This is a genomic window from Pseudomonas sp. SR18 (assembly GCF_023701505.1).
In the GTDB taxonomy this organism is placed as follows: domain Bacteria; phylum Pseudomonadota; class Gammaproteobacteria; order Pseudomonadales; family Pseudomonadaceae; genus Aquipseudomonas; species Aquipseudomonas cyclaminis.
The window spans coordinates 54,481-111,871 of sequence record NZ_JAMQAU010000018.1 but is presented as its reverse complement, the minus strand read 5'-3'; the positions used below and the strand labels follow the sequence as shown (position 1 = coordinate 111,871).

Sequence of the window (57,391 nt, the reverse complement as noted above, 5' to 3'; positions counted from 1 at the left end):
TTTCCCACGCACCAACGCAGAGACTTCGGTATCCAGTGCGATAAACGCGCTGTCTAGGTAACCCATGGCCAACGGGCCGCCGAGGCTTGGGCCAAAGCCGCCGCTGCAGACGCTACCGATCACCGTGCCCTGCGCGTCGACAATCTCGGCGCCTTCGCGTACCGGGGTGCGTTCCTGGGGTAGCAGGCCGACGCGCTTGCGGCTCACACCGGTCTGCTGCTGGGTGAAGATCTGGTCGGCACCCGGGAAGCCGCCGGCACGTGGGCCATCGGCGCGACGGGCCTTGGAGATCGCCCACAGCAGGCTGGCTTCAATCGGCGTGGTCTCGGTGTTCATGTCATGGCCGTACAGGCACAGACCAGCTTCCAGGCGCAGGGAGTCGCGGGCGCCCAGGCCGATGGCCTGTACTTCGCTTTCGGCCAGCAGGCTGCGCGCCAGGCTTTCGGCATTGGCGGCAGGCACGGAGATTTCAAAGCCGTCTTCACCGGTATAACCGGAGCGGCTGACGTAGCAGTCCACGCCCAGCAGGCGCAGGGAGGCGAACTGCATAAAGGTCATCCCGGTCACTTCCGGCGCCAGGCGCGCCAGCACCTTCACTGCCGCCGGGCCTTGCAGGGCGAGCAGGGCGCGTTCTTCGAACAGTGGCTCGATGGTGCACTGATCGCCAATGTATTTGCGCAGGTGCGCCAGGTCCTGGTCCTTGCAGGCGGCGTTGACCACCAGGAACAGTTCGTCGTTGCCCAGGTTGGCGACCATCAAGTCGTCGAGGATGCCGCCTTGCTCGTTGGTGAACATCGCGTAGCGCTGCATGCCCACCGGCAGGTCAATGATGTCGACCGGCACCAGGGTTTCCAGGGCCTTGGCAGCATTGGCGCCGGTGAGGCGGATCTGGCCCATGTGGGACACGTCAAATAACCCGGCCTGTTCACGGGTGTGCAGGTGTTCCTTCATCACACCCAACGGGTACTGTACCGGCATGTCATAGCCGGCGAAGGGCACCATACGCGCCCCCAATTCGATGTGCAGGGCGTGCAATGGGGTTTTCAACAGGGTTTCGGTGGACATATTCAGCTCCTGAAAAACGTGCTGCCGCGCCTTGGGCGTCAGCACTCGATAATGTTGACCGCCAAACCGCCACGGGCGGTTTCCTTGTATTTGCTTTTCATATCGGCGCCGGTCTGGCGCATGGTGCGGATGACCTTGTCCAGCGAGACGAAATGCTGACCGTCGCCGCGCAAGGCCATGCGCACGGCGTTGATGGCCTTGACTGAGCCCATGGCATTGCGCTCGATGCAGGGCACTTGCACCAATCCGCCAATCGGGTCGCAGGTCAGGCCGAGGTTGTGTTCCATGCCGATTTCGGCAGCGTTTTCCACTTGGGACACGCTGCCGCCCAGCACTTCGCACAAAGCACCTGCGGCCATGGAGCAGGCTACGCCGACTTCGCCCTGGCAACCGACTTCAGCCCCGGAGATCGACGCATTTTCCTTGTACAAAATACCGATGGCGGCGGCGGTGAGCAGGAAACGCACCACGCCGTCTTCGTTCGCGCCCGGGATAAAGCGCATGTAGTAATGCAGCACCGCCGGAATGATCCCGGCCGCACCGTTGGTGGGCGCCGTCACCACGCGCCCGCCATTGGCGTTTTCCTCGTTGACCGCCAGCGCGTACAGGTTGACCCAATCGAGCACCGACAACGGATCGCGCAGCGCCGATTCCGGGTGCTTGCACAGTTGGCGATGCAACGCGGCAGCGCGGCGTTTTACCTTCAAGCCGCCGGGCAGGATCCCTTCATTGCGGCATCCGGCGTCGACGCAGTCCTGCATCACCTGCCAGATCTTCAGCAAGCCGGCGCGGGTTTCGGCTTCCGGGCGCCAGGCACTTTCATTGGTCAGCATCACCTGGCTGATGGACAGGCCGTAGGTGGCGCAATGACCGAGCAAGTCCTTGGCGTGCTTGAAAGGGAAGGTCAGCGGCGTGGCATCTTCGACAATCCGGTCGGCGCCGGCGGCGTCTTCATCCACCACAAAACCGCCGCCCACCGAGTAGTACTCGCGGCTGCGGATCTGGATGTTGGCGGCGTCGAAGGCACGGAAAATCATGCCGTTGGGGTGGTAGGCGAGGGGTTTGCGAATCATCGCCAGGTGTTCTTTCTCGTTGAACGCAATGCTGTGTTCGCCGAGCAGGTTCAGGCGGCCATCCTTGCGCATCTGCGCCAGGCGGGCGGCCACGGTTTCAGTGTTTACGGTGTCCGGGTGTTCGCCTTCGAGGCCCAGCAGCACGGCTTTGTCGCTGCCGTGGCCTTTGCCGGTGGCGCCGAGGGATCCATAAAGCTCCACCTTGATGCTGCAGGTGGTGATCAGCAGGTTGTCGCGCTTGAGGCCTTCGACGAAGCGGGCAGCGGCGCGCATCGGGCCGACGGTGTGGGAACTGGAGGGGCCGATGCCAATCTTGAACAGGTCGAACACGCTTAAAGACATGAGTTGTTCTCCGGTTTCTTATTATTGAGGTGGTCAAATGTGGGAGGGGGCAAGCCCCCTCCCACATTTTGACTGAGTGCGTCCTCAGATTATGCGTAGCTCTCGATTGACGGGCACGCACACACCAGGTTGCGATCCCCAAACACGTTGTCGACCCGGCCAACCGGCGGCCAGTACTTGCCTTCGATCAGCGAGGCAACCGGGTACACCGCTTGCTCACGGCTGTAGGGGTGGCTCCATTCGCCCACCAGTTCCGCCGCCGTGTGCGGTGCGTTCTTCAGCGGGTTATCGTCCTTGTCCAGCGTGCCGTTTTCCACTGCGCGGATTTCTTCGCGGATGGCGATCATGGCGTCGCAGAAGCGGTCCAGTTCTTCCTTGGATTCACTTTCGGTCGGCTCGATCATCAAGGTGCCGGCCACCGGGAACGACATGGTCGGTGCGTGGAAGCCGAAGTCGATCAGCCGCTTGGCCACGTCATCCACACTGATGCCGCTGCTGTCTTTGAGTGGGCGCAGGTCGAGGATGCATTCGTGCGCCACCAGGCCGTTGCTGCCGGTGTAGAGCACGGGGTAGTGCTCTTCCAGGCGACGGGAGATGTAGTTGGCATTCAGGATCGCCAACTGCGAAGCGCGCTTGAGGCCCGCGCCGCCCATCATGCTGATGTACATCCAGGTGATCGGCAGAATGCTCGCACTGCCGAACGGTGCCGCGCAGACCGCGCCTTCCTTGCGTGCCATGGCCGCGTGGCCCGGCAGGAATGGCGTGAGGTGGGATTTGACACCAATCGGGCCAACGCCCGGGCCGCCACCGCCGTGGGGGATGCAGAATGTCTTGTGCAGGTTCAGGTGGGACACGTCGCCACCGAACTTGCCCGGTGCGCACAGGCCAACCATGGCGTTCATGTTGGCGCCGTCGATGTAGACCTGGCCGCCGTTGTCGTGGATGACGCCGCAGATTTCGCGGATGCCTTCTTCGAACACGCCGTGGGTGGACGGGTAGGTGATCATCAGCGCGGCGAGGTGCTCGCGGTGCTCGATGGCTTTGGCGCGCAGGTCTTCGATGTCCACGTTGCCACGGGCGTCGCAGGCGGTGACGACGACGCGCATGCCGGCCATGTTGGCGGTCGCCGGGTTGGTGCCGTGGGCCGACGAGGGGATCAGGCAGATGTCGCGGCGTTCTTCGCCACGGCTCTGGTGATAGGCACGGATGGCCAGCAGGCCAGCGTATTCACCTTGGGAGCCGGCGTTCGGCTGTAGCGAGATCGCGTCATAACCGGTGGCTGCGCAGAGCATGGCTTCCAGGTCGGAGGTCAGTTGCAGGTAGCCGGCGCTTTGTGCGGCTGGGGCGAACGGGTGCAGGGCACCGAATTCGGCCCAGGTCACCGGGATCATTTCGCTGGCGGCGTTGAGCTTCATGGTGCACGAGCCCAACGGGATCATGGTGCGGTCCAGGGCCAGGTCTTTATCCGCCAGCTTGCGCAGGTAGCGCATCAGCTCGGTTTCCGAGTGGTAGCGGTTGAACACCGGGTGGCTGAGGATCGGCGACTGGCGCAGCAGCGCGGCTGGCAGGGTGCTCTCAGTGGCGGCGAAGGCGGGCAGGGCCTTGCCGTCGGCAAAGATCGACCACAGGGTTTCGATATCGGCTTGGGTGGTGGTTTCATCCACCGACAGGCCGACACGCTCGGCATCCACCACACGCAGGTTGATGCGCTGGGCGCGGGCCTTGTCGTGCAGCGCGGCGGTGTTGGCGCCGGTGTTGAGTGTGAGGGTGTCGAAGAAGTGTTTCTGCTCGACCTTCAAGCCCAGGGCGGTCAGGCCCTTGGCCAGGATCGCGGTCAACTGGTGAATGCGCTGGGCAATCTGAGTCAGGCCTTTGGGCCCGTGGTACACGGCATACATGCTGGCGATGTTGGCCAGTAGCACTTGGGCGGTGCAGATGTTGCTGGTGGCTTTCTCACGGCGGATATGTTGCTCGCGGGTCTGCATGGCCAGGCGCAGGGCCGGCTTGCCGAAACGGTCAACGGACACACCGACCAAACGGCCCGGCATATCGCGCTTGAACGCATCCTTGGTGGAGAAGTACGCCGCGTGCGGGCCACCAAAACCCAGCGGCACGCCGAAGCGTTGCGCGCTGCCGATGGCCACGTCGGCGCCGAATTCACCCGGCGGTGTCAGCAGGGTCAGGGCCAACAGGTCGGCAGCCACGGCCACCAGGGCGTTGGCGGTGTGGAAGCGCTCGGTCAGCGCGCGGTAGTCGAATACGTCACCGTTGCTCGCCGGGTATTGCAGCAGGGCGCCGAAGAACGGGCTCACGTCGGTCAGTTCACGCTCGTCGCCGACTACCACCTCGATACCCAGCGGCTCGGCGCGGGTGCGCAGCACGTCGAGGGTCTGCGGATGGCTGTGCACCGAGGCGAAGAAGGCGTTGCTGCCTTTGTTCTTGCTCAGGCGCTTGCAGAAGGTCATGGCTTCGGCGGCGGCGGTGGCTTCGTCGAGCAAGGATGCGTTGGCAATCGGCAGGCCGGTGAGGTCGCTGATCAGGGTCTGGAAGTTCAGCAGCGCTTCCAGGCGGCCTTGGGAAATCTCTGGCTGGTAAGGCGTGTAGGCGGTGTACCAGGCCGGGTTTTCCAGGAGGTTGCGCAGGATCGGCGATGGCGTGTGGCAGTTGTAGTAGCCCTGGCCGATGTAGGTCTTGAACAGTTGGTTCTGGCTGGCAATGGCCTTGATCTTGGCCAGGGCCTCGGCTTCGCTCAGGCCGTCTTCCAGGCCGAGCACGCTGGTGCCCTTGATGCTTTCCGGGATCACGCTGGCGCTCAAGGCTTCCAGGGAGTCAAAGCCCAGGCTGGCGAGCATTTGCTGCTCATCTTCCTGGCGCGGGCCGATGTGGCGGGCGATGAATTCGTTGGCGGTGCTCAAATTAACAGTCATGGCGCGCTCCTCAGGCTTCAGCGTTGGCTTTGATCAGACGGTCGTACGCATCCTGATCCAACAGCTTAGCCACTGCACTGGCATCGGCTGGTTTAAAGCGGAAGAACCAGCCTTCGCCCATCGGGTCTTCGTTGACCAGCTCCGGGCTGCCGTCGAGTTTGTCGTTCACTTCCAGCACTTCACCGTCCAATGGCATGTACACGCCGCTGGCGGCTTTTACCGATTCCACGGTGGACGCTTCAGCGCCCTTGGCGTAGGCCTGCAACTCCGGCAGTTGCACGAAAACCACATCACCCAGCGCGTTCTGCGCAAAAGCGGTGATACCCACGGTGACGCTGCCGTCAGCTTCGGCGCGCAGCCATTCGTGATCTTCAGTGAAACGCAACTCGCTCATGGAAACTCCTCGGGGCCAGATTCGTCTGGTGGACGGGATTGAAATAATGGGAAGTTGCTTAGCAAGATCGCGGCCAATCCAAATAAGTTGTTATAAATCAAAAGGTTAACCAATAGGGTTATAAGCCTATGCGTTTTGGCTGTAGCGATTTCGCTACAGTCGGACCGGGTAAAAAAAGCCTATGTGGATCAAAGCGTTGCATGGCGTGCAAAAACTAGGGTTGTAGCGAAATCGTTACGCTGTAGCGCTTTCAGTACGGGTCGGCGTCGCTTTTGGCGCTGCCAAGGAGATCTATCTACCGTAATGCCCGCCTGCCCGCGTTTTAACGTGCACTCATCTCGTTATCAGGATGCGATCCATGCGTGCTTCAACTGCAAATCCCGCGGAGGCCACCCAGGCCCGGAAGTCCCGCGATTACTTATCCAAACTGTTTGCCCACCGCCTGAGCCTGACTCAGGTGGCCCAATCAATGATCCAGGCGTGGATAGGCGAGTGGTTTACCGAATCCCGTCTGCAGGCGAGCAACAGCTGGATCGGTGTGATACAGCCAGGCGGTCGCTACACGCAGCTCATCACCTTGAGCGATGCGCTGATCAAACGCTGCATGAGCGGCGAAGCGTTGAACTACACGCCAGGCCATCATCAGTTGTTGATCCGCTTGGGAGAGGAGGTGTTCCAACCGGTGACCCAAGCCATCAGCGTGGACGACATCGAATTTATGCTCAACACCCTGGCCCCCGGCGTGCTCGTGGGGTTTGGCCAGCGGTTGGTGGACTATTGGAATGCCCGCGTGCCTCACGATCCGGCCCGCAGCCGTTGGAACGCGGTTGGCAGCCAGTTGCGAGCATGCCTGCTCACGGCGCGGCAAAATCCACCGCTGCTGCCCGAGCACGCGCAGTCGTTGCTGGGGCTGGGTGTCGAGGAGACCGTGCTATGGGGATATCGGGCGGATCGAGAGGTGGTGGGCAGCCCCGATGCGCTGCATATCTATCAGGTGTATGCCGTGCAGGCAGAGCGCGCGGGCGAGTGGTTGCCACTGCTGGTCCTGCAGCGTCGGGTTCAGGGGCAACAGGTCAGCCTGGTTTACGTCCCGGCGATGAACCTGCTGAAGCTCGATACCCTGGACGCGTTGGGTAACCTGTTGCCTCGCTATATGAACCACTACCGGCCTGGCGTGCCCATCAACTGGGTGCTTCGTGAGCCCGACGGCAATGTGTTCGATGCCTTGGCCCAGACCTTGCTCGAGCGTCAGCTTCGCAACGTGTATCGTCTCGACTGGTCGGCACTTCCCTACATCAGCAGCTATGAACAGCTGTTCATCAAACTCACGTCGCCGTTGGCCTGGTTCGATCCTGATTACCTTCAGCAACCTCATGAAGAACAGTTGCCTGTCTGGCTGCAACTGGCCAACCGTGCTGATCGCCTGGTTTATGGCCAGTGGCTCGAACGCCTGGAGCAGCTGCAGCGAGCCACCGGTGGAGCGTCGTTCCTGGAGGGCCTCGACCCTATCGATGTGTATGCACGCAAAGCGCTGCAACGGCAAATGCGCCTGGACTACCCCACTCAAGCGCCCATTAACCCGGACGATTACCTCCTGACCTTCGAGCGCACCCAGGGCGCCACCGTCGGCTGGACGCAACGCACCTCCAGGACCTTGACCCAATGGTCGTTGGAAAACCCCTTCGCCACGGCCTATGCCCGTGTGCAGATCAGCAATCAGGCCATGCCGGGCCAGGTGCCCGGCCGGATCACCCCGGCATACCTCAAGCACCTGATCGAAAGCGTGGATGTGGGTAAGCACTACCCCGCGCTGCTTGAGCACGCGTTGATCGCCGACCCGGCGGAGTCCGCACGGCGGCGGCGATTGTTCGTTGATCAGATGGCGATCCAGTTGCCGATGCTCGCCTTTGAACACAGCCTGCGCCAGCGCTACGGTTTTACCCGCGCTGGCGCCTTGGTGGTGCAAGCGATGTTGCAGGGCGATCCGCAAAAGCACGTGATCGACGGTGAAGTGATAGTGGCCCGGCCGCTGGCGTTCCTGGTGCACGCCGGGGGGCGTGCCCATCAAACGGACAACCTGTATGTCATCGGCCCGCGTGACAACGGCCAGTTGCCGCACATTCTTTATCGCCCGGATCACACCGAAGCGGTTTTACAACAGTTTGCCAGTCGCCAGGCGTTGCTCGACGAGATCGCGCGAGTGGGCAGCGACCTGCAATGTCTGGTGCTGCAGCGTTTGCCGGATGACAGCCGGGCCATGTTTGGCAATGGCGGCTTTCTGAGCCCCCATGTTCAGCGGTTTCTTCAGGGCGATGAATACGACGCGCTGCCCGGCTCTAGCCCGGCGCTGCTCAGCGATGCATTGGTGCAGGGCGATTTTCTGACGACCGTCTTCAATGAAAACGCCAAAAGCCTGTGGCAGCTTGCCATGAAGCAATCTGCTTCCAGCGAGGCATTGCGCTGGACCGTGTTCAAGAATGATCTCTGGCAGTTGTTCAATGCGCTGTTGCCCATGATCAGAGGGCCTGTGGCGGTAGCGGGCTGGCTGTTCCAAACCTTCAGGACCTTTCGCACGGTGCTGGCGTTACCGGCACAGGCCAGTCGGGAAGAGACTGCCAATGCCCTTGCCGAGCTGATGGGCAGTGTGGCCGGCCTGCTGATGAGCCCCGTGGTCACGCTGGATCAGCGTTTACGCCTGGACGCGATCAAAACCGTGACGACAGGTGCGGCCCAAGGCTCGGAGGTGATTCCGGTCAGCCACACGCTTGAACCCGTGTGGAAATTCGCCTGGCAGCGTTCACACGCAGATATCACGGCCATGGATTATGCCTGGGCCAACTCTCGGCTCAAGCTTGACACGGCGCAGCGAGCACAGCTCGAAACCTTCCAATGGTCGCCAGAACCGGGGGAAACGTGGCCTGCAAACCCCAGCGTGATCTCGACAGACAGTCCTGTGCGCGGTCGGGTGAGGGTCCAAGGCCGTCATCAGGATTACACGCTGATAGACAGCAAGCTATATGGCGTCAAGCCCGATGGCGATCGCTGGCGGATCGCTGACTTGAGAAACAACCAACGCTTGGGCCCATGGCTCAGGCAAGACTCAAAAGGTATCTGGAAGATTGACCTGGGCCTGCGATTGCTCGGCGGGCAGCCAAAAAAGACCACGGCCGCCGAGCGGCGTCTGCACCTTCAGAATGAAAACCGCAGACTGGAGGGTGACTACGACCGCGCGTCAGCCAGGCTCGCTGAGGTCCTGTCTCGGGTGGCGCAGGCCCAGAAGCGTTACAAAGAGGCTCACGCTGCGGGCGCCACTACGTTCACTGATCACCAACGGCGCGACATCAGCACCGAGTATTTGATCGAGTTGGAAAACGAATACCGGCTGCAGTGCGACAGGATAAATGCGTTGAATGCACTGAACACCCACAAACCTGTGAGTGCTTTCGAGCGGGAGAAGATGAAGCAGCTGGAGGCCATGATCGAGAACTTGCGCGACCAGATGACGGTGGTGATCAACGTGCGGGCAGACGCAATTCTTCCCGATGAGCGTTTGATTGAGTTGGACGCGCAAATGGATGGCGCCGACGAGGTTATTGCCCAAGCGGCACATCGCACCTTTGCTCAATCCTCCCGGACGATCGCAGGGTACAACGTTCAACTGATCGAGCTGAGTACGCTGGAGCAGAATGCCCGTGAGCGATTGATGGGCGTGCCTGGGTTTGAGCCGTATGCACATTTAAAGGCCCCCTCGGATATGGGCACGCCTCTGGACTGGCAGTCCATGCAATTAAAGGCTTTATATGGGGCAGTGCTGCGCCGTTTGCCGTCCTCTGAAGAGTCTGCGCCCTTCGAGCAGGTTCACGGGTTGCTAGGTGAGGCGATCCAATCGATTCAGTCGCAAAAAACCTTGCAAGAGCCCGGTTTGCTGAGCATGCAGCAACGAATCAATGGGTATGAAGCGATTGCCAGGGAGTATCGCCGGTCTCAGGCAGGGGTGCGGGAGTACGGTGATATGGCCGCTGACGTGGTTGACGAGCGTGTTATCGAACAACTGAGCCGTTTGCTCGAAGAGTTGGGGCAGCAAGCGGCGCAGTCTTTGTCGGGGCTGCTTCGCGAACAGGAGGAACATTGCGCGCCTCAACCAGTGTCGGTGCTCAGTGCCGACAAACGTTTGTTTCGCGACCGGAAAAATCGCTATCAGCTCGGTAAGGTAAGGGCCCGCACGCCCGAATCGGATGATGAGATCGTGGATATCCTCAATCCCATCGATAAGCGCGTACAGACCAGCTTTCGGCGTAGCCCCAGCTCCAATGATTTTGAACCGGTTATCGAGGCGGCGGCGCCCGTACCACGCCCGACACGCTCACTGGAAAACCTCAAGGGCGACGCCCGTCGGTTGTTGGACAGGGAACCCATCGTGTTGCAGCAGGCGCGTGCCGAGGCTCTTGGCTCCAGTCTGCCGGACAGTGTCGAGACGCGGTTGATACGTCAATCCACGACTATCCAGGCGGTTGCCGAGAAAATTCGCAAGGCGTTGCCCTCAACCCCCGATACCGCGTCCCAGGCGCTGCTCGATGAGTTGGAGCAGGCTGCGCGCCGTTATCTGGAGGCGGGACGTCGGATGCGTATCGACATGATCAAACGTCTGCCGCCCGATGAGGACGGGATTGCCTGGCTCCAGGCCCAGGATCAGGTGCAGATACTGCGCATTGAGGGCCGTATCGCACTCAAGCGTGTCGATGATTTTTTGCAGGAGTATGTGGTCAAGGACAAGCAAGGCAAGGTTCTGGCGTATGCGCATTTTCATTACTCGACGCCCACCGCACCTGACACCGCCTACAACGCCGGCCATTTGAAACGGCCGGAGCAGCGCTTCATGAGTTTCCGCAGCCTCGCGGACAAAACCGACCGGGATGTTATCGAGATCTACTATTCGCGCATCAGTGCACCTAAGGCCGCGCAGTTGTTCTTCAACACAACGGGCTCGGTCAAGCACCGCGGGCGGCGCTCGTTCTGGTGATGAGTGGGTTCAGGGTTTGCCGGGAATGCCGTACTTGCGCAAGCGGTGGGCGATGGCGGTGTGGGAGGTCTGCAAGCGGCTGGCCAGTTGTCGTGTGGAGGGATAGCTGGTGTAGAGCTTCTCCAGCAGGCTGCGTTCGAAGTCTTCGACGGCCTGTTCGAGGCTGTCGATTTCACCGTCGCTTTGGCGGGCCACCGAGGTCCCGGCGATGTCCAGGTCGCCGATGTCCACCAGGCTGCTTTCGCAAATGGCGGCGGCGCGGAAGATGACGTTCTGCAACTGGCGCACATTGCCCGGCCAACGGTTGCCCAACAGCGCCGGATAGGTACCGGGCGCCAGGCGGCACACCGGGCGCTGGATCTGTGCGCAGGCCTGCTGCATGAAGTAGCGGGCCAGCAACAGGATGTCCTGGCCGCGTTCGCGCAGGGGCGGCACCTCGACGTTGAGCACATTGAGGCGATAGAACAGGTCTTCACGAAAGGTGCCTTCGCTGACCATTTTTTCCAGGTTGCGGTGGGTGGCGCTGAGGATGCGCACATTGACCTTCACCTCGCGGTCGCCGCCCACCCGGCGGAAACTGCCGTCGTTGAGAAAACGCAGCAGCTTGGCTTGTAAATACGGCGACATTTCGCCGATTTCATCGAGGAACACCGTGCCCTGGTTGGCCAACTCCATCAGCCCCGGCTTGCCGCCGCGCTGGGCGCCGGTAAAGGCGCCGGGGGCGTAGCCGAACAACTCGCTTTCGGCGAGGTTCTCCGGCAGCGCGGCGCAGTTCAACGCCAGGAACGGCGCACTGTGGCGCGTACTGATGGCATGGCAGGCCCGCGCCACCAACTCCTTGCCGGTGCCGGTTTCGCCCTGGATCAACAGCGGTGCATCCAGCGCGGCCACCCGTTGCGCGCGGGCCTTGAGGGTACGGATCGCCGGCGACTCGCCCAGCAGTGCGTCAAAGCCTTCGGCATGGTCATGGTGCAGCGCCGAGAGTTGTTCACCGATGCGGTTTGGCTGGTAAAGGGTGAGCAGGGCGCCGGCATCGGTGATCGGTGTAGCGTCCAGCAGGAGGGTCTGGCCGTTGACGCTGATCTCGCGCAGGGGCAGGCGAAAGCCGTTTTCCAACAAGGTATCGAGCAGCGCCGGGTCGTTGAACAGCTCTGCGATGCTTTCCCCGGCCGGTTCACGCCCGTACAGGGCAATCAGCGCCGGGTTGGCCAGCAGGATCGTGCCCGCGCTGTCCAGGGCCAGCACCGGGTCGGTCATGGCCGCCAGCAGGGCGTCGAGTTGCAGGTGGCGGCGTTGGCCGGGGAGGATGTCCACCACCTTCACCGCCCGCACGCCGTGTACGCTGAACAGTGCATCGCGCAGCTCTTCGAGCACCTCGGCGCTGAGGGTCGGGGCGTCGATGTAGACGTTGGGCGGTACCATTTCCACCGCATCCAGGTTGAGATTGCGCCCACCGAGCAAGGCCAGGACTTCCTGGGTAATGCCGACGCGGTCGATGAAGCTGACGTGGATACGCATGCAGTGGTTGACGATTCTGAGGTGCGAGAGGCCGCAAGTATGCCTGACAGGCGATGCAGATCAAAAAATGTGGGAGGGGCAAGCCCCCTCCCACATTTTCTCCGCGTTACTCCAGGTGTTCGGGTTTGACCGGATCACCGGATTTCATATCCAGTTGATGCCGCACATCTTCGAACATCATGTCGTAATGCTTGTGTTGCGAGCCGACGCTGCTGTGGGTCTTGGGAATGCCGTATTTCTCGACGATCTTGGTCACATTGCTGGCGAAGTTGTAAGCCTGGTCCTTGGGGAGGAAAAAGGTTTCCTTCACGTCCTTGCCCTGGATGTTGCCGTGCAGGGTGAATTGCATGCCTTTGCCTTCCGCCTCATGTGTGACGACTTCGTAGTCCAGGCAAAGGTCGTAGCTGACATCGTTATTGTTGAGCGCGTGACGTTCGATATGCAGGTGACCGGGTTTAAAGGTGGCCATAGGCGTATCTCCTCTACTTCACAGATAGGTGATGCCAGGTGTTGCCGTGCTGATGCGCGTGCCGGCGCTGCCCTGGACGATGGCTTCGATGTCCGAGAGTGAACCGATCACTGCGGTTTTGCCAGTCTGGCGGGCGAACTCACAGGCGGCCTGGACCTTGGGGCCCATGGAGCCGGCGGCGAAGCCGAGTTTTTCCATTTCGTCCGGGTGTGCCTGGCCGATGGCTTTCTGGGTCGGCTTGCCGAAGTCGATAAAAGCGGCGTTGACATCGGTGGCAATCACCAGCAAATCGGCGTCCAGTTGCGAGGCCAATAGCGACGAGCACAGGTCTTTGTCGATGACAGCTTCGACGCCGCGCAGTTTGCCGTCTTCGCCGTACAGGGTCGGAATCCCGCCACCGCCGGCGCAAATCACGATGCTGCTTTTTTCCAGCAGCCACTTGATCGGGCGAATCTCAAAGATGCGTTTGGGGCGTGGGCTGGCTACCACCCGGCGGTATTTATCGCCATCGGGGGCAATCGCCCAGCCTTTTTCGGCCGCCAGTTTTTCCGCTTCGGCCTTGGAGTAGACCGGGCCGATCGGCTTGGTCGGGTTCTGGAATGCCGGGTCCTTGGCGTCCACTTCCACCTGGGTCAGCAGCGTGGCGAAGGGCACCTCAAAGTCCAGCAGGTTGCCCAGTTCTTGTTCGATGATATAGCCGATCATGCCTTCTGTTTCGGCGCCCAGCACGTCCAGTGGATACGGTGAAACCTGGGTGTAGGCGGCGGCTTGCAGCGACAGCAGGCCGACTTGCGGGCCATTGCCGTGGGCGATCACCAGCTCGTTGCCGGGGTGGATCTTGGCAATCTGTTCGGTGGCGATGCGGATGTTGGCGCGTTGATTATCCGCCGTCATGGGTTCACCACGGCGCAGGAGGGCGTTGCCGCCCAGGGCTACGACGATGCGCATAATACGATCCTTCTAGAATTCAGCTTTGTGGACACAAGGCAAAATGTGGGAGGGGGCTTGCCCCCTACCACATTTTTATTGTGTTCCGACAGTGAGAGTTAGATATCCGCCAGCGCCGACACCAGGATCGCCTTGATGGTATGCATGCGGTTTTCCGCTTGCTCAAAGGCGATGTTGGCCGGCGACTCGAAGACTTCCTCGGTCACTTCCACGCCGTTTGCCAGGTTCGGATACCGCGCGGCGATGTCCTTGCCGACCTTGGTTTCGCTGTTGTGGAACGCCGGCAGGCAGTGCATGAACTTCACCCGAGGGTTGCCCGAGGCTTTCATCATCTTGGCGTTGACCTGGTACGGCAGCAGTTGCTCGATGCGCTCGTCCCATGCCTCCACCGGCTCGCCCATGGACACCCAGATGTCGGTGTGGATGAAGTCCACGCCCTTCACGGCTTCTTTCGGGTCTTCGGTGATGGTGATGCGTGCGCCGCTTTCCTCGGCAAATGCCTGGCATTGCTTGATGAAATCTTCATGGGGCCACAGGGCTTTCGGTGCGCCGATGCGCACGTCCATGCCGAGCTTGGCGCCGATCATCAGCAGCGAGTTACCCATGTTGTAACGGGCGTCGCCCAGGTAGGCGTAGCTGATGTCATGCAGCGGCTTGTCGCTGTGTTCGCGCATGGTCAGGGTGTCGGCGATCATCTGCGTCGGGTGGAATTCGGCGGTCAGGCCGTTGAATACCGGCACCCCGGCGAACTTGGCCAGTTCTTCGACGATTTCCTGCTCGAAGCCACGGTATTCAATGGCATCGAACATCCGACCGAGCACGCGGGCGGTGTCTTTCATGCTTTCCTTGTGGCCGATCTGCGACGACACCGGGTCGATATAGGTGACGTGAGCGCCTTGGTCGTGGGCCGCGACTTCGAACGCGCAGCGGGTGCGGGTCGAGGTTTTTTCGAAGATCAGCGCGATGTTCTTGCCCTTCAGGTGCGGACGCTCGGTGCCGGTGTATTTGGCGCGTTTGAGGTCGCGGGACAGGTCCAGCAGGTAGTGCAGCTCGCGCGTGGTGTGGTGCATCAGCGACAGCAGGCTGCGGTTGCGCATATTGAAAGCCATGATGGAATCTCCTTAATAGTCGATAGGGTCGCGAATGATCGGGCAGGTCATGCAGTGGCCGCCGCCACGGCCCCGGCCGAGCTCACCGGCACTGATGGTGATGACTTCCACCCCGGCCTTGCGCAGCAGCGTGTTGGTGTAGGTGTTGCGGTCGTAGCCGATCACCACGCCCGGCTCCACGGCCACCACGTTGTTGCCGTCGTCCCACTGCTCGCGTTCGGCGGCGAAGGCGTTGCCACCGGTTTCCACCACGCGCAGCGCCTTGAGGTTGAGGGCGGCGGCGACGGTTTCCAGGAAGTTGGTTTTCTCCCGTTGGATGTCGATGCCGTGTGGCTTGCTTTCGTCAGGGCGCAGGGTGAACGGCACGATCTGGTTGACCACTTCTGGGAAGACGGTGACCAGGTCGCGGTCGCAGAAGCTGAACACGGTGTCCAGGTGCATTGCCGCGCGTGATTTCGGCAAGCCGGCGACGATCACCCGTTCCACGGCTTTGTTTTTGAACAGGTTGCGCGCCAGCTGGCCGATGGCCTGGTGGGACGAGCGCTCGCCCATGCCGATCAACACCACGCCATTGCCAATCGGCATCACGTCGCCGCCTTCCAGCGTAGCGGCACCGTGTTCCTGGTCGGGGTCGCCGTACCAGATCTGGAAGTCGGCGTTGGTGAATTCAGGGTGGAATTTGTAGATGGCGCTGGTCAGCAGGGTTTCCTGGCGACGCGCCGGCCAGTACATCGGGTTGAGCGTCACGCCGCCGTAGATCCAGCAGGTGGTGTCGCGGGTGAACTGGGTGTTGGGCAACGGCGGCAGAATGAAACTGGCGTGGCCGAGGAAATCGCGGAACATCTCGATGGTCTTGCCACCGAAGCTGCTCGGCAGGTCATCGGCCGATACGCCGCCGATCAGGTACTCGGCGATCTTGCGCGGCTCCAGGCTGCGCAGCCACGAGCCGACTTCCTCGACCAGGCCCAGGCCCACGGTGTTGGCGGTGATCTTGCGTTCCAGGATCCAGTCCAGGGCCTCGGGATTGGCAACGATGTCGGTCAGCAGGTTGTGCATTTCCAGCACATCAATATCCCGCTCGCGCATCTTGGTCACGAAGTCGAAATGGTCGCGCTTGGCCTGGGCCACCCACAACACGTCATCGAACAGCAGTTCATCGCAGTTGTTGGGGGTCAGCCGCTGGTGGGCCAAGCCTGGGGAGCACACCATGACTTTGCGCAGTTTGCCGGCTTCGGAATGTACGCCGTACTTCACTTTTTCCGTGGTCATTACAGATCCTCCAAGGAGCAACAATTACAGAGTCAGGAAGCCGTCGTAGAGGCCATAGGCAGCCACCAGGGCGCCAATGACTACCGCGGCGAAAATCAGCTTCTCGACGTTGGTGAAAATCGGTTTGCCCAACTCACGCTTGGCCTTGGCGAACAGGATTGCGCCGGGGGCATAGAGCAGGGCGGAGAGCAGCAGGTATTTGGTGCCGCCGGCATAGAGCAGCCACACCGCGTAGATCAGCGCGACGGCGCCGATGAACAGGTCTTTCCTGCGCTCTTTAAGGGCGTTTTCGTAGGTCTCGCCGCGCACCGCCAGCAGCAGCGCGTAGGCCGCCGACCACAGGTAGGGCACCAGGATCATCGAGGTGGCGAGGTAGATCAGCGACAGGTAAGTGCTGGCGGAAAACAGGGTGATGATCAGGAACAGTTGCACCATGGCATTGGTCAGCCACAGCGCATTGACCGGCACGTGGTTGGCGTTCTCCTTGCGCAGGAACTCCGGCATGGTGTGGTCCTTGGCGGCGGCGAACATGATCTCCGCACACAGCAGCACCCACGACAGCAACGCCCCCAGCAGCGATATGATCAAGCCGACGCTGATCAACACCGCGCCCCAATGGCCGACCACATGCTCCAGCACCGCAGCCATCGACGGGTTCTGCAGCTTGGCCAGTTCCGGTTGGGTCATGATGCCGAGGGACAAAACGTTCACCAGCATCAAAAACAGCAGCACGGTGATAAAGCCGATCACAGTGGCCTTGCCCACGTCGGAGCGTTTTTCCGCACGGGACGAGAAGATGCTCGCGCCTTCGATGCCGATGAACACCCACACGGTGACCAGCATCATGTTGCGCACCTGGTTCATCACGCTGCCCAGGTCCGGGTTTTTCACGCCCCAGATGTCAGCGGTGAAGATCTCCAGCTTGAACGCAAACAGCGCGATCAACACGAACAGCACCAGCGGCACGACCTTGGCGACGGTGGTCACCAGGTTGATGAACGCCGCTTCCTTGATCCCGCGCAGCACCAGGAAATGCACGGCCCACAGCAACACCGAAGCGCCAATCACGGCCGCGGGGGTGTTGCCTTCGCCAAAGATCGGGAAGAAGTAACCGAGGGTGCTGAACAGCAGCACGAAGTAGCCGACGTTGCCCAGCCAGGCGCTGATCCAGTAACCCCAGGCCGACGAGAAACCCATGTAATCACCGAAGCCGGCCTTGGCGTAGGCGTAGACGCCGCCATCGAGGTTGGGCTTGCGGTTGGCCAGGGTCTGGAATACGAACGCGAGGGTCAACATGCCAATGGCAGTAATCACCCAACCGATCAATACCGCACCGACGTCGGCGCTGGCGGCCATGTTTTGCGGCAGGGAGAAGATCCCACCGCCAATCATCGAACCCACGACAAGTGCAACCAATGCGCCTAATCGAAGTTTTCCCGGAGATTCAGACATTGCATAACTCCAATGCGGGAGAAGAGAGACCACAGAATAATTCCGTGTGCTAATCAAACAGCTGACTCAGATCACTTCATTGGCACATTCCATTGTGAATTAATGACTTAGGGTGGGAACTCGTGGGCGATAAGAATCCTCGGAAACACGCTGTGCAGAGCGGTTACGCCATTGGAATTAATTATTTAGCCAGGGCTATGGACGTTTGAAGCTAGACCGTTTTTGCGGATGTGCAAACTTTTCAGCGTCGCTTCACGTATTGGCTATAAAGGTTAAAGGTGATGCAGTATTTAAAATATAAATAAGCCTGAATAGCGTTGAGTTGACATGCCATTAGGTTATGAGTGTGCCAGTTTTATCGCTGTCTCTAATAAACGCTACACTCGCTGAGTTAATTAGTGGAGTGCACGGTGGTCAGCTAAAACTGTTAATTCTTCAGGAGCGTTCATGTCCCAACCGGCCCAGAAACTTCGACTCAGCGCCCTGATCGCCTTGGTGGTGGGTTCTATGATTGGCGGGGGGATCTTCTCCCTGCCGCAAAACATGGCCGCCCGTGCCGAGGTCGGTGCCGTCCTGATCGGCTGGGCAATCACTGCCGTCGGCATGCTCACCTTGGCGTTTGTGTTCCAGACCCTGGCCAATCGCAAACCCGAGTTGGATTCCGGGGTGTATGCCTACGCCAAGGCCGGTTTTGGCGATTACATGGGGTTCTCGTCGGCCTGGGGTTATTGGATCAGCGCGTGGATGGGCAACGTCGGTTACTTCGTGTTGCTGTTCAGCACCCTTGGCTACTTTTTTCCGGTGTTCGGCCAGGGCAATACGCCGGTGGCCATCGGCTGTGCCTCGGTGCTGCTGTGGGCCGTGCATTTTCTGGTGATGCGCGGGATCAAAGAGGCGGCGTTCATCAACCAGATCACCACTGTGGCGAAGATCGTGCCGTTGCTGATGTTTATCGTGATCGCAGCGGTGGCGTTCAAGGCCGATATCTTCAGCCGCGATATCTGGGGCCTGGGCAACCCGCAGCTCGGCAGCGTGGTGGACCAGGTGCGCAACATGATGCTGGTCACGGTGTTTGTGTTTATCGGCATCGAAGGCGCCAGCGTCTATTCGGCGCGGGCCGAGAAACGCTCGGACGTGGGCCGGGCCACGGTGATCGGTTTTCTTGGCGTGCTGGCGCTGCTGGTGCTGGTGAATGTGTTGTCCCTTGGGATCATGAGCCAACCGGAACTGGCCAACCTGCAAAATCCCTCCCTGGCGGGCGTGCTGGAGCATATCGTCGGGCCTTGGGGCGCGATGCTGATCAGCCTCGGCCTGGCGGTGTCGCTGTTGGGCGCGTTGCTGTCGTGGGCGCTGCTCTGCGCGGAAATCCTCTACGCGACTGCCCAGGACAAGACCATGCCTGCGTTCCTGAAGAAAGAAAACGCCAACCAGGTGCCGGTCAATGCGCTGTGGCTGACCAATGTGATGATTCAGGTCTTTCTGGTGATCACGCTGTTTTCCCACAGCACTTACACCACGCTGATTTACCTGGCTTCGTCGATGATCCTGGTGCCGTACCTGTGGTCGGCGGCCTACGCGGTGCTGTTGAGCGGGCGCGGCGAAACCTATGAAGGTGCCCAGCGTCAGCGATTCAAGGATCTGTTGGTGGGCGTGATTGCCCTGGGTTACGCGGTATGGCTGCTCTACGCCGGGGGGTTGAAGTATTTGCTGCTGTCGGCGCTGCTCTATGCGCCGGGCGTGATCCTGTTTGCCCTGGCCAAGCGTGAGCAGGGGCGGCCGTTGTTTACTCACATGGAGAAAGGCATTTTCAGTTGCGTGATCGCCGGTGCCGGGCTGGCGGCGTATGGGCTGTACAGCGGGGTTCTATCGTTATAAATGGGTTGGCTGTACTGGCCCCATCGGGAGCAAGCTCCCTCCCACATTTTGATTTGTGAACACAGTCACATGTGGGAGGGGCGGTGCGACGGTTCGACTTGCCCCCGATAGCGACCGCCAGATCACCACTGTGCTCGGTGCGAGCCTAATTCCCCGGCCGGCAAATCCCACTGCAATGGCGTACCGCTGATGGTCAGCGGGGGGAGCAACCGGTGGGCCTGGCCCCAGGCGGTCTGTTCCACGACCAGGCCTTGATCACACGGCTCTTCGGCCCGCAACGCTGGTTGCTCCGGCGCTTGTCCCGCTTCTACCAACAACGTTGCCGTGCGCGCCAAGGACAACCGCGCCGACCCACCACGGCCGGATTCCAAACGCTCGCTCAAGGCCTGGATCGCGCTGGCCGCCATCAAATACCCGGTGGCGTGATCCAGGGCCTGCAAGGGCAGCGGCATCGGTTTATCCGCTTGTTTCCAGGCCATGCCCGCGTCGGCGATGCCGCTGCTCATCTGCACCAGGCTGTCGAAGCCTCGGCGGTTGCGCCATGGGCCGCTCCAGCCGTAGGCGTTGAGGCTTACGTCGATCAGGCCGGGGGCGAGGGTGTGCAGTGCACTTGGGGTGTAGCCCAGTTGTTCCAGGGCATCGGCGCGGTAACCGTGCAACAGGATGTCGGCTTCCTTGAGCAAGCTTTCGAAAATCTGCCGGTCTTCGGGGTTTTTGAGGTCCAGTCGGGCGCAGCGTTTGCCGAGGGTCATTTCCGGCACCACGCCGGGCTCGTTCCAGGTGGGCGAGTCGATTCGCAATACACTGGCGCCCAGGCCCGCCAGAAAGCGGCTGGCCACGGGACCGGCCAGTACGCGGGTCAGGTCGAGCACCTTGATGCCGGCCAGCGGACGGGCGATCGAGCCGAGCCAGGGCGTGTCACGGCTGGTGTCGAAGGTCTGGCGCTGTATCAGCGCTTCAGCATTCACCGCCAACCCCTGCGGATGGATTTGCCAGGCCTGCCACGTGCGCATCTGCGCCGCGCAACCACCGGCATCGACAATCGCCTGCTCCAGCTCTGCGGCATTCCACGTTGAGACTTTGGCTGCCATCTCGGCGCGATCTGCGACGTTGCCCAGCACCTGTTCGGCGGCGGCACGGTGATGGGGCGCGTTGGTGTGCAGGCGAATCCAGCCATCGGCGCTGGCGTAGTCGCCAGCCACCGGGTCCCACAGTGGCGGCACTTGCCAGCCCAGCGGGCGAATTGAGGAAGAGAACCAGAACGACGCGAGGCGGCGGTCGACACTCACGCTGGGCAAACGTCCGGTCTGTTGTTGGATCAATCCGGCGACGGCCTGTCCGGCGGCGCCGATGCTGGCGCTGGCCAGTTCGGTAACGGCGAAAATCGAGGGCAGGGCGCCAGCCTCGGTCAGGGTCAGCGGTGTTTGGGGCAGATCGAGTGCGGCTTGGATGGGAGTCAGCAGGTCAGTCATCAAAGGCCCTCCATAAGAGAAGGGCCACTATAAAAGAACATCACACCGGTGTGACAACCCCAGGTTCCAACGGCAGGTCGATGCTGGCGATAAAGCCACCGCCGGGGTGATTGGCCAGAATCAGGCTGCCGCCATGGCGTTCGGCTGCACGCCGCGCAATCGCCAGGCCCAGGCCGTGGCCTTGGGCAGTCTGGCCGGGCGCGCGGTAGAACGGCTCGCCCAGTTGGCTGAGGTGCTCGGCGTCCACGCCGGGGCCATGGTCGCGCACGCTGATCAGGATTCGTTCGTCGTGGCGCTGCGCCCGCAATTCGATGGCCTCGCCTGGCGGGTTGAACCGTTGGGCATTGCGCAGCAGGTTGTCGACGGCGCGTTCGATCATGGTCGGCCAGCCCTTGAGCTGCAGGTCGTTTTCGCTGGTCAGTTGCACCACCTGGTCGGGCGCGCTGAGCTGGGCGTCTTTTTGCAGGGTCTTGAGCAGGGGATTGAGGTCGACGTCTTCGGCGCTGGCGTTATCGGCATCGACGCGGGCCAATACCAGGATCTCGCTGATCAAGGCCTCCAGGCGGTCGCATTCGCGGGTCAGGCGAGGCCAGAGTTTTTCCCGCTCTTCGGGGCTGGCGCGTTCGGCCAGGGCCAAGGCTATCCGCAGGCGCGCCAGGGGCGAGCGCAGTTCGTGGGACACGTCGCGCAGTAATTGGCGTTGACTGCCGATCAGGCTTTGCAGGCGTGCACCCATGCGGTTGAAGTCGGTGGCGAGTACGCCGAACTCATCACGACGGTTGGCCAGGCGCGCCAGGCTGTTTTGCTGGTAGGTGGCCTGGCCAAGGTCATGCACCGCACCGCGCAGCCGGCTCAGCGGGCGGGTGATGGATAGGGTGACGAACAGGCTGAACAGGGTCAGCACCACCAGGGCAATCGCTAGGGCGCTCAATGGCCACGTGAGGCTGCTGCGGTGCCATTCGTCGAGTTCGGGGTGGGCGATGCGGTAGATCAGCAAGTACGTGTCGCCGGTTTTCTCGCTGGTGTACTCGGCGGTCAGGCGGCGCCAGGGCAGGTGGCCTTCCTTGCTGTCGTTTTGCCGTGCTTCAAAGGCGGCGGCGCGGCGCGGGAAGGTGCCACGCACCACGGGCTCGCCGCTTTCGTTCAGCACTTGCACATCGATGTGGTACTGGCGCTTGCGCTGTTGCAGCAATTCCTGGGCAGCGTCTTCGCCCTGGGTTTCGTAGAGTTGGGTCCACTCTTGCGCCAGGTTTTTGAGGCCGGGGTGGCGGCTGAGAATCCAGGCATCTTGATTGAGCATATGCCCAAGCAGGATCGACAACCCAGCAACCAAGGCGATGGCCAGCCAGAAACTGGCCAGGATGCGCCAGAACAATGAACGCACAGGAAACCCTCAAACAGGAAAAGCCCAGTGGCGGGGGCCACTGGGCTGGGAGCGTTAACGCGGGGGCATTATTGCGCTTTTTGCGGCTGTTGCGCTTTCCATGCCTGGAATTCCTTCCATTCGGCGCGGCGCTGTTCCTGCTTTTTGATGATCTCGTCGAACTGCTTCTGCTGGTCAGGCTTGAGCACGGCACGGATATCGGCCTGGGTCTTCTGCTTGCCGGCGGCGATTTCATCCTGCATGGCTTTCTGGTCAGCGGCCGGGAGCTTGTCCAGGTACTTTTTGGTCAGGTCTTTGCGAGCGTGCCATTGGTCGCCCATCAGCTTGCCGATCTGCTGGCGCTGTTCCTTGCTCAGGTCCAGCTGGCTGAAGGGGCCGCCTTTGCCACGCGGACCGTGTTCACCGCCGTGGCCCGGGCCGCCCATCATGTGGCCGGAAGGCTCGCCCATCGGGCCTGGGCCTTCGGGCATCGCGGCCATGGCAACGGTTGGCAGGGCTGCGGCGAACATCAAAGCGATAAGGGTCTTGCGCATGGTGATTCTCCTGTCTCTATTCCGGTGAGTCCGGATGTGAGTAGATTACCCAGAGCAAGGTCAGCGGCGGTCAGGGGAGCGTAAAGCTTGAGTAAAGAGGTTTTTGATGCGAGCTGACAAAAGGTTCGCGAGCGCAGAGGTAAATAGTGGGAGCGGGCTTGCCTGCGATGGTCGTGCGTAGCGTACGTATTGACACCCCGCGATCACCGAGACCCCAACGCAGCCTCGCTTGCGCTCGGCAGCTGCTACACATGGGGCTTGCTTAGAGGCTGTAGTAATAGCCACGACTGCGCAACGCCACGATCCGTGGCCGGCCATCCGGGTGCGGGCCGATTTTTTTGCGCAGGTTGCTCACGTGCATGTCCAGGCTGCGGTCGTACAGGGTCAGCTTGCGGCCCAGGGCGATCTGCGCCAGTTCCTGCTTGTCCAGCGGCTCGCCGGGCTGGCGCAGCAAAGCTTCCAGCAGGCGGCTTTCGGAGACGGTGAGGGTGAATTCCTGTTCATCGATACTGACCACGCCGCGCACCGGGCTGAAGCACAGGTCGCCCAGCTCAAGCTGGCTGGATACGGCGGCCGGGTGGCTGCGGCGCAATACGGCGCGCAGGCGGGCGGTCAGTTCCCGTGGGTCGCAGGGTTTGGCGAGGTAATCGTCGGCGCCCAGTTCCAGGCCGAGGATGCGGTCCAACGGTTCGCCCCGTGCCGAAAGCATCAGCACCGGCAATTCAGGGTGATCGTTGCGCAATTGCTTGAGCAGCTCCAGGCCACTGCCGTCGGGCAGCATCACATCGAGCACCACGGCGGCCGGAGCGCTCTCGGCCAAGGCCTTGCGCGCGCTCAAACCGTCGTGACAGGCATGCACCTGGAAGCCTTCCTGGCTCAACCAACTGGTCAGCAGCTCACAGAGCTCCTGGTCATCATCTATCAGTAACAGCTCGCTCATGACTCACTCAATTTAGCCATTGTCGACGGCGACGGTGCCCACCGCTGGCGAAGATCCCGCACAGCAAGGCGATCAGTGCGACGGCCCCGCCGGTGACAAACCATTGCTGTTGCTCGGTCAGCCATCGGGTCAAGGCACCGCCCTGTGAATCTTTGAGTTGCTGGGCCAGCTTTTGGTTCTCTTGACGAAGGCGACTCAATTGAGCGCTTTCGCGGGCAGCATCCGCGTTTTGCAGTTGCTTGTTCAGTTCTTCACGCTGGCGTTCGCTTTCTTTCAAACGTTGCTGCAACTCGCTGATCTGGCTGCCGGCACTCAAGGACAGCGGCGTGGAACTGCCGGTGTTCGAGGTTTCTTCAGCATGGGCCGTAGCCCCGATCGTTAACACTGCCAACAGACACAACTGACGTAAGCGCATCGGAACTCCTGATTCCACACGAATATTCAGACTGTTGTCGGCCGGTTACCGAGAATAATGAGCAATTAGCAGCGCGCCGAACGCAATGTGTCCGGCGCAGCACGGGTCACGGCAGGACTTGCTTGAACGGCTTGATCACGACATCGGCGTAAACGCCGGCCGCGACATAAGGATCAGCCTTGGCCCAAGCCTGGGCATCGGCCAGGGAGGCGAACTCGGCGACAATCAGGCTACCGGTGAAACCGGCGTCGCCCGGATCGTTGCTGTCCACGGCCGGGTGCGGGCCGGCCAGTACGATACGGCCTTCGGCTTGCAGCTGCTTGAGGCGCTCGACGTGGGCCGGGCGCACGGACAGGCGTTTTTCCAGCGAGTTGGCAACGTCAGTGGCAATGATTGCGTAGAGCATGTCAGTCCTCGGTTTTCGGCGTGGTGGGCTCGGCGTCATGCAGGTGGCGCGACAGGTAAATGCCCTGGGCGACCAGGAACAACACGGTCATGCCCAGGCTGCCGAACACTTTGAAGTCGACCCAGTATTGCTGGAAGGTAAAGGCCACGAACAGGTTGGCCGCGCCGCAGAAGATGAAAAACACGATCCAGGCCACGTTCAGGCGTACCCAGACCGGTTCCGGCAGGGTCAGCGCGTGGCCCATGATCCGCTTGATCAGCAGGCGGTCGCCGATGAAGTGGCTGCCGATAAACGCCAGGGCAAACAGCCAGTTCACCACCGGGGCTTTCCATTTAAGGAAGGTTTCGCTGTGAAAAGCCAGGGTCAGGCTGCCGAAAACCAGGCACGCGACCAGGGTCAGCCATTGGCTTTTTTCCAGTTTGCGCTGGGAGATGAAAATCGCGCCGTAGACCACGACAGAGCTGATGATCAGCACGGCAGTGGCGCTGTAGATGCCGCCGACAGTGAGCTCATGGCCGGCCAGATCGACGACCCGAGGGTCGAGTTTGTAAACGATGAAGAACAGCAACAGCGGGATGAAGTCGATGAATTGTTTCACAGTAAGAGCCAGAAGCTGGATGTGGCGGCATAATAACAAACATCCTTGGTTGCGAAAGCGCCAGCTGACTTGAGGTTACACACTCCCGTGAATGTTGATTTGCACTGCCACAGCACGGCCTCCGACGGCGCCCTGGCGCCCGCGGTACTGGTTGCGCGTGCGTTTGAAAAAGGCGTGCGAGTTCTGGCGTTGACCGACCACGACACCCTCGAAGGCCTCGACGAAGCGCGTGTAACCGCCCATTCGTTGGGCATGCAGCTGGTCAACGGCGTGGAATTGTCCTGCACCTGGGGCGGCGCGACCATTCACGTGCTCGGCTACGGCTTCGATCAGAAAGCCCCGCCGCTGGTGGAGGCTATCGCGCAATTGCACGACGGCCGCTGGCTGCGGTCCGAAGAAATAAGCCGCAAATTGGCCCTCAAAGGCATGCCCAATGCCCTCGACGGCGCCCGCGCCATCCAGCAGGAACTGGGTGACAGTGGCAATGCACCGGCCCGTCCGCACTTTGCCGACTGGATGGTGCGTGAAGGTTTTGTCAAAGACCGCGCTGAAGCCTTCCGCAAATGGCTGGGGGCTGGCAAGTTGGGTGATGTGAAGCAACATTGGCCGACCCTTGAGGACACCGTCGAGACCCTGCGGGCCTCCGGGGCCTGGGTCAGCCTGGCGCATCCCTGGCATTACGATTTCACGCGCAGCAAGCGTCGCAAGCTGATCAGCGACTATATTGGAGCGGGCGGCCACGCGATCGAAGTGGTCAACGGGCATCAACCCGCCGAACAGGTCGGCAGCCTGGCGATTCTTGCCCGCGAATTTGGTCTGCTGGTCAGTGCCGGCAGTGATTTTCATGGCCCAGGCGGCTGGTCCGAGATCGGCGAGTACCGCGCGGTCCCGGAAGATTTGCCGCTTTTGTGGGGGCGATTCAAGCATGACCCCATTATTGCCACCGTCTGAACAGGTAGAACCCGTGAGTCAATTCTTCCAGATTCATCCGGAAAACCCCCAGGCACGCCTGATTAAACAGGCCGTGGAGATCATTCGCGCCGGCGGCGTGGTGATCTACCCGACTGATTCGTCCTACGCCATCGGTTGCCAGATCGGCGACAAGGGCGCGGTCGAACGTGTGCGCCGTTTGCGTCAATTGGACGACAAGCACAACTTCGCGCTGATCTGCAGCGACTTGTCCCAACTGGGCCTGTTCGCCAAGGTCGACACCGGCACTTTCCGCCTGCTCAAGGCGCACACGCCGGGCCCGTACACCTTCATTCTCAACGCCACCCGCGAAGTGCCGCGCCTGCTGTTGCATCCGAAGAAGCGCACCATCGGCCTGCGTGTGCCGGAGCACCCGATTGCCCTGGCGTTGCTGGCTGAGTTGGGTGAGCCGCTGATGAGTGTGTCGTTGATCATGCCCGGCGACACCGAACCCCTGGAAGACCCGTACGAAATGCGTCAACTGCTGGAAAAGCAGGTGGACCTGATCATCGATGGCGGCTTCGGCGGCGGCAAAGCCTCCACCGTGATCAACCTGGCCGATGGCGATCCAGAAGTGATCCGTGTGGGTTGTGGTGATCCGGCGCCCTTTATGGTCGAGGCCTGAATGTCGTCAGTGGAAACCGTCGACCCTCAGGCAGGCGCCCAGCAGGAACTGCCGTTTGCCATGGTGTACGGCCAGGCCGTGCTGGAAATGCCCCTGGATCTGTACATCCCGCCGGACGCGCTGGAGGTCTTCCTTGACGCCTTCGAAGGCCCGCTGGACTTGTTGCTGTACCTGATCCGCAAGCAGAACATCAACATTCTCGACATCCCGGTGGCGGAAATCACCCGCCAGTACATGGGGTATGTCGAGCTGATGCAGTCGGTGCGCCTGGAACTGGCCGCCGAGTACCTGGTAATGGCCGCCATGCTGGCCGAGATCAAGTCGCGCATGTTGCTGCCGCGTTCGGAGACGGTCGAAGCCGAAGAAGACGACCCACGTGCCGAACTGATCCGCCGTCTGCAAGAGTACGAACGCTTCAAGGCCGCCGCCGAAGGCATCGACGGTCTGAGCCGCGTGGGCCGCGACGTGGTGGTGCCCAAGCTGGATGCTCCCGAAGCCCGCGCGCGCAAACTGCTGCCAGACGTGAGCCTGGAAGAATTGCTGATGTCCATGGCTGAAGTGCTGCGCCGTGGCGATATGTTTGAACACCACCAGGTCAGCCGTGAGGCGCTGTCCACCCGCGAGCGCATGAGTGATGTGCTGGAGCGCCTCAAGGGCGGTGGGTTTGTGCCGTTTTTCGAGCTGTTCACCAAGGAAGAAGGGCGCCTTGGGGTGGTGGTGACCTTTATGGCGGTGTTGGAATTGGTCAAGGAGTCCTTGGTCGAGCTGGTCCAGAATGAGCCTTTTGCGGCTATCCACGTGCGGGCGCGAGCCGAATAAAGAGCTGAATCGATGAATCTGACTGAACCCCGCGAACTGGCGCCCCTGCTGGAGGCCTTTCTCCTGGCCTCGGGCAAACCGCAATCCCTGGAGCGCCTGTTCGAACTCTTCGAAGAGGCCGAGCGCCCCGAACCGCCGGTGTTCAAAAAGGCGCTGGAGATTTTGCGCAAGTCCTGTGAAGGCCGCGCCTTTGAACTGCGCGAAGTGGCGTCGGGTTATCGCCTGCAAATCCGTGAGAAATTTTCCCCGTGGGTCGGCCGTCTGTGGGAAGAGCGCCCGCAGCGTTATTCACGGGCGATGCTGGAGACCATGGCACTGATCGCCTATCGCCAGCCGATCACTCGTGGCGAGATTGAAGATGTGCGGGGCGTGGCGGTCAACAGCCATATCGTCAAGACGTTGCTGGAGCGCGAGTGGATCCGCATCGTCGGCTACCGCGACGTGCCGGGCAAACCGGCGATGTTCGCCACCACCAAGGTATTCCTCGACCACTTCAACCTGAAAAACCTCGACGACCTGCCGCCGCTGGCCGAATTGCGCGAGATGGAAGCCGAGCCGGTGCTGGACTTCGACGACGCCCCGGTGCCGGCAAGCCTGCAGGAACTGGCCGATGCCAGTGCCGAGCCGGAAGAGCCCAAGGACGAAACCAGTTTCCACACGTTGTTGCTGGAACTGGACGACATGGAGCAGGGCATCAAGACCGACTTTGACGATCTGCTGCGTGATGGGGTGGCGGAGCCTGCTGCAGAAGTGAACGTTGAAGTTGAGCCTGAAGTGGATTCGGAGGAAGACATCCTCGGCGTCGCCGATGCCCGCGAGAAACTCCTGGCCGCGGTCGCCGCGCTCGAACAGCCGCCGTTGAGCGATGAAGAAGACGAAGCTCGCGCGTTGGCCGAAGCTATCGAGGCCGAACGTCGCGAATTCGAAGACTGATGAGGGCATATGTGGGAGGGGGCTTGCCCCCGATTGTGGTGTGTCAGTTTGCACATGTATTGACTGACCCACTGCCATCGGGGGCGAGCCCCCTCCCACATTTTGATCTCCATTTGACTGGGAGAAACCATGAGCTCAACCAAAGACCCGTGCATCAGCATCTGCAAATTCAGTGACGACATCTGCGTCGGTTGCGGTCGCAGCAAACGCGAAATCCGCGCCTGGAAGAAACTCGACAAAGTCGACAAACGCAGTGTCCTGGCCGAAGCCGAACTGCGTTTGCTGGCCCTGGGCGCCACCGGCCGGCGGAAAAACAAATGACTTGGCGCATATCGACTAGTCTCTGATGCGCAACGCTCACCATGAGCGTATGATTCGCGACCCTTTGCCGACCTATTCGGCCAAAGCCCCGCTTTCAACACTCTTCAGGCCACGCCTGAATCGACCCACCGGGAGGTGCTTAAGATGAACGACAAAGACCAGAACGACAGCCAGGAAATCGGCCCAGCAGGTGAAAAACTGCAAAAGGTGCTGGCGCGTATCGGCGTGGGCTCGCGCCGCGACGTCGAAGCCTGGATCACCCAGAAGCGCATCAAGGTCAACGGCGTCGAGGCCACGCTTGGCCAGCGCGTCGACCTGCACGATGCAATCACCATTGATGGCAAGGTCATCAAGCGTGAAGAGGCCGCCGAATCGGTGCGCCGCGTGATCATGTACAACAAGCCCGATGGCGAGATCTGCACCCGTGACGACCCTGAAGGCCGTCCGACCGTGTTTGACAAGATGCCCAAGCCTAAAGAAGGCCGCTGGATCAACATCGGTCGCCTCGACATCAACACCACCGGCTTGCTGATGTTCACCACCGACGGTGAACTGGCCAACCGCCTGATGCACCCGTCTTACGAGATGGACCGTGAATACGCGGTACGTGTACGTGGCGAAGTCGATGACGAGATGATCGAGCGCTTGAAAGCCGGCGTCGTGCTGGAAGACGGCCCGGCCAAGTTCACCGATATCAAGCAGGCTCCAGGTGGCGAAGGTTTCAACCACTGGTACCACTGCGTGGTGATGGAAGGCCGTAACCGTGAAGTACGTCGCCTGTGGGAGTCCCAGGGCCTGGTGGTCAGCCGCCTGAAGCGCGTGCGTTTCGGTCCGGTGTTCCTGAACTCCGACCTGCCGATGGGCCGCTGGCGCGAAATGAGCCAGTACGAAGTCGACATCCTCAGCGCCGAAGTGGGCCTGACGCCGGTCGCCATGCCGCAGATGAACGCCAAGAGCAAAGACAAGCTTGAGCGTATGCAGCGTAAATCGTCGCGTCCTGTGGCCCGTACCGAGCGTGTGGCGCGTACCGTACGCCCGGCGCTGGATGCCCCGGCGACCGGCGGGCGTATCTCCCGTCAGCCGCACATCGAAGGTGAGCGCCGCCCAACGGCCCCATCGCGTCAGGAAGGCGAGCGCGCACCGCGTACCCCGCGTCCTGCGCCGGCCGGTGGTCGCAGCAACCGTGGCGAGGCAGATCGCCCAGCCGACAACGCCAGCACCAAGCGCCCAGCCAAGCCGGCGGCGAACAAGCGCCCCGGCCCGAAACTGGTGGCCGACGAGCCATCGGGCAAGCGCCGTGGCGCTCCGGCGGGTTCGGGTCAGCGTCCGGGTTTTGGGCGCAAGAAGCCGCAGTGATGCGCTAAGCGCTGCGCAAAAACGCCAACCCTCGGGTTGGCGTTTTTTTTAGATCTGGATTTGAAATGCATTCAATTGCGGGCCAGCCCGGCTCCACAGGGGGGCTCGTCATCCTGATGTCCTTCTAAAACGCGAAAGTGCCATCAAACACCGGCTTGTCGTCGAGTGCCAATACCCCGCTGGCAAAGATCAGATCCAGGTGATGGCTGCCTTTCTGCCCGCCGCCCAGGCCCAGGTGCAAGCCGCAATGGCGCTCCTCAAACCCGGCATTGCGTGCATACAGGTCCTTCACGCCTTCATTGGTACCAATCCCCAGTTCTTCCACACGCCGGTTCGACGGGTTGGCGTTCAGGTACTTATTGAAATCATCCACCAGCCCCGGCACATCGCTGGCGACGCTGCAGACGGTCGAGTTCTCGATCCACAACTCCAGCGGCGATTGCAGCACGCCGTATTTGCGCGCAAACGGGATGGTGCTGAGAAAAGTGCCGACAAACCGAACCTGGCCGTTGATGGCTTCGCTGTGGGTGGCGATCTCGCCGGGGGCCAGGTCGTGGTTACCGACGCCGTTGATATTGGTCCACTTCTTGATGCTGCTCAGTGGCGCCTCAAGGCGCGAGCCATGTTTGTCGGTAAAGCTGAGCACATTGGCCTGGCCCATGCGCCGGATCAGCGTGGCGTTGAGATCGGCAATACGCTGCGGCTCCACGCTGAAGGTGTCGTAGAAGTAATCGCCGTAATCCTTGAACAGCAGGGACTTCTTCCAGTGCTCAGCCATTACACCCTGCAAGGCGCGGATAAAGTCCGGGCCTTCGGCGCGTGGGTTTGGCAGGGTCGAGGAATCGTAGAGAAACAGGTACAGGTCACAGGTTTCGATGGAGTGGGCCAAGGTATCGCTGGCGGTCAGGTCCAGGCGCTGTACCTGGAAGTTGAAGCGGGCGTCGCTGCTGTGGGTGATGGCCTGGGCAATGGCGTCGTAACGCTCGGTATGGCCCAGCAGCACGGTGGGGCAGTTCAGGCCGCTGAGAGCCGGGTGGTGGGCGAGGTAGTAGAGAAAGTGTTCGACGGCGCGGGCCTTGTCCATGACGTGTGTCCTTGTGTGCCTTGGGAAAGGGGGCAGGCGCCGTGCACAGCACCTGCCGGATGCCTGCCGGTTAGAACGGCCACATCGCGGTGCCGAACGGCACCACGGCATCGGCTTGCATCATTTCAACGGCGGCCTCGTGGGTCGGTGCTTCAAACCAGTCGTCGAGTTGCAGTTCGGTTTCCAGGTCGTTTTCCAGTACTTGCATGGTGTATCTCCTAGAGGACGGTGTTTGAGTACGGCCTGCCAACGGGCTTCGCTGGCAAGTGGAATGAACCTAGGAGAGGCTGTTACTTAATGCAAAATATTTATTGACACGGTTTCATTTGGATTTTTTCTTCTGTTTTTTTAGCACGCATTTTTTCTGAGGAAAAACAGTGAGCTGGCAGCCTCTTGTTGACGGAAACTTCTGATCGCCAATTTTCCCAAAGATGACAGCTGTAACGCAGATTTTCCGCGATGTAACGATTAGTTTACGACTAAACGGTGGCGTTATTGGGCGACTCGAAGCTGTAAGGAATCCCTGACAGATCGTCGCATGCACCGTTCGGGGGCGGGCGTAAGCTGTCGAGCGGTGTACAATGCGCCGCGTTTTACTGTGACCCCCTTTGCGTAACCCGCAAAAGGCCAAGACCTTGGGGTTTGCCGACCCCGATCACTCCGCCCGGCCACGAGCCTGGCGGGTTCGATTTCGTCACAGATAAAAACAAACAGGTGACGCATGACCATTAGAAAGACGCTGTACTCCTGGTGCCTGCGCTGGGGTTTGAGCGGCGCTGCTTGAGTCGAGATTCCAGGCAGCAACCTGCATTCAATATCCTCAAACCTTGCGTGAGACCCTTTTCATGAGTGGACCCCATTCCCCTTCAGGCGAGCTGAAACGCGGCCTGAAAAATCGGCATATCCAGTTGATCGCCCTCGGTGGCGCCATCGGCACCGGCTTGTTCCTCGGCTCGGCCGGGGTGCTCAAGTCCGCCGGGCCGTCGATGATCCTGGGTTATGCAATCTGCGGCTTCATCGCCTTCATGATCATGCGCCAGCTCGGCGAAATGATCGTCGAAGAGCCGGTCGCCGGTTCCTTCAGCCACTTTGCCCACAAGTACTGGGGCGGTTTCGCCGGCTTCCTGTCGGGTTGGAACTGCTGGATTCTGTACATCCTGGTGGGCATGTCCGAGCTGACCGCCGTGGGCAAGTACGTGCACTACTGGTGGCCGGAGATCCCGACCTGGGTCTCGGCGGCGGCGTTCTTCGTATTGATCAACCTGATCAACCTGGCCAACGTCAAAGTCTTCGGTGAAGCTGAATTCTGGTTCGCCATCATCAAGGTCGTGGCCATCGTCGGCATGATCGCACTGGGCAGCTACCTGCTGGTCAGCGGCAGCGGCGGCCCGCAGGCCTCGGTGAGTAACCTGTGGGAACACGGCGGCTTCTTCCCCCATGGCGTGGGCGGTTTGGTGATGGCCATGGCGATCATCATGTTTTCCTTCGGTGGCCTGGAAATGCTCGGCTTCACCGCCGCCGAAGCCGACCAGCCACGCACCGTGATCCCCAAGGCCATCAACCAGGTGATCTATCGCATCCTGATCTTCTACATCGGCGCCCTGGTGGTGCTGTTGTCGCTGACGCCGTGGGACAGCCTGCTGGCGACCCTCAATGCGTCCGGCGATGCCTATAGCGGCAGCCCGTTCGTGCAGGTGTTTTCGATGCTGGGCAGCAACACCGCTGCACACATCCTCAACTTTGTGGTCCTGACCGCAGCGTTGTCGGTCTACAACAGCGGCACCTACTGCAACAGCCGCATGCTGCTGGGCATGGCCGAGCAGGGCGACGCGCCCAAGGCCCTGGCCAAGATTGATAAACGCGGCGTGCCGGTGCGCTCCATCCTCGCCTCGGCGGCAGTGACACTGGTGGCGGTGCTGATGAACTACTTCATCCCGCAACACGCGCTGGAACTGCTGATGTCCCTGGTGGTGGCCACGCTGGTGATCAACTGGGCGATGATCAGCTTCTCCCACTTCAAGTTCCGCCAGCACATGAACCGCACCGGTCAGGTGCCGCTGTTCAAGGCGCTGTGGTACCCGTACGGCAACTTCGTTTGCCTCGCGTTTGTGGTGTTTATCCTGGTGATCATGCTGATGATTCCGGGGATCCAGGTGTCGGTGTACGCGATCCCGGTGTGGGTGGCGTTTATGGCGGTGTGTTACTGGCTCAAGAACAAGCGCAGTGCTGAAGCCGCGTTGAACACAGTGAGTGCTGCGTTGAAGTAAACAGATGCACGTCCACAGAAAACCCCGCGTCCTGTATTCCTCTTTCGGGAACTCAGGACGCGGGGTTTTTGAGTTTTCAAGTCGTCAATTTTTTGAAATCACGCCGCTCATGTATTCATTCAAATCGCGAAAGTCCTTGACGGTCCAGGCATGCGGCGCGACCTGCACACCGTTTTCGCGCAGCGTTTTCGGGATCAAATCTCCATTCGGGCGAAGTATGACCGAAGACACAATAACGCCCGGATAAGCCGCCAGCCGTTTTTTGAAGGCGGGCGTTGTAAGGTCGGGTGTAGGCGGGTTGCTTTTCTTGGCCAACGGCCCCGTGGCCTTGAGGTCTGGCCCGTGGCACATGGCGCATCGCTGTGAATAGAGGTTTTTGCCATTGGCATTATCTGCAAAGGACAGTGATGTTTGAATGAGTGATAAGGTGCCGAGCAAAGTGATCAGTAGTGTTTTCATGTTCATGCGTCCTTGTTGATGTTGTCCGAATTGGGCGTGTCCGTTGCCTAAGGTTTTTGATTGATGCTGGTAATTTCCAATAACGTCCACCTGCCCGACGCCGAGATCGAGTTGACCGCCATTCGCGCCCAGGGGGCGGGTGGGCAGAACGTCAACAAGGTGTCGAGCGCGGTGCACCTGCGTTTTGATATTCCGGCGTCGTCGTTGCCGGACTTCTACAAGGAGCGCTTGCTGGCGCTGCGCGACAGCCGCATCACCAGCGAAGGGGTGCTGATCCTCAAGGCCCAGCAATACCGCACCCAGGAACAGAACCGCGCCGACGCGCTGGAGCGCCTGGTGGAGTTGATCCTCAGCGCCACCAAGGTGGAGAAGAAGCGCCGTCCGACCAAGCCGACCCTGGGCTCGAAAAAACGCCGTCTCGAATCCAAGACCAAGCGCGGCAGCATCAAGGCCGGGCGCGGCAAGGTCGACTTTTAGTCAGTCGCCACGTGCCTCGCGGGCCTTGGGTGCCTGTCGGTACAGGTACACGCTCAGCAGCAAGCCGCCGAGGGCGGCGAGAGCGGCGAACAGGAAGATCGAGGCAAAGCCGAAGCCAGCCGCCACAGCCCCGGCCAATGGGCCGGTGATGCCCAGCGACAAGTCAATAAACAACGAGTAGGCCCCCACGGCGGAGCCTCGGCTGGAGGCCGGCACCAGGTTGACGGCCTCCACGCCAAGCGCCGGGAACACCAGGGAAAAGCCAAAGCCGCTCAATGCGGCGCCAGCCAGGGCCAGGTTGGCGTCCGGCGCCAGCCACAGCAACAGCAAGCCGAGAATCTCTACTGACAGGCAGGCAATCGCCACGCGAAAGCCGCCGATGCGGTTGATCAAATTGCCGAACAACAACCGTGCACCGATGAAGCTGGCGCCGAACAGGCTCAGGGCCCACACCGCGTTATCCCAGTGCTGCGTGGTGTAATACAACGTGATAAAGGTGGCGATGGTGCCAAAGCCGATAGAACCCAAGGCCAACGCGCAGCCGTGGGGCAGTACGCGGCCCAGCACGTTCATGAACGGCAGGCGCACGCCGGCCACAATCGGCGCGGCGACCTTGTTCCAGGCCAGCAGCAGGCCGACGATGGCCAGCAGGATAATGCTGACGCCCATGCTCCACAGGCCGAAACTCTTCACCAGGACCACGCCCAGCGGCGCGCCAACGGCCAGCGCGCCATAGCTGGCAATGCCGTTCCAGGAGATGACCTTTGCCGTATTCGCCGCGCCTACCCGGCCGATGCCCCAGCCGATGGCGCCCGAGCCCACCAGGCTTTCCGCGCTGCCCAGTACCAATCGACCGACAAGCAAGCTGCCCAGGCTGACGGCCGGCAGGTTTGAAAACCACGCTGCGAGCAGCATGAACACGCCACTCAGGCCGCAGCCCGCCAGGCCGATCAGCACGGCGCGCTTGCTGCCCAGGTTATCGATGATTTTGCCGGCGTAAGGACGGCTCAGCAGGGTGGCCAGGTATTGCACGCTGATCACCAGCCCTGCGATCACCGCGCCATAGCCCAGCTCACTGTGGACATAGCCCGGCAACACGGCCAGGGGAATGCCAATATTCAGGTAGCCGATAAAGGTGAACAACACGATGGAAACAACTTGCAGCGTGACCGCCATGGGGCGCTGGGTATCTGGCATGGGGAGAGGTCCACTGTCGCAGCAGGTAAAGATAGGCTGCTAATGATACCGGGGCTTTGGCGTGCGCAGGGCGGTAAAACGCAAAAACGTCAGATCAAAAAGACGTCAGGTTTTGGCAGGCGCCAGTAATTGGGTGGTGACCAGGGCCGCCAAGGCGTTTTCCTGGGTGCCGAAGCGCTTGAGCAGCACGGCTTGTTTGTCCGCGCTGAGACGGTTCCACACGTCGACCATTTGCAAGGCAGCATCGAGTACGGCGGTGTCGGGGAGGGCGTCGGTCATGATGGGGAATCTCGGGTGATTCAGGCAGTGTGGAAAGCGCTCAAAGCTGCGCTTTCCACACGGTCTGGTACGGCGTCAGTCCTGGCTTTTGCTGTCGACTGGTTTTGCTTCTTTGGCCTCAGGCTGCTTGGCGCTGGCCTGCTGCGGTGTTGGCTGCTCAGTTTCGTGCAGGCTTGGGAAGGGGAGATTAGGTATCTCGTGCATCGTCGTCGCTCCTCGCAAGGTCTGTTTTTTCAATCGCAGGTGATTCCGCGCTCTCAAAAAGCCTTGGCAGGATACAGCACTGTAAATGACAAAAAGACTTTTATATCGACGGATGCACGAACCTTCATGGTTTTTACGCAAGTGACAAGAGGTCACACCGTTCAGAACGGCACTTTGCCCAGGATCATGTCGCGGTACATCACAAAATCCCCTATCAAGCTGTAGAACGGGTGCTGAAAGGTGGCCGGGCGGTTCTTTTCGAAGAAGAAGTGGCCAATCCAGGCAAAGCTGTAGCCCGCGATAGGCAAGGCGATCAACAGGCCCAAGGAGCCCCGGCCGATGGCATACGCCAGGATCCCGATCACCAGCGTGGTGCCGATAAAGTGCAGGCGCCGGCAGGTGCTGTTGGCGTGCTCGGCCAGGTAATAAGGGTAAAACTCGGCGAAGCTGTTGAATCGCTTGACGTTTTCCACGGTGATCGGCCCTTTGGTTGTTATGCCGCCCAACAGGTGTTCGGCGGGGAGCTTATTTGAGTCTAGAGTGATCAGTGGTAACAGCCAGTGACATTAGATGCCACTTTAGTATCCTTGGCTTCCTGGCTGCCGTTTTGAGCCTGCTTTATTAAGAAGACGCCATGAGCGAACGAACAACTTCTGCAAGCTGGGCAATGGGGATAGTCAAGGCACTGGAAATGGATGGCCTGGATTGCCGCGCTCTGTTCAAACAGCTGGGCCTGGACTACGCCGCCCTCAACGACCCCGACGCGCGGTTCCCGCAGGATTCCATGACCCGCCTGTGGCAGCGCGCAGTGGAGCTGTCGGGCAACCCGGCGATTGGCCTGAACATGGGCAAGGTGGTGCGCCCGGCGTCGTTTCATGTGACCGGTTATGCGTTGATGTCCAGTAACACACTGGCTGAAGGTTTTATGCGGCTGGTGCGTTACCAGCGGATCATCGCCGAAAGCGCCGACTTGAGTTTCCGACTTTTACCTGAAGGCTATGCGCTGATTCTGACGGTGCATGGCGACCATCTGCCGCCCACCAGGCAAAGCGCCGAAGCCTCCCTGGCCTGTGCGTTGGCGCTGTGCGGCTGGCTGACCGGGCGCACCCTGCAACCGCGCAAAGTCCTTTTGCAAGGTGAACAGCCGGCTGACCTGGGGCCCTATAAGCAAGCGTTTCATGCCCCGTTGGAGTTCAACGCGGCCTATGACGCGTTGATTTTCGAGCGCGCCGACATGGACGCGCCGCTGCCCACGGCCAACGAGGCCATGGCGCTTTTGCACGACCGGTTTGCCGGTGAATACCTGGCGCGCTTTTCCGAGAGCCGCGTGACCCACAAGGCGCGCCAGGTGCTGTGTCGCCTGCTGCCCCAGGGCGAACCCAAGCGTGAAGTGGTGGCCCAGACGTTGCACCTGTCCCAACGCACCTTGCAGCGGCGTTTGCAGGAGGAGGGCACGAGTTTCCAGACCTTGCTCGACGACACCCGCCGCGAACTGGCCGAGCAATACCTGGCGCTGCCAAGCATGACGCTGCTGGAGATTGCCTACCTGCTGGGCTTTGCCGATCCCAGCAACTTCTTCCGTGCGTTCCGCCGCTGGTTCGATGCCACGCCCGGCGAATACCGGGCGCGGTTGCAAGACACGGCGCCCGTCAGTGACGCCAGAACGCCGGGATGCACAGAACAAAGACTGTGATGATTTCCAGACGGCCCAGCAGCATGCCCAGGGACAGGATCCACTTGGCCGCATCCGGCAGGCTGGCGAAGTTGCCCGCCGGGCCAATGGTTTCGCCAAGGCCGGGGCCGACGCCGGAGACGGTACTGGCGGCGCCGGTGAGTGCGGTCATCCAGTCCAGGCCCAGCAGCGACAGGGCCAAAGCGATCGCGCAGATGGTGATGGCGAAGAAAAACGAGAAGGTCAGGATCGACCGTACGATTTCTTCGTCGAGACGGTGGCCGTTGTACTTCTGCTTGATCACGGCACGCGGGTGAATCAGCTGGTTCAAGTTGGCCTTGAGCAGGATGTAGGCAACCTGGAAGCGGAAAATCTTGATCCCGCCCGCGGTGGAGCCCGAGCAACCACCGATAAAGCCCAGATAGAAGAACAGCATCAGTGAGAAGTTGCCCCAGAGGCTGTAGTCCCCCAGTGCAAAGCCCGTGGTGGTCACGACTGACGTGACGTTCAGCGCCACGTGGCGCAAGGCATCCAGCCAATGCAAGTTGGTGGTCCACCAGTACCAAGTGCCGAGCACCAGCCAGGTCACCACCAGCAAACCGAGCAAACCCTGTACCTGTTGGTCGCGGATCAAGGCCTTGCGATTACCGCGCAAGGTGGCCACGTACAGGGTAAACGGCAGGCTGCCGAGGATCATCACCACCACCGCCACCCAGTGCACCGCCGGTTGTTTCCAGTGCGCCAGGGATTCGTCGGAGGTGGAGAAACCACCGGTGGAAATCGCCGACATCGCGTGGTTGATCGCATCGAACAGGCCCATGCCGGCCCACCAGAACGCCAGGCTGCCCAGAATGGTGATGCCCACATACGCCGCCACGATCAGCCGCGCCACCATGTGCGAGCGGGGCATGACCTTTTCCGAGCGGTCCGAGGACTCGGTCTGGAACAGGCGCATCCCACCAATGCGCAGCAGCGGCAGGATCGCCACCGCCATGCCGATAAAGCCGATACCGCCCAGCCAGTGCAGCAGTGAACGCCACATCAGGATGCCCGGCGACATGCTGTCCAGGCCGCTCAGTACCGTGGAACCGGTGGCGGTGATGCCGGACATGCTTTCGAAAAACGAATCGGTGTAACTGATGTGCTGAGTCAGCAAAAACGGCAGCGCAGCGAACACGCACACCACCACCCAACTGGTGACCGTGAGCAGGTACATGTCGCGTGGGCGCAGGTGCACATGTTCGGGACGGCCTGGGATAACCAGCGCCAGCCCCGCGATAAAGGTGATCAGGCTGGCCCACAGGAACGAGGGCAGGTCGCTGGTGCGTTCGAAGATCACCAGGGTGGCCATGGGCACAACCATGGCGATCGCGAGTGTGATCAGGAAGATGCCGATGATGAAACCGATGATGCGCAGGGTCGGCAACGCCATGAAGTGAACTCGAAATAGGGCAGAGGCGCCATTCTACCTGGGGTGCGGGGCATGTAAACCCGGGGCTGGCGGTGCGCCGCGAGTCTCATCGTTCCGGTTGCGCAAGACAACTATGTAATTCATCCGCGGCCCTTGATCCAAGCAGCATGGAGGCTTCCCAGTCAATGGCTCCAAGGTGGTCCCATGTCCTCTAATCACGTGCCGCTGCATCCCTCGATCAGGCGGCGATTGTCGTCGATCGATACGCCGCTCCAGGTTTCCCAACTGAACGACCTGGTGGCGCTGAATGTCACGATCCGACGTTTTTTCCAGCAACAGCCAACGTTCCAGGGATTTGTCCAGGACGCGCTGGAACAGGCGTTCCCTGCGTTGGGTTCCCACAGTGATCCTCAGGCGATCTTCATCCGCGAGGGCAACACCAACCCGTTGTTCGACCGTGACCACACCCACAACCTGCCTGCCCATGTGTTGGATGCCGTGGTCCGGCGAATTGTCCATCAGCAGCCGTCGGACTATGCCAAAGGCAAGACTGTCTTTGAGCGCCGGACCGGAACGGGGGATGCCACCACGCCGGTGACCGAGTTGACCCCCGCCACTTTCGATCGTTTTCTGGACGCCTTGGCGGGCGAGCTGCCGGTGCGTTATGAGCGTTATCTGCAGCATTATTGGTCGAGCCCGATTGGCCTGACCGACACCCGAACGCGCAAGGCCTGGCTGATCGCCCAGAGGTCCGAGCAGCTGCGGCTTGAGGCCGAGTTGCTCAAGAGCGATGGCACCTTGAGCGACGGTGCCTACGTGCTGCTGACTAAAATCCTGCGCTATCCCGATAACGCGTCCCGGCAGCAGCACCTCAAGGGCTACCGGCCCTCTGTGTTCAGTGTGGCGCTCAAGGGTGAGGGCGCCGCGCCGAATTTGCTGCTGCACGGTGCGTTGGTGCTGACTGCCAGGGCGCCCGGCGGTCAATCCGCCAGCTCGGCACCAGATCGTGAGTTGGCGAGTGATGCTTCGGTCGGCACGGTTGTGTTGTTCACCCCGGAAAGAGGGCTTGAAGGGTTTGAAACGCTGGCGCAGCTCGATCAGGAGCTGCATCGCCGATTGAGCGCCGAGACGACCTTCGAAGAGCTGTTGATGATGATTGCCCAAAAGCACCACATCCGTGGGATGGGCACGCACAAGCAGGCGAACGCACAGAACCAGTGGCTGTACCGGGAAATCACCGACTCGGCCTGTGCGGCAAGCGTTGAGGCGCAATGTGAGCGACTGCGTGAGGACTTCGTCACCCAGATCGAGCATTTTCGCGGTCGTGAGTTGTTTGACGGGATCAGTGACCTGCCCGATAGCCTGAACCGCGTCACTGATTTGGGCGATACCTTCGGCCTGCAATCCATTGAGCTGGCCCGAGAGCCCAAGCGCATCGCCGGGCGACTCAAGGCGTTCCTGAAGTCGGCATCACCGGCCGAGCAAACCGCATGGACGAGCGCTTTCACACAGTATCAACACGAGCTTGCGCGCGTGCTTGAATGGGACGGCTTGCCCTCCCTGCAGCAGTTCGGTGACAAGGCGACGTTGCTGGCCTACGCCAATGAGCAACTGCGCAACGCCTTGAAAGCCGAGCATGGGCTTGAGGTGGACCCCGATCACATCAAGGTCCAGACCAGAACGCCACGCCTACCTTCGGCGGTGTATGGCGCCGGCGCCAGGCCGGTGATACCGGATGAAGGACCGCGCCACCTCACGCACACCCGCAGCTTGACCCACGTGGCCCTGGAAAACGTCGGCGGGTTGGATTTCAACTTCGTCAATTTCTCCACGATCACCGATAACCAAGGCAAACCCTACGAGGGCCTGAGCGCTTCCCAGGTCAAGGACCTGGTCCGAGGCCTGAACATCGGTGAAAAATATGATGCCTTTCTCAAGGACCGCTTGCTGACATCGCCCGCAGCCCTTGCCCAGCGAGACAGTTACGCGACGCTCATGCAATACCAGGTACGTCTGGATGCCGTTGAGGCAAAGATCGCCGGGGATTTCCTGCCCAATCGACACGACCGGGGATTCAACTGGGTCAATTGCGCTCTGGACCACCCTGAAGATACCAGTGAGCGTGCCCTGGTCGAGGGCCATCGCATTTTGGTGCGCAGCCTCAAACTGCGCGGTGCCCGGGTGCGTGGTGTGTGGGTGTTCAGTACAGCGTCGGAGTCTGTCGGTTCGCTGGTGGTGTATATGCCCCAGGCGCCTTTGGGGCGTGTGTTTTACGAGTTCAGCGATCGCGCTGCCTTTTATCGCGAGGTGATCAATCACAGCGCCTGGCACGACTACCTGGTGAGTCGCGTCAGTCGAGATGAACAGTCGAGCGTGCGTAACCTGTTGAAGACGCCGGTGCCCGGCACGCTGGTGCATCTGGCCAGGATCGCGGACAACATTTTTCTGGAGGCTTACGAGATCGAAGCCTCGGCGGCCATCAATTCAGCCGCCGCCCAATCGACCACGACCCAGGAAACCAATATCGACACGGTGTCTGGTGTGACTGAAGTGGCGCTGGATGTGGTCATGGCGATCCTGCCGATCAAGGTGACCATGGTGATTGGTTTGGCCAGGAGCCTGTATTCACTGGTCAAGGCCATCGAAGCGGCGAAACAGGGGGACCGGGAGGTGGCGGCCCATGGCTTTGTCAGAGCTTTCGCCGAATTGGTTGGCACGGTGTTTGATGGCTGGATGGGCCATGCACCGTCCCGCAAACCCTCCCAGCCCTGGGGGTTGAACAGCAAAATGGCGCAACGCACAGTGCCTTCGCGGTTAACGCCATTGAAGGGCTGGGAGCGCCAGAACGTGTTCACCCAGGCGCCCGTAAACGGTGGTTTGGCGAGGCACTTTCTGAAGGACGCCGGGCATTGGTACCTCGTCAAGTACGACGCCGATGTGCACGTCTGGCGCGTAATCGATGCACGCACGCCGTTCGCTTTTCATCATGCGCCGATCCGCCGACATGCCTTGGGGCATTGGGAAATCGCTGCACCGGCCATTGGCTTGAAAGGTGGTTTCCCCGTTGAGCGGACCTTGATGAATGCCTTTCCCTATTTGTCTCGAACCCGTGCGCGGCAAGTGCTCGATTCGTTCAGCTTCCCTCAGGGGCGGGTCCTGGAACTGGAGTTGGAGTTTGCGAGGGAAATAAGTACCTGGCGTGAGATCCCCAGCCGTTTTCAGGCCTACCTGAACCGCCCCGTGGATGATGTGTGGGACTTGTTGAACGGCTACCAACCGCTTGGCGCGTCGACCGTCACGGTCAGCGAACCTGCCGTCGTGGTGCCAGGCCCCGGTTTCCCCATAGTGCCAAGTGTGTTGCCGGGCAAGTACGTATGGTCTGGCTGGAGGCTGGAGCTGGATGCTTCGCAGTTGACGCCCAATGCATCTCGTCCTCACACGTTCAAGGTACCTCAAGCGTCAGGCGTTGCAGCCGCAGATGTCATCCAGGTGGAGCAGCAGTTCTATCCAATCCTGCCCAAGGGGGACAGTTTTCCCGACAATTGGGTTCATATCTATGATCCGCGCTTGCCGCCGAGTGTCACCGCTGACATTGACGTGATGGTGAGCCGCAACATCTTTCAACAGCCTCGCTTGGCGTGTTTCGATGTGTCTAGCAATCAATGGCTGATCGATAGCAGTCGGCACTTTAAGCGAACTCCAGCTGGCTATGCGATGGAGGCCTTTCCGGTCTTGACCACACGCGCCGCTAAAAAATTGGTCGGTGCGCTGTCCGATTACTGCAATCCTGGCGGCGTTGTCAGCTCAAGCGGGCTGACGGCGTTCCTGGCTCAGTTGAACAGATGGCGTGCAAAAGGCATGGGGCTGGGGCTTGATCCATTGATGCTGCTTCAGCCTTTATCGATTATCGACAACCAAGCCCTTTCAGGGTTTGTAACGCTGAATTTCAACTTGCCCAAGACGTACGGGAATAATCTGCTGGACCCATGGGGTGCAGTCCAAGCCAAAGCATTGCTGAAGGGCCATTTGGGCGCGATGGGCTACCAGTTCATTGCCGACGGAGGGCCGAGCCCGGAGTTGTTATTTCGATGGCCGCAAGGTGACACGGTGTACTGCATGATTCCGAGGGGCGGCGTGTCCTCGGCGCGTCACTTCGTCCCAGGTGCGCCATCGCAGTTGAGCCTGAATGTTCTGGATGAGGTGAGCAAAACGCTCATCAGGCAAAGTCAGGACAGCGGGAAGTTTGTAGTGCTGCAGGGCGGGCTGATCAATCGTTATAACAGCGCTATTGCTTCCATCATCAGGGGCTGACGCAAAGGCGGGAGACTTGTGACCAGGCACCGCAAGCATTGCGCTTGCGGTGCGCTGCTTTGATCAGAACTCGTGATCAGCGTTATCCGGATTGAGGTCGCTGATGCCCAGCTTGCCCGCTGCGGCTTCGATCGAACCGGTCTGCTTGACCAGCGAGGCGATCGCGTCGCGCACGATCTGGTTGCCTGCGTCATTGCCGGCCGCGATCAACTGGTCGTAGTGCTCACCCTTGTTGGCGTGATCAACGATGACCTGCATCTTGGCTTCGGTCGCAGCCAGGTCTGCCTTCAGCGCGGTGTCGGCAGCCGGATCGGCCTTGGCCACCAGGGATGCCAGGCTCGCGCCGGTCATCTTGGTGCCGTCGACGCGGGTGTACTCGCCCAGGTAGACGTTGCGGATGCCCTTGGCGTCATAGAACTGCGAGTTGTGGGTGTTATCGCTGAAGCAATCGTGTTCGTCTTCCGGCGAGTTGGCTTCCAGGGAAACCTTCATGCGTTCACCGGCCAGTTCGCCGAGGGACAGGCTACCCATGCCGAACAGCATTTTGCGCAGGCCGTCGGTGGCAGGTTCTGCCTCCAGGGTGGCGCGGTAGTTGTCTTCGACGTTGGGTTTCCAGTTGCCGACCATTTCCTGCAGGTCGCTGACCAGCAGTTGGGTCACGGCGCTCAGGTAGGCACGGCGGCGCTCGTTGTGGCCGCCCGTGGCGCCATCACCGGTCAGGTAGTCCGACGCAGGCCGGTTGCCGGCGCCAGGGCCGGTGCCGTTCAGGTCCTGGCCCCAGAGCAGGAATTCGATGGCGTGGTAGCCGGTGGCGACGTTGGCTTCGGAACCGCCCAGCTCATTGAGGCTGGCGAGTTTTTCCGGAGTGATGTCCTTCACGTCGATCTTGTCTTCGCCGACCTGGATCTCGGTGTTGGCGATGATGTTGGCTGTGGCGCCTGGGTTACCCAGGGCGTGCTCGTAGGATTTGTCTACGTAGTCGATCAGGCCTTCGTCCAGAGGCCAGGCGTTAACCTGACCTTCCCAATCGTCGATGATGGTGTTGCCGAAGCGGAACACTTCGCTCTGCAGGTAAGGCACGCGAGCGGCAACCCAGGCGGCACGGGCGGCTTTCAGGGTTTCGTCGTTCGGCTTGGCGAGGAACGCGTCGATAGCGGTCTGCAGGGTTTTCGCCGTGGACTCGGAATCGCTGTACACCGCGAAGACCATGTCGGCGTAATGCGCGACCACGGCCTTGGCAGCCGCTTCGTCGACCTTGCCGGCAGGAGTGGCAGCCGCTGGAGCGGTAGTGCTGGCAGCCGGGGTCGGCGCCTGGGGCGCTGCGGCCTTGTCTTTACCTTCGCCGCAACCGGCGAGAGAAATGGCAATGGCCAGCAGACTGGCGGTGGCCAGGGGCATACGAATCATGGCGAACATCCTGCTTCGGTTGTTGATAGGGCGCGCGCGAGAGCGCAAAAACTGCGACATAATGCGAAAGATTTGCATTTTGTGTAAAGGGTTAAACGCGGGAAATATTCAGTATCGTTTTGCCGCGTCAGAGAATGGCTGCGTTATTGCGCTCGGCCTGCTTCAAAAAAACCGCCAGCTCCCGGGCCTGCAGGGGTTTGCTGTAGTAGTAGCCCTGACCTTCATGGCAGCCCTCGGAGATGATGTAAGCCTCCTGCTCGGCGGTTTCCACGCCTTCGGCGATGACCTGCATGCCCAGGCTTTTGCCCAGTTGGATAATCGCCCGTACGATCGTCGCATCGTCGTCATCGTCCAGCAGGTCCTGGACGAAGCTCTTGTCGATCTTGATCTTGTCCAGCGGCAGGCTCTTGAGATAGCTCAGCGATGAATAGCCGGTGCCGAAGTCATCGATGGCGATCAATGCCCCGGAACGGCGCAGGCTCAGCAGGTGCTGGGCGGCCGTGCTGATGTCTTCCATCAGGCCGGTTTCGGTGACTTCCAGCTCCAGGCTGCGCGGCGGTAGCCGGTAGATTTGCATCAGGTTATTGACCACCCGTGGCAACTCGGCGTGGTGCAACTGCACGGTAGACAGGTTGACCGCCATGCGCAGGTCGGTGAAGCCCTGGTCATGCCATTCGCGCAATTGCCGGCAGGCCTGGTCCAGCACCCATTCGCCAATCGGGATGATGGTGCCGTTCTGCTCGGCCAGCGGAATAAACAGGTCCGGCGGCACCAGGCCGTGTTCCGGATGTTGCCAGCGGATCAGCGCCTCTACACCCACTACATGTTGGTCGCGATAGCTGATTTGCGGCTGGTATACCAAGTGGAACTGCTCACGGCCCAAGGCGTCGCGCAGGTCTTTTTCCAGCTCGCGGCGACGGCGCATTTCGCTGTCGACGCTGGCGATATAGAACTGATAGCGGTTGCGCGAACGGCTCTTGGCCAGGGTCATGGTCTGTTCGGCTTTTTGCAGCAACTTCTCGGTGCTGTCGCCGTCTTCCGGGAACAGGGTGATGCCGATGGTGGCGCGCAGGCGAATTTCCTCATGATCGAGGGCAAACTCCGCCTCCAGGTCGTCGAGGATACTTTGCGCCAGCTCCGCCGCTTCGTAGGGCTGGTCAATATCGGCCTGTACCAGGGCGAATTGGTCGCCGCCCAGGCGGGCGAGGGTGCCGAGGCGGCCGCTGTGGGCACGCAACCGGTCTGCCAGGGCCAGCAACAATTTGTCGCCAGCCTGGTAGGTGAACTGCTCGTTGACGCTTTTGAAGTCATCCAGCCCCACGCACAACACCGCCACGCGGCGCTGGCGGCGGCCGGCGTCGATGAGGATCCTGTCCAGTTGCTCCTGCAGTTTCTGGCGATTCGGCAGCCCGGTCAGGAAGTCGTATTGAGCCATGCGCAACAGGCTGCTTTCTGCTTCATGGCGCAGGTGGGTGTTGCGCTCGATGGATTCGAGCAACTGGTTGGCGGTGTTGATCCACAACCCCAACTCGTTGTGCTCGTGGCCCTTGAGTTGCGGGATCTTGTGCTCGCTGGGGCGGTCCGGGTTGATCGACGTCAGGTGCTCGATAATCCGCGAGAGCGGCTTGGTCAGCAGCCAGTGGTAAACCAGATACAACACCAGGCCCATGGCCAAGGCACGTAACACCCCGGAAATAAAGATGATCACCGAGCTGACAATAAAACCTTTGCCATAGGTGGCCGTGTCCAGAGTGATGCTCAGGTCGCCGTAATACTCGCTGTAGGGGCCCTTACCGACCAATGCGGTGGTGAAGGTGCGTTCCCGTCCCAGGATCAGATCGGTCAACCAGCGGCTGGAGGATTGCTGCAAGGCACGGCTTTTTTCCGCGAGCATGGTTTCGTTGGGATGACCGATGGAGGCCATGCGCACGGCGTCGTCCTGAAACAGCCCTTCGATCACCTGCATACCCATCTCGCGGTCCAGGCTGTAGACGGCCTGGGTCGAGGGGTCGCGAAACATGTCGAGGATGCGCTGGGCATCGCCCGCTACGGCCTGGCGCGTCTTGTACGCATCGAAAACGATCTGCGCCACGCTCAGCGCCACGCCCACGATCAACGCCGACAGCAGCACAACCCGTAGCAACTTCACCGACAAGCTGTTCTTGAGTTCCAGCTTCAAAGGGGCATTCCTTGTCTCATGCGGGTGGCCTTCACTATGCCATGAGTATTGGCAATCTGGTGATGGCAGTCAAAGGGACATTGGGCCATCCGTAAAAAGTTACGAAAAACGGAACCGAAGACTCGGAACTGGCCACCCAAGTCATGAAAGGAATACCCCTTTCACACATTTCGGAGTATTGACGGATGATCGCAGCAGGAGCAGGAATGGCAGCAGCATCGGCGCTGGCCCCTATGGTTCTTCCACTGGTGGGCCAGGCGGCAAGCATGGCAGCGGACCTCGCAAAAACCGTGTTGAGTGGCTCAGTGGGTTCTGCCGGCGGGAGTTCGAGCCAGCCGCCGCAAATCACATTCTAATGGCGCAGGCCTGGTGCCCGCGCCGAAAAGCCCTGAGTGAGGGGGCAAGCAAGACTGCTTGCCCCCTTGAGCTACCAGCGTCTTCTTGTTTATTGCGAGAACGTGACCGTTATCTTTTCAGCCTTTGGCGCGGAAAAATCTACGGGTTTGTCTGAAGCCTCAGTGTCCTCGCCTCCAATTTTCTTTGCCATCGCATCCGCAAAGGGTTGAAGCAGTGGCGCAATCGCCTTGACCACATCTCCCACGACGGGAATGGCTGCTTTCAACAGGTCTCCAACCACCGGAATTGCTGCCGTTGCACCATTAATCATTGTTATTTCTCCGACAGGTAGTAGAGGAAAATTCCTCTCGCTGATTGCGTGGCAAAAACGGCCTGTTGGGTTCCGCCTTTTTTACAGCATAAAAAAGCCCGGCAATCGCCGGGCTCTTTTTACTGCAAGGGTTGCTTAGGCAGTGAAGGTCTTGCCTTCGAACTGCTCAGCCACGAACTTCCAGTTGACCAGGTTCCAGAACGCTTCCACATACTTTGGACGCACGTTGCGGTAGTCGATGTAGTAGGCGTGTTCCCATACGTCGCAGGTCAGCAGCGGGGTGTCGCCGCTGGTCAGCGGGTTGCCGGCGCCGATGGTGCTGGCCAGGGCCAGGGAACCGTCAGCCTTTTTCACCAGCCAGCCCCAACCGGAACCGAAGGTGCCGACGGACGTCTTGGTGAACTCTTCCTTGAACTTGTCGAACGAACCGAACGCAGCGTTGATGGCTTCAGCCAGTGCGCCGGTCGGTTGGCCGCCGGCGTTTGGCGCCAGGCAGTTCCAGTAGAAAGTGTGGTTCCAGACCTGAGCGGCGTTGTTGAAGATGCCGCCCGAAGAGGATTTGACGATCTCTTCCAGGGTCTTGCCTTCGAACTCGGTGCCAGGCACCAGGTTGTTCAGGTTCACGACGTAGGTGTTGTGGTGCTTGTCGTGGTGGTATTCCAAGGTTTCCTTGGAGATGTGCGGCTGCAGGGCATCGTGTGCGTAGGGCAGCGGCGGCAATTCGAAAGCCATGATGATTCTCCTAATCAGGTCAGTTGCGGTGAGCGCAAGGCCGATCACGGGCGGCCAAACAAGCGCCGGGGAGTTTGTACTCTTTGCGGCGCAGGGGCAGGATCATAGCACCGGGGGTGCGGCAAAACCACGCAACAACTGTGTGGAATAGAGGTTCCAGAGCCTTTTGGAATAAGTTCATGGCGCGCTTATTAATTGGTAGGCCACGCTGAACATCATCACCGCCACCAGCAGGTCCAGCAGGCGCCAGGTGGCGGGGCGTGCAAGCCAGGGTGCGAGCCACGCCGCGCCGAGCGCCAGGGTGGTGAACCACAGGAATGATGCGCTTGCGGCCCCGGCGACATAGGCGCCAGGTTCGGTCTGTTGTGCGCCGAGCGAGCCGATCAGCAGCACGGTGTCCAGGTAAACGTGGGGGTTGAGCAGCGTCACCGCCAAGGCACTGAGCAACACGGCGCGCAACGAGCGTACTTTCAGGTTGCCGCCTTGTTCCAGGCTCTGCGTGGAGAACGCCCGCCGCAGTGCCAGAGTGCCATACCACAACAGGAAAGCCGCGCCGCCCCAGCGCGCAATCGCCAACAGCAGCGGGTTTTGCGCAAGCACCGTGGCCAGGCCGAACACCCCGGCGGCCACCAGTAGCGCATCACACACCACGCACAATGCCGCCACGGGTAAGTGATGCTCGCGGCGCAGGCTTTGTGCCAGGACAAAGGCGTTCTGGGTGCCAATGGCCATAATCAGGCCGAGGGCGACCAGCAGCCCGTTCAGATAGCTTTGCCACATAGGATTTACTCCGCGTCCGCCGCCAGTTGCCGCAGCACGTGCATTGCGCGCTCGGCATCGGCGCGGCCGACAAACAGATGATCGTGGTAGTAGCCGGTCGGGATCCGGTGGTCGGGCAGGGTGCAGAACACGTAGTCACCGTCATTGAGGTGCGGGCTCATGCTGCGCAGCAGGGTTGCCGGGGCGGTTTCGCCAGCCATGGGAGGTTCCTTATTAGAGGTAAGCAATGCTGGTCATTCTCACGGGCGAGGCTGTATAAGAAAAACCAATATTGCTGATCGCTCATTAGAGAAACTGATGTTCGACTATAAATTGCTTTCCGCCCTCGCGGCGGTGGTGGAACAGGCTGGCTTCGAACGCGGCGCCCAAGTGCTCGGGCTGTCGCAGTCGGCCATTTCCCAGCGCATCAAGTTATTGGAAGCGCGTATCGGCCAGCCGGTGCTGGTGCGCGCATCACCGCCCACACCCACCGATATCGGGCGGCGCCTGCTTAACCATGTGCAGCAAGTGCGGTTGCTGGAGCGCGACCTGCAAAGCCAGGTGCCCGCGCTGGACGACGAGGGCATGCCCGAACGCCTGCGCATCGCCCTCAATGCCGACAGCCTTGCGACGTGGTGGGCCGAGGCCGTCAGTGACTTCTGCGCCGAACAGCATTTGTTGCTGGATCTGATTGTGGAAGACCAGACAGTCGGCCTCAAACGCATGCGCGCCGGTGAAGTGGCGGCGTGTATCTGTGCCAGTGAACGCCCGGTGGCCGGAGCCCGCAGCCTGTTGCTGGGCGCCATGCGATATCGGGCGCTGGCCAGTCCGGCCTTTATTGCTCGTCACTTCCCGCAAGGCGTGCGCGCCGATCAACTGGTTCGTACCCCGGCGCTGGTGTTTGGCCCGGATGACTTCCTACAGCACCGCTACCTGGCATCCCTGGGCGTGGACGGCGGTTTCGAACACCATTTATGCCCATCTTCCGAAGGCTTTATCCGCCTGGCGGAATCCGGGCTTGGTTGGGGCCTGGTGCCCGAATTGCAGGTGCGCGACCAACTTGAAAAGGGCGTGCTGGTGGAGTTGTTGCCAGATAAGCCCATCGATGTACCGTTGTACTGGCATCATTGGCGCAGCGGCGGGCAGTTGTTGGGCCTGCTGACCGACCATCTGGCCCAGTCATGTGGCCAATGGTTGGTGCCGTTGGACTGATGGCGGTCGTCAAGGCAACAGCGATGAAAAACGAAAGAACACGGGGTAATACATGAAGATTCTGGTCACCGGCGCAAGCGGCTTCATCGGCGGGCGCTTTGCGCGTTTCGCCCTGGAGCAGGGCCTGGACGTGCGGGTCAACGGGCGGCGCGCCGAGGGTGTGGAGCACCTGGTACGGCGCGGTGCCGAGTTTATCCAGGGTGATCTGAATGACGCCGACCTGGTGCGCGACCTGTGCCGCGATGTCGAAGCCGTGGTGCACTGCGCCGGTGCCGTGGGGCTGTGGGGGCGTTACCAGGACTTTCACCAGGGCAACGTGCTGGTCACCGAAAACGTTGTCGAGGCCTGCCTTAAACAGCGGGTCGGGCGCCTTGTGCACCTGTCGTCGCCGTCGATCTATTTTGATGGCCGTGATCATTTGGGCCTGACCGAAGAACAAGTGCCCAAGCGCTTCAAGCATCCCTACGCCGCGACCAAATACCTGGCGGAGCAGAAGGTCTTCGGCGCCCAGGAGTTCGGTCTCGAAGTGCTGGCCCTGCGCCCGCGTTTCGTCACCGGCGCCGGGGACATGAGCATCTTCCCGCGCCTGTTGAAAATGCAGCGCAAGAAGCGCCTGGCGATCGTCGGTGACGGCCTGAACAAAGTCGACTTCACCAGCATTCACAACCTCAACGAAGCCCTGCTCAGCAGCTTGCTGGCGCCCGGCTCGGCGTTGGGCCGGGCCTACAACATCAGCAACGGCGCGCCCGTGCCGGTGTGGGATGTCGTGAACTACGTGATGCGCCAAATGGAATTGCCCCAGGTCACCCGATATCGGTCCTATGGTTTGTCCTACAGCGTGGCGGCGCTGAACGAGGCCGTCTGCGCGATGTGGCCTGGGCGGCCGGAACCCGCGTTGTCGCGCCTGGGCATGCAAGTGATGAACAAAGATTTCACCCTCGACATCAGCCGCGCCAGGCATTATCTGGATTACGAGCCCAAGGTCAGCCTGTGGACCGCCCTCGACGAGTTCTGCGGTTGGTGGAAGGCCCAGGATCCAGGGTTCAAGTAAGGTCACACCAGGCAACACATGGGGAACCGAATTCGCGGTTCCGAGTCGATCAGTGCGACGGGGCTGCGGTTTATACTCCCGTCGTTCGGCGTTCCAGCCACTTCAGCGATTCAGGGTTGATTCATGCGTAACGATGCTAAAGACGACTTCGACAACGTTCCCAGCCTGCGGGCCGATACTGGGGATGACGACGATTTCGAACCTTCCCCGGCCACCTCGGTGCGTTCGCGCAACACCCCAGTGGTCAAGGTCAAGGGCGCCAACACCGGCCCGCTGTGGGCATTGATCGGCGCGCTGCTGATCGCCTTTGCCGGCCTGGCCTGGTGGAGCTTCCAGCAGATATCCCTGATGGGCCAGCAATTGGTTGCCACCCAGGAAAGTTTTGCACGCATCAGCGAAGAAGCGGCGGGGCGCCTGCAGGATATTTCCGGCAAGGTTGTCGCCAGTGAAGCCAGCGTGAACAACGGCAGCGAAGCATTGAAACTGCAGATCAAGCAGTTGGAAAGCCAATTGCTGGAGCAGGGCAAGCAGCAGCTCGGCGTCGCCGGCCAGGCCACCGAACTGGACAAACGCCTCGCCCAAATGACAGCCAGCACTACCGAGCTGTCGAGCGCCAACGCCAAGCTGCAAGGCCAGGTCCAGGCCCTGACCGACGCCGTAGCCACGCTCAAGGCGGCACAGGGTGATGCGGGCAAGCGCGACGCAGAGATCAAAGAGCTGGTCGCCGACGTTGCGGCGCTGAAAAAACAAGGCAACCCAAGCGCCGCCATCGCGCGTCTTGAGCAGGATTTGGTGGTGCTCAAAAGCGCGCAGGACAACCAGCCGGCCAATAGCGATGCGCCGACCAACAAAGAGTTCGACGTGTTCCGCATCCAGACCACGCGCAATATCACTACATTGCAGAGCCAGGTGCAGAACCTGCAGCAACAGCTCAACGCGCCGGCGAAGGTCACCCCGCTGGGCCAATGACGTCTGGCATCCGGGATGACTGACCCTTGTGGTGAGCCCGCTCACCACTGGAGTCATCTGTCCTTTTGCAATGTCACCACTTGGTGACATTTCCCATCCCCTTCGTTACGTGCCCACCTCCCGCCCTTGTTTAGACTCCGGTCATCCCACAAAAAATAATAAGGGCCACCCATGACCATGCAACCACTGCCTGCCAGCAGTTGGCTTAACGCGCCTGCCCACCATGCCTGGCTCGCTGCCGAAGGCCAGCGCCTGCTGGCATTTGCCAAGGCGTCGCGCCTGCCAGAAGGGTTTGGCAACCTTGACGACAAAGGCCAACTGCCGGCCAATGCCCACGCCGAAACCATGAACACCGCCCGTATGACCCACAGCTTCGCCATGGCCCATGCCATGGGTCTGCCGGGCTATGCGGCGCTGGTCGAGCACGGGGTCGCGGCCCTCAGTGGCCCTTTGCGTGATAGCAAGCACGGCGGTTGGTTCGCCACGCCCCAGGCCCAGGATGGCAACACCGGCAAGGCCGCCTACCTGCATGCGTTCGTCGCCCTGGCGGCCAGCTCGGCCGTGGTGGCGGGAGCAGCGGGTGCGCAAAACCTGCTCAATGACGCGACCCACATCATCGACCAGTTTTTCTGGAGCGAAGAAGAGGGCGTGATGCTCGAATCCTTTGCCCAGGACTGGAGCGGCGTCGAAGCCTATCGCGGCGCCAACAGCAATATGCACGCGACCGAAGCCTTCCTCGCCCTGGCCGATGTGACGGGCGATACCCGCTGGCTGGACCGTGCACTGCGGATCGTCGAGCGCGTGATTCACACCCATGCGGCCAGCAACCAGTTCATGGTCATCGAGCATTTCGACCCGCACTGGCAACCGCTGCTCAACTACAACGAAGACAACCGCGCCGACGGCTTCCGCCCCTATGGCATCACCCCCGGCCACGGTTTTGAATGGGCGCGGCTGGTGCTGCACCTGGAAGCCGCTCGCCTGCAAGCCGGGCTTGTCACGCCAGAGTGGCTGGTGAGCGACGCCAAGGGCCTGTTCGCCAGTGCCTGCGAATATGCCTGGGCCGTGGATGGCGCCCCCGGCATCGTCTACACCCTGGACTGGAACCACCAGCCGGTGGTGTGCGAACGCCTGCATTGGACGCACGCTGAGGCCAGCGCTGCAGCCCAAGCCTTGCTTAAACGCACGGGCGAACTGCATTACGAGATCTGGTATCGGCGCTTCTGGGAGTTCTGCGAAATCCACTTCATCGACCGTATCCACGGCAGTTGGCACCACGAACTCAATCCGCACAACCAGCCCAGCAGCAACATCTGGGGTGGCAAGCCGGACCTGTACCATGCCTGGCAAGCGGTGGTGCTGCCTGCACTGCCCTTGGCGCCGAGCATGACCAGCGCGTTGAGTGCTGGGCGCTATGTCACCAAGTGGTGACATTTGTGCATCCCTTTGTTACCTGCGCTCGAAAAAACCATGTTTAAACTCCGTGCAGCGCAAGCCCTAGACTTGCATGCATAACAACAAGAAAAGGTATTCAGATGAACGCGATTAATCGCCTCGCCGTAGCTATTTCCGTTGCCTCGTTGTTTCCCCTCAGTGCATTTGCCGCCGACTCCAAAGGGACGGTTGAAGTTGTGCATTGGTGGACCTCGGGTGGCGAAAAAGCGGCTGTAGATGTCCTGAAGGCCCAAGTTGAGAAAGACGGCTTCACCTGGAAAGACGGTGCCGTCGCAGGTGGCGGTGGCGCCACGGCCATGACCGTGCTGAAAAGCCGCGCGGTCGCCGGCAACCCGCCCGGCGTTGCCCAGATCAAAGGTCCCGACATCCAGGAATGGGCGTCCACCGGTCTGCTCGACACCGACGTGCTCAAAGACGTCGCCAAAGCAGAAAAATGGGACTCCCTGCTCGACAAGAAAGTCTCCGACACCGTGAAGTACGACGGTGACTACGTTGCCGTACCGGTCAACATCCACCGTGTGAACTGGCTGTGGATCAACCCGGAAGTCTTCAAGAAAGCCGGCATCACCAAGAACCCGACCACCCTCGAAGAATTCTACGCAGCCGGCGACAAGCTCAAGGCCGCAGGCTTCATCCCGCTTGCCCACGGTGGTCAGCCTTGGCAGGACAGCACCGTGTTTGAAGCGGTCGTGCTTTCGGTGATGGGTGCCGATGGTTACAAAAAAGCCCTGGTCGACCTGGACAACGCTGCGCTGACTGGCCCGGAAATGGTCAAGTCCCTCACCGAGCTGAAGAAAGTCGCGACCTACATGGACGTCGATGGCAAAGGCCAGGACTGGAACCTCGAAGCTGGCAAAGTCATCAACGGCAAGGCCGGTATGCAGATCATGGGTGACTGGGCCAAGTCCGAATGGACGGCCGCCAAGAAAGTCGCCGGCAAGGATTACGAGTGCGTAGCCTTCCCGGGCACCGACAAAGCCTTCACCTACAACATCGACTCCCTGGCAGTGTTCAAGCAGAAAGACAAAGGCACCGCCGCCGGTCAGCAGGACATCGCCAAAGTCGTGCTGGGTGAAAACTTCCAGAAGGTGTTCAGCATCAACAAGGGCTCGATCCCTGTTCGTACCGACATGCTCAACGAAATGGACAAGCTCGGCTTCGACTCCTGCGCCCAGACCGCCGCCAAGGACTTCCTGGCAGACGCCAAGTCCGGCGGCCTGCAACCAAGCATGGCGCATAACATGGCCACCACCCTGGCTGTGCAAGGTGCGTTCTTTGATGTCGTGACCAACTTCATCAACGACCCGAAAGCCGACCCGGCCGACACCGCCAAGAAGCTCGGCGCTGCGATCAAGTCAGCCAAGTAACAGCTGACCTTGTGAGGGGGACCCCTGACCCCTCACAAGGCCTGTTTCTGTAGTCCTTTTCCCTGTATTGGATTTTCCCATGAGTTCTGTTGCTGTGTTCAGCAAAGCCTCGCCGTTCGATGCACTGCAGCGCTGGCTACCCAAATTGGTGCTGGCGCCCAGCATGTTCATCGTGTTGGTGGGCTTCTACGGCTACATCCTGTGGACGTTTGTGCTGTCGTTCACCACGTCTACGTTCCTGCCGAGCTACAAGTGGGCGGGCCTGGCGCAGTACGAGCGTTTATTCGACAACGATCGCTGGTGGGTGGCGAGCAAGAACCTGGCGCTGTTTGGCGGCATGTTTATCGGCATCACCCTGGTGATCGGCGTGACCCTGGCGATCTTCCTCGACCAGAAAATCCGCCGCGAAGGCTTCATCCGCACTATTTACCTGTACCCGATGGCGCTCTCGATGATCGTCACCGGTACCGCCTGGAAATGGCTGCTCAACCCGGGCATGGGCCTGGACAAACTCCTGCGTGACTGGGGCTGGGAAGGCTTCCGTCTCGATTGGCTGATCGACCCGGACCGTGTGGTCTATTGCCTGGTGATCGCCGCTGTCTGGCAAGCCTCCGGTTTCATCATGGCAATGTTCCTTGCCGGTTTGCGTGGCGTTGATCAATCGATCATCCGTGCCGCCCAGATCGACGGCGCGAGCCTGCCGCGCATCTACTGGAGCGTGGTGTTGCCCAGCCTGCGTCCGGTGTTTTTCAGTGCGGTGATGATCCTGGCGCACATTGCGATCAAGAGCTTCGACCTGGTGGCGGCCATGACCGCGGGTGGTCCGGGCTATTCGTCCGACCTGCCGGCGATGTTCATGTACTCGTTCACCTTCAGCCGTGGCCAGATGGGCATGGGCTCTGCCAGTGCCATCCTGATGCTCGGTGCGATCCTCGCGATCATCGTGCCTTACCTCTACTCCGAGCTGAGGACCAAGCGTAATGACTAGTCTCGCTAACAAACCGGCCATCAGCCTGAGCCGCGTTGCGATCTACGCGGTGCTGATCCTTGCGGTGCTGCTGTATCTGGTGCCGCTGGTGGTGATGCTGCTCACCAGCTTCAAAACCCCGGAAGACATCACCAACGGCAACCTGCTGAGCTGGCCCACCGTGGTCACCGGCATTGGCTGGGTCAAGGCCTGGGACACCGTCGATGGTTACTTCTGGAACTCGATCAAGATCACCGTTCCCGCCGTACTCATTTCCACCGCCATCGGCGCATTGAACGGCTATGTGCTGTCGTTCTGGCGCTTCCGTGGTTCACAGCTGTTCTTCGGCCTGCTGTTGTTCGGCTGCTTCCTGCCGTTCCAGACCGTGCTGCTGCCGGCGTCTTTCACCCTCGGCAAGATGGGCCTGGCGAGCACCACCACTGGCTTGGTGTTCATCCATGTGGTCTACGGCCTGGCGTTCACCACGCTGTTCTTCCGTAACTACTACGTGAGCATTCCGGACGCGCTGATCAAGGCCGCGCGCCTGGACGGTGCGGGATTCTTCACCATCTTCCGTCAGATCATTCTGCCGATGTCGACACCGATCATCATGGTCTGCCTGATCTGGCAGTTCACCCAGATCTGGAACGACTTCCTGTTCGGCGTGGTGTTCTCCAGTGGCGACTCCCAGCCCATCACGGTGGCGCTGAACAACCTGGTCAACACCAGCACCGGGGCCAAGGAATATAACGTGGATATGGCGGCGGCGATGATCGCCGGGCTGCCGACCCTGCTGGTCTATGTGATCGCAGGCAAGTATTTCGTGCGCGGCCTCACGGCCGGCGCGGTCAAGGGGTAATCATGGCTACGCTTGAACTTCGCAATGTAAACAAGACCTATGGCGCCGGCCTGCCCGACACCTTGAAGAACATCGAACTGTCGATCAAGGAAGGTGAATTCCTGATCCTGGTCGGCCCTTCGGGCTGCGGTAAATCCACGCTGATGAACTGCATCGCCGGCCTTGAGACCATCA

At 60.7% G+C, this 57,391-nt stretch carries 50 protein-coding genes (2 of these 50 running past the window's edge); 20 read left to right on the top strand and 30 right to left on the bottom strand.

Annotated features, from left to right (window positions below; translation table 11 throughout):
• The 4 genes from gcvT to gcvH form a co-directional block, all read right to left on the bottom strand.
• Positions 1-1,065, bottom strand: partial view of a glycine cleavage system aminomethyltransferase GcvT gene (gene gcvT, locus NDJ82_RS23170; RefSeq protein WP_099585484.1) — the 5' portion only. 60 nt of this gene lie to the left of the window's left edge; 1,065 of the gene's 1,125 nt are visible here — the first part of the coding sequence; its start codon is at positions 1,063-1,065; its stop codon lies beyond the left edge, outside the window.
• A 38-nt stretch (positions 1,066-1,103) separates the two neighbouring features.
• The gene (locus NDJ82_RS23165; RefSeq protein WP_250926373.1) at positions 1,104-2,480 is read right to left on the bottom strand and encodes an L-serine ammonia-lyase; all 1,377 of its coding nucleotides are present in this window, start codon (positions 2,478-2,480) and stop codon (positions 1,104-1,106) included.
• 89 nt (positions 2,481-2,569) lie between these two features.
• Positions 2,570-5,407, bottom strand: a complete 2,838-nt coding sequence (gene gcvP, locus NDJ82_RS23160) for an aminomethyl-transferring glycine dehydrogenase (RefSeq protein ID WP_250926372.1) — start codon at positions 5,405-5,407, stop codon at positions 2,570-2,572.
• 10 nt (positions 5,408-5,417) lie between these two features.
• A complete protein-coding gene (gene gcvH, locus NDJ82_RS23155) occupies positions 5,418-5,801 on the bottom strand; it encodes a glycine cleavage system protein GcvH (RefSeq protein WP_122748826.1) in 384 nt (127 codons plus the stop codon).
• 358 nt (positions 5,802-6,159) lie between these two features.
• Between gcvH and NDJ82_RS23150 the strand changes: the two genes are divergently transcribed.
• A complete protein-coding gene (locus NDJ82_RS23150; RefSeq protein WP_250926371.1) occupies positions 6,160-10,821 on the top strand; it encodes a dermonecrotic toxin domain-containing protein in 4,662 nt (1,553 codons plus the stop codon).
• Positions 10,822-10,830: 9 nt separating this feature from the next.
• Here the strand turns inward: NDJ82_RS23150 and gcsR are convergent, their stop codons facing one another.
• The 6 genes from gcsR to arcD (NDJ82_RS23120) form a co-directional block, all read right to left on the bottom strand.
• On the bottom strand, positions 10,831-12,339 hold the full coding sequence (gene gcsR / locus NDJ82_RS23145) for a transcriptional regulator GcsR (RefSeq protein WP_099585479.1): 1,509 nt from the start codon (positions 12,337-12,339) through the stop codon (positions 10,831-10,833).
• Positions 12,340-12,445: 106 nt separating this feature from the next.
• Positions 12,446-12,808, bottom strand: coding sequence for a DUF5064 family protein (locus NDJ82_RS23140; protein ID WP_112196591.1), 363 nt, complete (start codon positions 12,806-12,808; stop codon positions 12,446-12,448).
• An 18-nt stretch (positions 12,809-12,826) separates the two neighbouring features.
• Entirely contained in the window at positions 12,827-13,756 is a 930-nt protein-coding gene (arcC, locus tag NDJ82_RS23135; protein ID WP_099585477.1) for a carbamate kinase, read from the bottom strand.
• A gap of 98 nt (positions 13,757-13,854) precedes the next feature.
• Positions 13,855-14,865 (bottom strand): ornithine carbamoyltransferase, encoded by a 1,011-nt coding sequence (locus tag NDJ82_RS23130; protein ID WP_071484378.1) that lies wholly within the window; start codon positions 14,863-14,865, stop codon positions 13,855-13,857.
• Between the two features lie 12 nt (positions 14,866-14,877).
• Positions 14,878-16,134 carry an arginine deiminase gene (arcA, locus tag NDJ82_RS23125; protein WP_250926370.1) on the bottom strand — a complete coding sequence of 419 codons (1,257 nt, stop codon included), beginning with the start codon at positions 16,132-16,134 and terminating at the stop codon, positions 14,878-14,880.
• Positions 16,135-16,158: 24 nt separating this feature from the next.
• Positions 16,159-17,586, bottom strand: a complete 1,428-nt coding sequence (gene arcD, locus NDJ82_RS23120; protein ID WP_122305141.1) for an arginine-ornithine antiporter — start codon at positions 17,584-17,586, stop codon at positions 16,159-16,161.
• A gap of 447 nt (positions 17,587-18,033) precedes the next feature.
• Between arcD (NDJ82_RS23120) and arcD (NDJ82_RS23115) the strand changes: the two genes are divergently transcribed.
• Positions 18,034-19,461 carry an arginine-ornithine antiporter gene (arcD, locus tag NDJ82_RS23115; RefSeq protein WP_250926369.1) on the top strand — a complete coding sequence of 476 codons (1,428 nt, stop codon included), beginning with the start codon at positions 18,034-18,036 and terminating at the stop codon, positions 19,459-19,461.
• Between the two features lie 122 nt (positions 19,462-19,583).
• Here the strand turns inward: arcD (NDJ82_RS23115) and NDJ82_RS23110 are convergent, their stop codons facing one another.
• From NDJ82_RS23110 to NDJ82_RS23080, 7 genes are all read right to left on the bottom strand, one after another.
• Positions 19,584-20,933, bottom strand: a complete 1,350-nt coding sequence (locus NDJ82_RS23110) for a CoA transferase (protein WP_250926368.1) — start codon at positions 20,931-20,933, stop codon at positions 19,584-19,586.
• A gap of 40 nt (positions 20,934-20,973) precedes the next feature.
• Positions 20,974-22,317 carry a sensor histidine kinase gene (locus NDJ82_RS23105; RefSeq protein ID WP_250926367.1) on the bottom strand — a complete coding sequence of 448 codons (1,344 nt, stop codon included), beginning with the start codon at positions 22,315-22,317 and terminating at the stop codon, positions 20,974-20,976.
• A 68-nt stretch (positions 22,318-22,385) separates the two neighbouring features.
• On the bottom strand, positions 22,386-22,850 hold the full coding sequence (locus tag NDJ82_RS23100; RefSeq protein WP_158877811.1) for a Spy/CpxP family protein refolding chaperone: 465 nt from the start codon (positions 22,848-22,850) through the stop codon (positions 22,386-22,388).
• 262 nt (positions 22,851-23,112) lie between these two features.
• Entirely contained in the window at positions 23,113-23,790 is a 678-nt protein-coding gene (locus NDJ82_RS23095; protein WP_250926366.1) for a response regulator transcription factor, read from the bottom strand.
• 7 nt (positions 23,791-23,797) lie between these two features.
• Positions 23,798-24,205, bottom strand: coding sequence for an SH3 domain-containing protein (locus NDJ82_RS23090; RefSeq protein WP_099585468.1), 408 nt, complete (start codon positions 24,203-24,205; stop codon positions 23,798-23,800).
• Between the two features lie 106 nt (positions 24,206-24,311).
• Positions 24,312-24,611: a YciI family protein gene (locus tag NDJ82_RS23085; RefSeq protein ID WP_015885584.1), complete on the bottom strand. Its 300-nt coding sequence runs from the start codon at positions 24,609-24,611 to the stop codon at positions 24,312-24,314.
• Between the two features lies 1 nt (position 24,612).
• Positions 24,613-25,209, bottom strand: coding sequence for a septation protein A (locus NDJ82_RS23080; protein ID WP_112196584.1), 597 nt, complete (start codon positions 25,207-25,209; stop codon positions 24,613-24,615).
• Between the two features lie 87 nt (positions 25,210-25,296).
• Here NDJ82_RS23080 and NDJ82_RS23075 point away from each other — a divergent pair, with 87 nt between their 5' ends.
• From NDJ82_RS23075 to rluB, 6 genes are all read left to right on the top strand, one after another.
• Positions 25,297-26,160 (top strand): PHP domain-containing protein, encoded by an 864-nt coding sequence (locus NDJ82_RS23075; protein WP_099585466.1) that lies wholly within the window; start codon positions 25,297-25,299, stop codon positions 26,158-26,160.
• Between the two features lie 13 nt (positions 26,161-26,173).
• Positions 26,174-26,803, top strand: coding sequence for an L-threonylcarbamoyladenylate synthase (locus NDJ82_RS23070; RefSeq protein WP_099585465.1), 630 nt, complete (start codon positions 26,174-26,176; stop codon positions 26,801-26,803).
• Positions 26,804-27,622 carry a segregation and condensation protein A gene (locus NDJ82_RS23065; RefSeq protein ID WP_502941245.1) on the top strand — a complete coding sequence of 273 codons (819 nt, stop codon included), beginning with the start codon at positions 26,804-26,806 and terminating at the stop codon, positions 27,620-27,622.
• 12 nt (positions 27,623-27,634) lie between these two features.
• Complete coding sequence (gene scpB, locus NDJ82_RS23060) at positions 27,635-28,555, top strand: SMC-Scp complex subunit ScpB (protein WP_250926365.1); 921 nt, start codon at positions 27,635-27,637, stop codon at positions 28,553-28,555.
• A gap of 129 nt (positions 28,556-28,684) precedes the next feature.
• On the top strand, positions 28,685-28,876 hold the full coding sequence (locus NDJ82_RS23055; RefSeq protein ID WP_112196582.1) for a DUF1289 domain-containing protein: 192 nt from the start codon (positions 28,685-28,687) through the stop codon (positions 28,874-28,876).
• A gap of 144 nt (positions 28,877-29,020) precedes the next feature.
• Positions 29,021-30,232, top strand: a complete 1,212-nt coding sequence (rluB, locus tag NDJ82_RS23050) for a 23S rRNA pseudouridine(2605) synthase RluB (RefSeq protein ID WP_099585462.1) — start codon at positions 29,021-29,023, stop codon at positions 30,230-30,232.
• 124 nt (positions 30,233-30,356) lie between these two features.
• Here the strand turns inward: rluB and NDJ82_RS23045 are convergent, their stop codons facing one another.
• Both NDJ82_RS23045 and NDJ82_RS23040 read right to left on the bottom strand, forming a co-directional pair.
• Positions 30,357-31,316: a M29 family metallopeptidase gene (locus NDJ82_RS23045; protein WP_099585461.1), complete on the bottom strand. Its 960-nt coding sequence runs from the start codon at positions 31,314-31,316 to the stop codon at positions 30,357-30,359.
• A gap of 70 nt (positions 31,317-31,386) precedes the next feature.
• Positions 31,387-31,524: a hypothetical protein gene (locus tag NDJ82_RS23040; RefSeq protein WP_034100099.1), complete on the bottom strand. Its 138-nt coding sequence runs from the start codon at positions 31,522-31,524 to the stop codon at positions 31,387-31,389.
• Positions 31,525-32,161: 637 nt separating this feature from the next.
• On the opposite strand from NDJ82_RS23040, the gene NDJ82_RS23035 reads away from it, so the two are divergent.
• Positions 32,162-33,583 (top strand): amino acid permease, encoded by a 1,422-nt coding sequence (locus NDJ82_RS23035; protein ID WP_250926364.1) that lies wholly within the window; start codon positions 32,162-32,164, stop codon positions 33,581-33,583.
• 84 nt (positions 33,584-33,667) lie between these two features.
• Here NDJ82_RS23035 and NDJ82_RS23030 read toward each other — a convergent pair whose 3' ends face one another.
• Positions 33,668-34,042: a c-type cytochrome gene (locus NDJ82_RS23030; RefSeq protein ID WP_099585459.1), complete on the bottom strand. Its 375-nt coding sequence runs from the start codon at positions 34,040-34,042 to the stop codon at positions 33,668-33,670.
• 63 nt (positions 34,043-34,105) lie between these two features.
• On the opposite strand from NDJ82_RS23030, the gene arfB reads away from it, so the two are divergent.
• Positions 34,106-34,519: an alternative ribosome rescue aminoacyl-tRNA hydrolase ArfB gene (gene arfB / locus NDJ82_RS23025; RefSeq protein WP_088426440.1), complete on the top strand. Its 414-nt coding sequence runs from the start codon at positions 34,106-34,108 to the stop codon at positions 34,517-34,519.
• Here arfB and NDJ82_RS23020 read toward each other — a convergent pair whose 3' ends face one another.
• From NDJ82_RS23020 to NDJ82_RS23010, 3 genes are all read right to left on the bottom strand, one after another.
• Positions 34,520-35,716, bottom strand: a complete 1,197-nt coding sequence (locus NDJ82_RS23020) for an MFS transporter (RefSeq protein ID WP_099585458.1) — start codon at positions 35,714-35,716, stop codon at positions 34,520-34,522.
• Between the two features lie 105 nt (positions 35,717-35,821).
• The gene (locus NDJ82_RS23015; protein WP_250926363.1) at positions 35,822-35,995 is read right to left on the bottom strand and encodes a hypothetical protein; all 174 of its coding nucleotides are present in this window, start codon (positions 35,993-35,995) and stop codon (positions 35,822-35,824) included.
• Positions 35,996-36,360: 365 nt separating this feature from the next.
• Positions 36,361-36,672: an Mpo1-like protein gene (locus tag NDJ82_RS23010; RefSeq protein WP_112196578.1), complete on the bottom strand. Its 312-nt coding sequence runs from the start codon at positions 36,670-36,672 to the stop codon at positions 36,361-36,363.
• Between the two features lie 161 nt (positions 36,673-36,833).
• On the opposite strand from NDJ82_RS23010, the gene NDJ82_RS23005 reads away from it, so the two are divergent.
• Positions 36,834-37,892, top strand: coding sequence for an AraC family transcriptional regulator (locus NDJ82_RS23005; RefSeq protein ID WP_250926362.1), 1,059 nt, complete (start codon positions 36,834-36,836; stop codon positions 37,890-37,892).
• Here the strand turns inward: NDJ82_RS23005 and NDJ82_RS23000 are convergent.
• A complete protein-coding gene (locus NDJ82_RS23000; RefSeq protein WP_099585456.1) occupies positions 37,849-39,303 on the bottom strand; it encodes a TrkH family potassium uptake protein in 1,455 nt (484 codons plus the stop codon). The genes NDJ82_RS23005 and NDJ82_RS23000 overlap by 44 nt on opposite strands.
• A 183-nt stretch (positions 39,304-39,486) precedes the next feature.
• Here NDJ82_RS23000 and NDJ82_RS22995 point away from each other — a divergent pair, with 183 nt between their 5' ends.
• Complete coding sequence (locus NDJ82_RS22995) at positions 39,487-43,593, top strand: dermonecrotic toxin domain-containing protein (RefSeq protein ID WP_250926361.1); 4,107 nt, start codon at positions 39,487-39,489, stop codon at positions 43,591-43,593.
• Between the two features lie 63 nt (positions 43,594-43,656).
• Here NDJ82_RS22995 and NDJ82_RS22990 read toward each other — a convergent pair whose 3' ends face one another.
• From NDJ82_RS22990 to NDJ82_RS22965, 6 genes are all read right to left on the bottom strand, one after another.
• On the bottom strand, positions 43,657-45,000 hold the full coding sequence (locus NDJ82_RS22990; protein ID WP_099585454.1) for an imelysin family protein: 1,344 nt from the start codon (positions 44,998-45,000) through the stop codon (positions 43,657-43,659).
• Between the two features lie 127 nt (positions 45,001-45,127).
• Positions 45,128-47,179, bottom strand: coding sequence for a putative bifunctional diguanylate cyclase/phosphodiesterase (locus NDJ82_RS22985; RefSeq protein ID WP_099585453.1), 2,052 nt, complete (start codon positions 47,177-47,179; stop codon positions 45,128-45,130).
• Positions 47,180-47,624: 445 nt separating this feature from the next.
• On the bottom strand, positions 47,625-47,846 hold the full coding sequence (locus tag NDJ82_RS22980) for a hypothetical protein (RefSeq protein WP_158877804.1): 222 nt from the start codon (positions 47,844-47,846) through the stop codon (positions 47,625-47,627).
• A 135-nt stretch (positions 47,847-47,981) separates the two neighbouring features.
• Positions 47,982-48,578: a superoxide dismutase gene (locus tag NDJ82_RS22975; protein WP_003212997.1), complete on the bottom strand. Its 597-nt coding sequence runs from the start codon at positions 48,576-48,578 to the stop codon at positions 47,982-47,984.
• A gap of 177 nt (positions 48,579-48,755) precedes the next feature.
• The gene (locus tag NDJ82_RS22970; RefSeq protein WP_099585451.1) at positions 48,756-49,358 is read right to left on the bottom strand and encodes a LysE/ArgO family amino acid transporter; all 603 of its coding nucleotides are present in this window, start codon (positions 49,356-49,358) and stop codon (positions 48,756-48,758) included.
• Between the two features lie 5 nt (positions 49,359-49,363).
• A complete protein-coding gene (locus NDJ82_RS22965; RefSeq protein WP_250926360.1) occupies positions 49,364-49,558 on the bottom strand; it encodes an ACT domain-containing protein in 195 nt (64 codons plus the stop codon).
• A gap of 97 nt (positions 49,559-49,655) precedes the next feature.
• Between NDJ82_RS22965 and NDJ82_RS22960 the strand changes: the two genes are divergently transcribed.
• The 8 genes from NDJ82_RS22960 to NDJ82_RS22925 form a co-directional block, all read left to right on the top strand.
• Positions 49,656-50,549: a LysR family transcriptional regulator ArgP gene (locus tag NDJ82_RS22960; RefSeq protein ID WP_250926359.1), complete on the top strand. Its 894-nt coding sequence runs from the start codon at positions 49,656-49,658 to the stop codon at positions 50,547-50,549.
• A gap of 52 nt (positions 50,550-50,601) precedes the next feature.
• Positions 50,602-51,600 carry an NAD-dependent epimerase/dehydratase family protein gene (locus tag NDJ82_RS22955; RefSeq protein WP_158877803.1) on the top strand — a complete coding sequence of 333 codons (999 nt, stop codon included), beginning with the start codon at positions 50,602-50,604 and terminating at the stop codon, positions 51,598-51,600.
• A 123-nt stretch (positions 51,601-51,723) separates the two neighbouring features.
• Positions 51,724-52,569: an ATPase gene (locus tag NDJ82_RS22950; protein ID WP_250926358.1), complete on the top strand. Its 846-nt coding sequence runs from the start codon at positions 51,724-51,726 to the stop codon at positions 52,567-52,569.
• Between the two features lie 171 nt (positions 52,570-52,740).
• A complete protein-coding gene (locus NDJ82_RS22945; protein ID WP_250926357.1) occupies positions 52,741-54,000 on the top strand; it encodes a D-mannose isomerase in 1,260 nt (419 codons plus the stop codon).
• A gap of 104 nt (positions 54,001-54,104) precedes the next feature.
• Positions 54,105-55,391, top strand: a complete 1,287-nt coding sequence (locus tag NDJ82_RS22940) for an ABC transporter substrate-binding protein (protein ID WP_099585445.1) — start codon at positions 54,105-54,107, stop codon at positions 55,389-55,391.
• A 79-nt stretch (positions 55,392-55,470) separates the two neighbouring features.
• Positions 55,471-56,379 (top strand): carbohydrate ABC transporter permease, encoded by a 909-nt coding sequence (locus NDJ82_RS22935; RefSeq protein ID WP_003175732.1) that lies wholly within the window; start codon positions 55,471-55,473, stop codon positions 56,377-56,379.
• A complete protein-coding gene (locus NDJ82_RS22930) occupies positions 56,372-57,217 on the top strand; it encodes a carbohydrate ABC transporter permease (RefSeq protein WP_099585444.1) in 846 nt (281 codons plus the stop codon). The genes NDJ82_RS22935 and NDJ82_RS22930 overlap by 8 nt, the downstream gene beginning before the upstream one ends.
• Before the next feature lie 2 nt (positions 57,218-57,219).
• On the top strand, positions 57,220-57,391 hold the beginning of the coding sequence (locus tag NDJ82_RS22925; protein WP_099585443.1) for an ABC transporter ATP-binding protein. Its footprint extends 989 nt past the window's final position; 172 of the gene's 1,161 nt are visible here — the first part of the coding sequence; it begins with the start codon at positions 57,220-57,222; its stop codon lies off the right edge, out of view.

Coding starts and splice junctions, on each gene's coding strand:
- NDJ82_RS23165 (WP_250926373.1), bottom strand. CDS start 2,480: ATGTCTTTAAGCGTGTTCGACCTGTTCAAGATTGGCATCGGCCCCTCC.
- gcvP (WP_250926372.1), bottom strand. CDS start 5,407: ATGACTGTTAATTTGAGCACCGCCAACGAATTCATCGCCCGCCACATC.
- gcvH (WP_122748826.1), bottom strand. CDS start 5,801: ATGAGCGAGTTGCGTTTCACTGAAGATCACGAATGGCTGCGCGCCGAA.
- NDJ82_RS23150 (WP_250926371.1), top strand. CDS start 6,160: ATGCGTGCTTCAACTGCAAATCCCGCGGAGGCCACCCAGGCCCGGAAG.
- gcsR (WP_099585479.1), bottom strand. CDS start 12,339: ATGCGTATCCACGTCAGCTTCATCGACCGCGTCGGCATTACCCAGGAA.
- NDJ82_RS23140 (WP_112196591.1), bottom strand. CDS start 12,808: ATGGCCACCTTTAAACCCGGTCACCTGCATATCGAACGTCACGCGCTC.
- arcC (WP_099585477.1), bottom strand. CDS start 13,756: ATGCGCATCGTCGTAGCCCTGGGCGGCAACGCCCTCCTGCGCCGTGGT.
- NDJ82_RS23130 (WP_071484378.1), bottom strand. CDS start 14,865: ATGGCTTTCAATATGCGCAACCGCAGCCTGCTGTCGCTGATGCACCAC.
- arcA (WP_250926370.1), bottom strand. CDS start 16,134: ATGACCACGGAAAAAGTGAAGTACGGCGTACATTCCGAAGCCGGCAAA.
- arcD (WP_122305141.1), bottom strand. CDS start 17,586: ATGTCTGAATCTCCGGGAAAACTTCGATTAGGCGCATTGGTTGCACTT.
- arcD (WP_250926369.1), top strand. CDS start 18,034: ATGTCCCAACCGGCCCAGAAACTTCGACTCAGCGCCCTGATCGCCTTG.
- NDJ82_RS23110 (WP_250926368.1), bottom strand. CDS start 20,933: ATGACTGACCTGCTGACTCCCATCCAAGCCGCACTCGATCTGCCCCAA.
- NDJ82_RS23100 (WP_158877811.1), bottom strand. CDS start 22,850: ATGCGCAAGACCCTTATCGCTTTGATGTTCGCCGCAGCCCTGCCAACC.
- NDJ82_RS23095 (WP_250926366.1), bottom strand. CDS start 23,790: ATGAGCGAGCTGTTACTGATAGATGATGACCAGGAGCTCTGTGAGCTG.
- NDJ82_RS23090 (WP_099585468.1), bottom strand. CDS start 24,205: ATGCGCTTACGTCAGTTGTGTCTGTTGGCAGTGTTAACGATCGGGGCT.
- NDJ82_RS23085 (WP_015885584.1), bottom strand. CDS start 24,611: ATGCTCTACGCAATCATTGCCACTGACGTTGCCAACTCGCTGGAAAAA.
- NDJ82_RS23065 (WP_502941245.1), top strand. CDS start 26,804: ATGTCGTCAGTGGAAACCGTCGACCCTCAGGCAGGCGCCCAGCAGGAA.
- scpB (WP_250926365.1), top strand. CDS start 27,635: ATGAATCTGACTGAACCCCGCGAACTGGCGCCCCTGCTGGAGGCCTTT.
- NDJ82_RS23055 (WP_112196582.1), top strand. CDS start 28,685: ATGAGCTCAACCAAAGACCCGTGCATCAGCATCTGCAAATTCAGTGAC.
- rluB (WP_099585462.1), top strand. CDS start 29,021: ATGAACGACAAAGACCAGAACGACAGCCAGGAAATCGGCCCAGCAGGT.
- NDJ82_RS23045 (WP_099585461.1), bottom strand. CDS start 31,316: ATGGACAAGGCCCGCGCCGTCGAACACTTTCTCTACTACCTCGCCCAC.
- NDJ82_RS23040 (WP_034100099.1), bottom strand. CDS start 31,524: ATGCAAGTACTGGAAAACGACCTGGAAACCGAACTGCAACTCGACGAC.
- NDJ82_RS23035 (WP_250926364.1), top strand. CDS start 32,162: ATGAGTGGACCCCATTCCCCTTCAGGCGAGCTGAAACGCGGCCTGAAA.
- NDJ82_RS23030 (WP_099585459.1), bottom strand. CDS start 34,042: ATGAAAACACTACTGATCACTTTGCTCGGCACCTTATCACTCATTCAA.
- arfB (WP_088426440.1), top strand. CDS start 34,106: ATGCTGGTAATTTCCAATAACGTCCACCTGCCCGACGCCGAGATCGAG.
- NDJ82_RS23020 (WP_099585458.1), bottom strand. CDS start 35,716: ATGCCAGATACCCAGCGCCCCATGGCGGTCACGCTGCAAGTTGTTTCC.
- NDJ82_RS23015 (WP_250926363.1), bottom strand. CDS start 35,995: ATGACCGACGCCCTCCCCGACACCGCCGTACTCGATGCTGCCTTGCAA.
- NDJ82_RS23005 (WP_250926362.1), top strand. CDS start 36,834: ATGAGCGAACGAACAACTTCTGCAAGCTGGGCAATGGGGATAGTCAAG.
- NDJ82_RS23000 (WP_099585456.1), bottom strand. CDS start 39,303: ATGGCGTTGCCGACCCTGCGCATCATCGGTTTCATCATCGGCATCTTC.
- NDJ82_RS22995 (WP_250926361.1), top strand. CDS start 39,487: ATGTCCTCTAATCACGTGCCGCTGCATCCCTCGATCAGGCGGCGATTG.
- NDJ82_RS22990 (WP_099585454.1), bottom strand. CDS start 45,000: ATGATTCGTATGCCCCTGGCCACCGCCAGTCTGCTGGCCATTGCCATT.
- NDJ82_RS22980 (WP_158877804.1), bottom strand. CDS start 47,846: ATGATTAATGGTGCAACGGCAGCAATTCCGGTGGTTGGAGACCTGTTG.
- NDJ82_RS22975 (WP_003212997.1), bottom strand. CDS start 48,578: ATGGCTTTCGAATTGCCGCCGCTGCCCTACGCACACGATGCCCTGCAG.
- NDJ82_RS22970 (WP_099585451.1), bottom strand. CDS start 49,358: ATGTGGCAAAGCTATCTGAACGGGCTGCTGGTCGCCCTCGGCCTGATT.
- NDJ82_RS22965 (WP_250926360.1), bottom strand. CDS start 49,558: ATGGCTGGCGAAACCGCCCCGGCAACCCTGCTGCGCAGCATGAGCCCG.
- NDJ82_RS22960 (WP_250926359.1), top strand. CDS start 49,656: ATGTTCGACTATAAATTGCTTTCCGCCCTCGCGGCGGTGGTGGAACAG.
- NDJ82_RS22955 (WP_158877803.1), top strand. CDS start 50,602: ATGAAGATTCTGGTCACCGGCGCAAGCGGCTTCATCGGCGGGCGCTTT.
- NDJ82_RS22950 (WP_250926358.1), top strand. CDS start 51,724: ATGCGTAACGATGCTAAAGACGACTTCGACAACGTTCCCAGCCTGCGG.
- NDJ82_RS22945 (WP_250926357.1), top strand. CDS start 52,741: ATGACCATGCAACCACTGCCTGCCAGCAGTTGGCTTAACGCGCCTGCC.
- NDJ82_RS22940 (WP_099585445.1), top strand. CDS start 54,105: ATGAACGCGATTAATCGCCTCGCCGTAGCTATTTCCGTTGCCTCGTTG.
- NDJ82_RS22935 (WP_003175732.1), top strand. CDS start 55,471: ATGAGTTCTGTTGCTGTGTTCAGCAAAGCCTCGCCGTTCGATGCACTG.
- NDJ82_RS22930 (WP_099585444.1), top strand. CDS start 56,372: ATGACTAGTCTCGCTAACAAACCGGCCATCAGCCTGAGCCGCGTTGCG.